General features: G+C 29.4%; 59 protein-coding genes (2 of these 59 cut by a window edge). 35 read left to right on the top strand and 24 right to left on the bottom strand.

The annotated features are described in order from the left end of the window. From ACULEV_RS04975 to ACULEV_RS04955, 5 genes are all read right to left on the bottom strand, one after another. Positions 1–54 carry the start of a heavy metal translocating P-type ATPase gene (locus tag ACULEV_RS04975; protein WP_445457567.1) on the bottom strand. The gene continues 2,466 nt to the left of window position 1, outside the view, so only the first 54 of its 2,520 coding nucleotides appear in the window; its start codon is at positions 52–54; its stop codon lies off the left edge, out of view. A gap of 78 nt (positions 55–132) precedes the next feature. Further along, positions 133–693 (bottom strand): helix-turn-helix domain-containing protein, encoded by a 561-nt coding sequence (locus ACULEV_RS04970; protein WP_445458520.1) that lies wholly within the window; start codon positions 691–693, stop codon positions 133–135. Between the two features lie 216 nt (positions 694–909). Next, entirely contained in the window at positions 910–1,176 is a 267-nt protein-coding gene (locus tag ACULEV_RS04965) for a heavy metal-binding domain-containing protein (RefSeq protein ID WP_445457566.1), read from the bottom strand. Positions 1,177–1,264: 88 nt separating this feature from the next. Further along, complete coding sequence (locus ACULEV_RS04960) at positions 1,265–2,113, bottom strand: DUF3347 domain-containing protein (protein WP_445457565.1); 849 nt, start codon at positions 2,111–2,113, stop codon at positions 1,265–1,267. Between the two features lie 94 nt (positions 2,114–2,207). Then, entirely contained in the window at positions 2,208–2,570 is a 363-nt protein-coding gene (locus ACULEV_RS04955; protein ID WP_445457564.1) for a hypothetical protein, read from the bottom strand. A gap of 226 nt (positions 2,571–2,796) precedes the next feature. Between ACULEV_RS04955 and ACULEV_RS04950 the strand changes: the two genes are divergently transcribed. Then, a complete protein-coding gene (locus tag ACULEV_RS04950) occupies positions 2,797–4,659 on the top strand; it encodes a serine hydrolase (RefSeq protein ID WP_445457563.1) in 1,863 nt (620 codons plus the stop codon). A 53-nt stretch (positions 4,660–4,712) separates the two neighbouring features. Here ACULEV_RS04950 and ACULEV_RS04945 read toward each other — a convergent pair whose 3' ends face one another. The 6 genes from ACULEV_RS04945 to ACULEV_RS04920 form a co-directional block, all read right to left on the bottom strand. Then, positions 4,713–7,409, bottom strand: coding sequence for a DNA gyrase/topoisomerase IV subunit A (locus ACULEV_RS04945; RefSeq protein ID WP_445457562.1), 2,697 nt, complete (start codon positions 7,407–7,409; stop codon positions 4,713–4,715). A gap of 49 nt (positions 7,410–7,458) precedes the next feature. After that, positions 7,459–7,716, bottom strand: coding sequence for a GxxExxY protein (locus ACULEV_RS04940; RefSeq protein ID WP_445457561.1), 258 nt, complete (start codon positions 7,714–7,716; stop codon positions 7,459–7,461). Between the two features lie 22 nt (positions 7,717–7,738). After that, complete coding sequence (locus ACULEV_RS04935; protein WP_445457560.1) at positions 7,739–7,834, bottom strand: GxxExxY protein; 96 nt, start codon at positions 7,832–7,834, stop codon at positions 7,739–7,741. Positions 7,835–7,955: 121 nt separating this feature from the next. Continuing rightward, positions 7,956–9,812: a DNA topoisomerase IV subunit B gene (locus tag ACULEV_RS04930; RefSeq protein ID WP_445457559.1), complete on the bottom strand. Its 1,857-nt coding sequence runs from the start codon at positions 9,810–9,812 to the stop codon at positions 7,956–7,958. 206 nt (positions 9,813–10,018) lie between these two features. Further along, positions 10,019–10,576 carry a hypothetical protein gene (locus ACULEV_RS04925; protein WP_445457558.1) on the bottom strand — a complete coding sequence of 186 codons (558 nt, stop codon included), beginning with the start codon at positions 10,574–10,576 and terminating at the stop codon, positions 10,019–10,021. Then, a complete protein-coding gene (locus tag ACULEV_RS04920; protein ID WP_445457557.1) occupies positions 10,569–11,252 on the bottom strand; it encodes a TIGR02117 family protein in 684 nt (227 codons plus the stop codon). Before ACULEV_RS04920 ends, ACULEV_RS04925 begins: the two co-directional genes overlap by 8 nt. 168 nt (positions 11,253–11,420) lie before the next feature. Here ACULEV_RS04920 and ACULEV_RS04915 point away from each other — a divergent pair, with 168 nt between their 5' ends. Then, complete coding sequence (locus ACULEV_RS04915; protein WP_445457556.1) at positions 11,421–12,746, top strand: T9SS type A sorting domain-containing protein; 1,326 nt, start codon at positions 11,421–11,423, stop codon at positions 12,744–12,746. 87 nt (positions 12,747–12,833) lie between these two features. Here ACULEV_RS04915 and ACULEV_RS04910 read toward each other — a convergent pair whose 3' ends face one another. The 3 genes from ACULEV_RS04910 to ychF all read right to left on the bottom strand — a co-directional run bounded on the left by ACULEV_RS04910 (position 12,834) and on the right by ychF (position 15,036). Beyond that, positions 12,834–13,316, bottom strand: coding sequence for a hypothetical protein (locus ACULEV_RS04910; RefSeq protein ID WP_445457555.1), 483 nt, complete (start codon positions 13,314–13,316; stop codon positions 12,834–12,836). Between the two features lie 160 nt (positions 13,317–13,476). Beyond that, complete coding sequence (locus tag ACULEV_RS04905; protein WP_445457554.1) at positions 13,477–13,893, bottom strand: DUF4878 domain-containing protein; 417 nt, start codon at positions 13,891–13,893, stop codon at positions 13,477–13,479. A gap of 48 nt (positions 13,894–13,941) precedes the next feature. Beyond that, positions 13,942–15,036 carry a redox-regulated ATPase YchF gene (gene ychF / locus ACULEV_RS04900; RefSeq protein WP_445457553.1) on the bottom strand — a complete coding sequence of 365 codons (1,095 nt, stop codon included), beginning with the start codon at positions 15,034–15,036 and terminating at the stop codon, positions 13,942–13,944. A gap of 165 nt (positions 15,037–15,201) precedes the next feature. Between ychF and ACULEV_RS04895 the strand changes: the two genes are divergently transcribed. Together ACULEV_RS04895 and ACULEV_RS04890 are read left to right on the top strand one after the other, a co-directional pair. Then, a complete protein-coding gene (locus ACULEV_RS04895; RefSeq protein WP_445457552.1) occupies positions 15,202–17,826 on the top strand; it encodes a TonB-dependent receptor in 2,625 nt (874 codons plus the stop codon). Between the two features lie 191 nt (positions 17,827–18,017). Then, a complete protein-coding gene (locus tag ACULEV_RS04890) occupies positions 18,018–18,557 on the top strand; it encodes a hypothetical protein (protein WP_445457551.1) in 540 nt (179 codons plus the stop codon). Positions 18,558–18,608: 51 nt separating this feature from the next. On the opposite strand, the gene ACULEV_RS04885 is transcribed toward ACULEV_RS04890, so the two are convergent. The 3 genes from ACULEV_RS04885 to ACULEV_RS04875 all read right to left on the bottom strand — a co-directional run bounded on the left by ACULEV_RS04885 (position 18,609) and on the right by ACULEV_RS04875 (position 20,529). Beyond that, complete coding sequence (locus tag ACULEV_RS04885) at positions 18,609–19,784, bottom strand: hypothetical protein (RefSeq protein ID WP_445457550.1); 1,176 nt, start codon at positions 19,782–19,784, stop codon at positions 18,609–18,611. Positions 19,785–19,928: 144 nt separating this feature from the next. After that, the gene (locus tag ACULEV_RS04880) at positions 19,929–20,147 is read right to left on the bottom strand and encodes a hypothetical protein (protein WP_445457549.1); all 219 of its coding nucleotides are present in this window, start codon (positions 20,145–20,147) and stop codon (positions 19,929–19,931) included. 31 nt (positions 20,148–20,178) lie between these two features. Further along, positions 20,179–20,529, bottom strand: coding sequence for a 4Fe-4S dicluster domain-containing protein (locus ACULEV_RS04875; RefSeq protein WP_445457548.1), 351 nt, complete (start codon positions 20,527–20,529; stop codon positions 20,179–20,181). 122 nt (positions 20,530–20,651) lie between these two features. Between ACULEV_RS04875 and ACULEV_RS04870 the strand changes: the two genes are divergently transcribed. The 6 genes from ACULEV_RS04870 (at position 20,652) to ACULEV_RS04845 (ending at position 25,926) form a co-directional block, all read left to right on the top strand. Beyond that, the gene (locus ACULEV_RS04870) at positions 20,652–21,707 is read left to right on the top strand and encodes an acyl-CoA reductase (RefSeq protein WP_445457547.1); all 1,056 of its coding nucleotides are present in this window, start codon (positions 20,652–20,654) and stop codon (positions 21,705–21,707) included. 148 nt (positions 21,708–21,855) lie between these two features. Continuing rightward, positions 21,856–22,926 carry a 3-phosphoserine/phosphohydroxythreonine transaminase gene (gene serC, locus ACULEV_RS04865; protein WP_445457546.1) on the top strand — a complete coding sequence of 357 codons (1,071 nt, stop codon included), beginning with the start codon at positions 21,856–21,858 and terminating at the stop codon, positions 22,924–22,926. Positions 22,927–22,989: 63 nt separating this feature from the next. Next, positions 22,990–23,946: a D-2-hydroxyacid dehydrogenase gene (locus ACULEV_RS04860; RefSeq protein ID WP_445457545.1), complete on the top strand. Its 957-nt coding sequence runs from the start codon at positions 22,990–22,992 to the stop codon at positions 23,944–23,946. Between the two features lie 42 nt (positions 23,947–23,988). Then, positions 23,989–24,621, top strand: a complete 633-nt coding sequence (locus ACULEV_RS04855) for a DUF937 domain-containing protein (protein ID WP_445457544.1) — start codon at positions 23,989–23,991, stop codon at positions 24,619–24,621. Between the two features lie 169 nt (positions 24,622–24,790). Next, positions 24,791–25,219: a DUF6146 family protein gene (locus ACULEV_RS04850; protein ID WP_445457543.1), complete on the top strand. Its 429-nt coding sequence runs from the start codon at positions 24,791–24,793 to the stop codon at positions 25,217–25,219. Between the two features lie 383 nt (positions 25,220–25,602). Then, entirely contained in the window at positions 25,603–25,926 is a 324-nt protein-coding gene (locus tag ACULEV_RS04845; protein WP_445457542.1) for a DUF6787 family protein, read from the top strand. Between the two features lie 27 nt (positions 25,927–25,953). Here the strand turns inward: ACULEV_RS04845 and ACULEV_RS04840 are convergent, their stop codons facing one another. Genes ACULEV_RS04840 through msrA form a run of 3 tightly spaced genes read right to left on the bottom strand, consistent with a single transcriptional unit; the run spans position 25,954 to position 27,638 of the window. Beyond that, positions 25,954–26,256, bottom strand: coding sequence for a hypothetical protein (locus ACULEV_RS04840; protein WP_445457541.1), 303 nt, complete (start codon positions 26,254–26,256; stop codon positions 25,954–25,956). A gap of 56 nt (positions 26,257–26,312) precedes the next feature. Then, entirely contained in the window at positions 26,313–26,972 is a 660-nt protein-coding gene (gene folE / locus ACULEV_RS04835) for a GTP cyclohydrolase I FolE (protein WP_445458519.1), read from the bottom strand. A 24-nt stretch (positions 26,973–26,996) separates the two neighbouring features. After that, positions 26,997–27,638 (bottom strand): peptide-methionine (S)-S-oxide reductase MsrA, encoded by a 642-nt coding sequence (msrA, locus tag ACULEV_RS04830; protein ID WP_445457540.1) that lies wholly within the window; start codon positions 27,636–27,638, stop codon positions 26,997–26,999. A 149-nt stretch (positions 27,639–27,787) separates the two neighbouring features. Between msrA and ACULEV_RS04825 the strand changes: the two genes are divergently transcribed. Next, positions 27,788–28,456 carry an ABC transporter ATP-binding protein gene (locus ACULEV_RS04825; protein WP_445457539.1) on the top strand — a complete coding sequence of 223 codons (669 nt, stop codon included), beginning with the start codon at positions 27,788–27,790 and terminating at the stop codon, positions 28,454–28,456. Between the two features lie 8 nt (positions 28,457–28,464). After that, positions 28,465–29,229: a TIGR02757 family protein gene (locus ACULEV_RS04820; RefSeq protein ID WP_445457538.1), complete on the top strand. Its 765-nt coding sequence runs from the start codon at positions 28,465–28,467 to the stop codon at positions 29,227–29,229. A gap of 9 nt (positions 29,230–29,238) precedes the next feature. On the opposite strand, the gene ACULEV_RS04815 is transcribed toward ACULEV_RS04820, so the two are convergent. Further along, the gene (locus ACULEV_RS04815) at positions 29,239–29,766 is read right to left on the bottom strand and encodes a hypothetical protein (RefSeq protein WP_445457537.1); all 528 of its coding nucleotides are present in this window, start codon (positions 29,764–29,766) and stop codon (positions 29,239–29,241) included. Between the two features lie 240 nt (positions 29,767–30,006). Between ACULEV_RS04815 and ACULEV_RS04810 the strand changes: the two genes are divergently transcribed. The 10 genes from ACULEV_RS04810 (at position 30,007) to ACULEV_RS04765 (ending at position 40,450) form a co-directional block, all read left to right on the top strand. Beyond that, entirely contained in the window at positions 30,007–30,168 is a 162-nt protein-coding gene (locus tag ACULEV_RS04810; protein WP_445457536.1) for a DUF1328 family protein, read from the top strand. A 135-nt stretch (positions 30,169–30,303) separates the two neighbouring features. Further along, positions 30,304–31,203 (top strand): ABC transporter ATP-binding protein, encoded by a 900-nt coding sequence (locus tag ACULEV_RS04805; RefSeq protein ID WP_445457535.1) that lies wholly within the window; start codon positions 30,304–30,306, stop codon positions 31,201–31,203. A gap of 2 nt (positions 31,204–31,205) precedes the next feature. Further along, positions 31,206–32,045 (top strand): ABC transporter permease, encoded by an 840-nt coding sequence (locus tag ACULEV_RS04800; protein WP_445457534.1) that lies wholly within the window; start codon positions 31,206–31,208, stop codon positions 32,043–32,045. Positions 32,046–32,076: 31 nt separating this feature from the next. Next, positions 32,077–34,077 (top strand): choice-of-anchor L domain-containing protein, encoded by a 2,001-nt coding sequence (locus ACULEV_RS04795; RefSeq protein WP_445457533.1) that lies wholly within the window; start codon positions 32,077–32,079, stop codon positions 34,075–34,077. Between the two features lie 152 nt (positions 34,078–34,229). Beyond that, positions 34,230–36,254 carry a choice-of-anchor L domain-containing protein gene (locus tag ACULEV_RS04790; RefSeq protein ID WP_445457532.1) on the top strand — a complete coding sequence of 675 codons (2,025 nt, stop codon included), beginning with the start codon at positions 34,230–34,232 and terminating at the stop codon, positions 36,252–36,254. Between the two features lie 3 nt (positions 36,255–36,257). Further along, a complete protein-coding gene (crcB, locus tag ACULEV_RS04785) occupies positions 36,258–36,629 on the top strand; it encodes a fluoride efflux transporter CrcB (protein WP_445457531.1) in 372 nt (123 codons plus the stop codon). Between the two features lies 1 nt (position 36,630). Next, on the top strand, positions 36,631–37,641 hold the full coding sequence (locus tag ACULEV_RS04780; protein ID WP_445457530.1) for a DHH family phosphoesterase: 1,011 nt from the start codon (positions 36,631–36,633) through the stop codon (positions 37,639–37,641). Positions 37,642–37,643: 2 nt separating this feature from the next. Beyond that, positions 37,644–38,192: a gliding motility-associated peptidyl-prolyl isomerase GldI gene (gene gldI / locus ACULEV_RS04775; protein WP_445457529.1), complete on the top strand. Its 549-nt coding sequence runs from the start codon at positions 37,644–37,646 to the stop codon at positions 38,190–38,192. Between the two features lie 12 nt (positions 38,193–38,204). Next, on the top strand, positions 38,205–39,332 hold the full coding sequence (locus ACULEV_RS04770) for a peptidylprolyl isomerase (protein ID WP_445457528.1): 1,128 nt from the start codon (positions 38,205–38,207) through the stop codon (positions 39,330–39,332). An 11-nt stretch (positions 39,333–39,343) separates the two neighbouring features. After that, a complete protein-coding gene (locus ACULEV_RS04765; RefSeq protein ID WP_445457527.1) occupies positions 39,344–40,450 on the top strand; it encodes a peptidylprolyl isomerase in 1,107 nt (368 codons plus the stop codon). 84 nt (positions 40,451–40,534) lie between these two features. Here ACULEV_RS04765 and ACULEV_RS04760 read toward each other — a convergent pair whose 3' ends face one another. Next, entirely contained in the window at positions 40,535–41,056 is a 522-nt protein-coding gene (locus ACULEV_RS04760; RefSeq protein WP_445457526.1) for a hypothetical protein, read from the bottom strand. 57 nt (positions 41,057–41,113) lie between these two features. Here ACULEV_RS04760 and ACULEV_RS04755 point away from each other — a divergent pair, with 57 nt between their 5' ends. The 4 genes from ACULEV_RS04755 to ACULEV_RS04740 all read left to right on the top strand — a co-directional run bounded on the left by ACULEV_RS04755 (position 41,114) and on the right by ACULEV_RS04740 (position 45,776). Then, entirely contained in the window at positions 41,114–41,563 is a 450-nt protein-coding gene (locus ACULEV_RS04755; RefSeq protein ID WP_445457525.1) for an acyl-CoA thioesterase, read from the top strand. A gap of 155 nt (positions 41,564–41,718) precedes the next feature. Beyond that, a complete protein-coding gene (gene uvrA, locus ACULEV_RS04750; RefSeq protein WP_445457524.1) occupies positions 41,719–44,550 on the top strand; it encodes an excinuclease ABC subunit UvrA in 2,832 nt (943 codons plus the stop codon). A 23-nt stretch (positions 44,551–44,573) separates the two neighbouring features. Beyond that, positions 44,574–45,038: a DinB family protein gene (locus tag ACULEV_RS04745; RefSeq protein WP_445457523.1), complete on the top strand. Its 465-nt coding sequence runs from the start codon at positions 44,574–44,576 to the stop codon at positions 45,036–45,038. A 12-nt stretch (positions 45,039–45,050) separates the two neighbouring features. After that, the gene (locus tag ACULEV_RS04740; protein ID WP_445457522.1) at positions 45,051–45,776 is read left to right on the top strand and encodes an LOG family protein; all 726 of its coding nucleotides are present in this window, start codon (positions 45,051–45,053) and stop codon (positions 45,774–45,776) included. Positions 45,777–45,830: 54 nt separating this feature from the next. Here ACULEV_RS04740 and ACULEV_RS04735 read toward each other — a convergent pair whose 3' ends face one another. Both ACULEV_RS04735 and trxA read right to left on the bottom strand, forming a co-directional pair. Then, positions 45,831–46,220 (bottom strand): rhodanese-like domain-containing protein, encoded by a 390-nt coding sequence (locus ACULEV_RS04735; protein WP_445457521.1) that lies wholly within the window; start codon positions 46,218–46,220, stop codon positions 45,831–45,833. 74 nt (positions 46,221–46,294) lie between these two features. Next, a complete protein-coding gene (trxA, locus tag ACULEV_RS04730; RefSeq protein ID WP_445457520.1) occupies positions 46,295–46,597 on the bottom strand; it encodes a thioredoxin in 303 nt (100 codons plus the stop codon). Between the two features lie 123 nt (positions 46,598–46,720). On the opposite strand from trxA, the gene ACULEV_RS04725 reads away from it, so the two are divergent. The 9 genes from ACULEV_RS04725 to ACULEV_RS04685 all read left to right on the top strand — a co-directional run. Continuing rightward, positions 46,721–48,070, top strand: a complete 1,350-nt coding sequence (locus ACULEV_RS04725) for a DEAD/DEAH box helicase (protein ID WP_445457519.1) — start codon at positions 46,721–46,723, stop codon at positions 48,068–48,070. A 26-nt stretch (positions 48,071–48,096) separates the two neighbouring features. After that, a complete protein-coding gene (locus tag ACULEV_RS04720) occupies positions 48,097–48,669 on the top strand; it encodes a pentapeptide repeat-containing protein (RefSeq protein ID WP_445457518.1) in 573 nt (190 codons plus the stop codon). A gap of 629 nt (positions 48,670–49,298) precedes the next feature. Further along, positions 49,299–53,096 (top strand): CheR family methyltransferase, encoded by a 3,798-nt coding sequence (locus ACULEV_RS04715; RefSeq protein WP_445457517.1) that lies wholly within the window; start codon positions 49,299–49,301, stop codon positions 53,094–53,096. A 425-nt stretch (positions 53,097–53,521) separates the two neighbouring features. Then, a complete protein-coding gene (locus ACULEV_RS04710; RefSeq protein ID WP_445457516.1) occupies positions 53,522–54,049 on the top strand; it encodes a hypothetical protein in 528 nt (175 codons plus the stop codon). Between the two features lie 546 nt (positions 54,050–54,595). Then, positions 54,596–55,852, top strand: coding sequence for an alpha/beta hydrolase-fold protein (locus ACULEV_RS04705; protein WP_445457515.1), 1,257 nt, complete (start codon positions 54,596–54,598; stop codon positions 55,850–55,852). A gap of 120 nt (positions 55,853–55,972) precedes the next feature. Continuing rightward, positions 55,973–56,548 carry a Crp/Fnr family transcriptional regulator gene (locus ACULEV_RS04700; protein WP_445457514.1) on the top strand — a complete coding sequence of 192 codons (576 nt, stop codon included), beginning with the start codon at positions 55,973–55,975 and terminating at the stop codon, positions 56,546–56,548. A 66-nt stretch (positions 56,549–56,614) separates the two neighbouring features. Continuing rightward, positions 56,615–57,055 (top strand): carboxymuconolactone decarboxylase family protein, encoded by a 441-nt coding sequence (locus ACULEV_RS04695; RefSeq protein WP_445457513.1) that lies wholly within the window; start codon positions 56,615–56,617, stop codon positions 57,053–57,055. Between the two features lie 243 nt (positions 57,056–57,298). Further along, positions 57,299–57,544: a CBU_0592 family membrane protein gene (locus ACULEV_RS04690; RefSeq protein WP_445457512.1), complete on the top strand. Its 246-nt coding sequence runs from the start codon at positions 57,299–57,301 to the stop codon at positions 57,542–57,544. 50 nt (positions 57,545–57,594) lie between these two features. Further along, positions 57,595–57,671: the beginning of an SET domain-containing protein-lysine N-methyltransferase gene (locus tag ACULEV_RS04685; RefSeq protein WP_445457511.1), read on the top strand. 349 nt of this gene lie beyond the right edge of the window; 77 of the gene's 426 nt are visible here — the first part of the coding sequence; it begins with the start codon at positions 57,595–57,597; its stop codon lies beyond the right edge, outside the window.

The following is a 57,671-nucleotide window of genomic DNA, read 5'->3' as shown; positions in this document are numbered from 1 at the left end:
TTTTGCTTCACAACCTGAGCAGGTCATTCCTTCAATATGGTAAGTATGTTTCATGATTTTAATTTCTTTATTACAAATTTCGAAAATATTCAATCCAAAAACTTACACAATTATGGATAGGTTTTGCAAAATTTATAATTGGTCTAATTCTTTTCTTTTACTTTCCTTAATTTTCTTGAAATAACTAGGTGAAAAACCAGTTACTTTTTTAAACTGATTACTCAAATGAGCCACACTACTGTAATTCAATAAGTCTGCAATTTCAGAAAGGGATAATTCATCATAAACAATCAATTCTTTTACTTTTTCAATTCTGAGATTTATAAAATATTTTTCAATACTTATTCCTTCAACAGTGGAAAACAAATTACTTAATTTACTATAATCTTGATGAAGGTTTTGTATTAAATAATCAGACATAGTAACATTGATGTTATTGTTCTTATTTTGAACTAAATCGATTAAAATAGTTTTAATTTTCTCAATTGTTTTACTACTAGAATCGTTTAAAATTTCAAAACCAAATGTTTCAAGTTGTTTGGCAATATCTTTTTTATCATTTACAGAAATTTCATTTTTTAAAACAACTTCTCCTAATTCAATAGAAAGTATTTCTTGTCCTAATTTTTCTAACTCAGACTTTACAACTAAAATACATCGGTTACAAACCATGTTTTTAACATGAAGTTTCATCATTTATTAATTATTTTCTAATCGATTAATCATTTCTTTCATTTGCTTAATTTCTTTTTCTTGAGTAATAGTAATGCAAATTTTAAATAGGTGTTTCTACTTGAATGATTATCCTTTTTGTTCATAATTTTCATTTTTTGAATTTACTAAAAATTATTCAACCTCATCCTTTAATTGATAAGGTTGAATAAAATTAATCAAATAATAAGGATTACATTATTTACCCTCTTCTGAAGTTTGAGTGCTTGTCATTGTCAAATCCATTCCACATTCTGTACATTTTTCATTTTTGTTTCCCTTAACTTCAGGATGCATGGGACAAGAATACATTTTGTCAGAATTCATCACTTGCTCTTCATTATGTACCATAGTTGTATCTTGATGCATATGATTATCTTGTTCGGTTTCATTAGTATTACTTTGTTTACAAGAAAACAAAATAGAAACCATAATTGTTAGTAAAAGAAAAGATAAATTTTTCATTTTTTTGTTTTTTTAAATTGATTCTAAAGTTAACTAGTGTAAACGTAAATCGGTTACATGATTAATTAAAACACTTATATTATTCGCATTATTTCTTAATAGTTTCCACTGTTTTTCCACAACTTAACATCATTGAACCATAATATGGATTTTTAATGGTATTTTCTTTGCTTAACCAATTTGCTCCTTTACCTTTATTTGCCATTGGACAATGTTGGTAATAGATTGCTGAATCCATTTTGTCAACTTTTATTAATTGATATATTGATTCAGAAAGTAAACTAAAAGAAGTTCTTTGGTTTTCAATATCATTACTTGTAGAAATTGTTTTTGCTTCATTTCTAAGGTCTTTTATTACTTTCATCCAAACCATGTGAACATCCATTTTTAATGACTTCATTTCTACTTTTTCTATAAAAGCTAATAAATCAGTTGCTTTTTTAGAAGCTATTTTTGAATCCGAGGATACTAAAGCATCTTTCAACTCAAAGTAAACATTATAAACCTCTACCAATGAATTAGCATCTTGAGAAGTTTTCATTTTTATTTTATTATGCTTCATCTCCGTTTTTGTCTCTTCAACTATTTCAGTTTTATTTTCTCTATTATATTTACAACAATTTGGTAAACTATTGTAAGCATCATCTGGAGCCAAAAATAATTCACTATCATAACCAGCCAAAGCAATTCGTTTTAGAATTTCATCTTTATTAGTTTTTTTAACATCATAAGAAATAGTAGCCATTTTTGTTTCTTTGTCCCAATTTACTGAAGCGCTATTTTTAAGGTTTCCAGCTTTTTCAATTGTTTTTTTACACATATCACAGTTTCCTGAAATTTTCTCTGTAATTGTTTGTGCATTTTTAATTTGTGCATGTGACGATGCAAATGATACTAACAAAGCAGTTAGCATCAATATGTTTTTTATTGATTTCATTTTAAAGATTTTAAATTATTATTTAAGTAAAATTGCTTTTAGTTTTAAAAAACTAATAAGAATTAAGCACAATAAAGGCTATACAAGGATATCATTAGCTTATTTTTGGAGGAGACCAAATGGCTAAATAATTTAAAGAAATATTTTTTTCTAGATAGAAAAAATTAGGTTTTATAGTTACAATAATTTCGCTTTTTTGAGGAATTGAAAATACTTCTGCAATAATAATGCTTGAAAAAATGGGTGAAAAATTACAATTTGAAGAATTGCAACTACCATCACAAGATTTTTGTTCCTCTTTATCAGAACAATCCGTTTGTTTTGAACTAAGCTTATTCATTTTAGAACAACACTTATTTTCTATTGAAACCGTTTTTTTGGAACAAGCATAAGAAATCGTTGGGTTAATTAAAAACCAAAAAATAATTACAACTAATATTTGTAAACAATGTTTCATTTTAGATTTTCAAAGTTACAAAAAATCCTTTAATACTTGAATTACTCATTGTTAATCAAAACTTAAATATTTTTTACTGTATTAATATAGTATAAACTACACAAATTAAAAAGGGGAATTTGCCCTTAATAAACGGTATTTGTACTCTTTCCTACAAGCAAGCATGGCCATACATTTGTCCCATAAAAAATAAGTATCTAAAAAGATTAAATTAACAATGAAAAAAATGAAACAATTATTTAAAAAAGAAATTCTAGCAATAGTAGTATTATTTATTACTGGAACAACGTTCTCACAATTTGTTGCAAGACACGCTATGACACCTGCAAAGTATCAAACTGAATTTAATAACCTAAATGCAAAAGGTTATAGAGTTACTTCTCTTACTGGCTATACTAGTAACGGAAAAGAATTGTATGCAGCAATTTGGAACAAAGTATCAGGACCAGCATGGTCAGCAAAACATGGATTATCATCTGCAGATTATCAAAAAGATTTTAATGACAAAGTAAGTAAAGGTTATAGACTTGTGTGCTTGTCTGGTTATGCAGTTGGGAATCAAGCTAAATTTGCTGCAGTATGGGACAAAAGTTCAGGAGGAGCTTGGAAAGCAAAGCATAATATGACAGCATCAGATTATCAAAAAGCTTTTGATGATTATAGCAAAAGTGGTTATCAATTGCAACAAGTTTCAGGTTACGTAATTAATGGAAAAGAGTATTTTGCTGCTTTTTGGGAAAAAAAATCAGGGTCTATAATAGCAAGACATAATCTTAATGCAGCCGATTATCAAAAAGCGTTTAATGATTTTACAAGTAAAGGGTATCATTTAAAGTCTATTAGCGGATATCAAAAAGGGCGTACTGATTTATATGCTGCTATTTGGGAAAAATCAACTTATCCAATTTGGATGGCTAAACACGGGTTAAGTCGAATTAATTATCAACATACATTTGACAACATGTATTATCAAGGTTATGTGCCTGTTTTTGTAAATGCTTTTGCTTCTGGTTCAGCAGATAATTATAATGCAATTTGGATAAATAAGTCTATGAAATTAGCTGATCTTAACAAGCTTGATAATGCGGCAAAAAGCTATATGACTTCACAAGATGTTAAAGGTTTATCATTTGCAGTAACTAAAAATGGCAAACTTGTTTTTGCAAAAGCTTATGGATATGCAGATAAAGCAACTAATGAATACTTATCTCCTAATCATTCTATGCGAATTATGAGTATTTCAAAATCGGTTACTGCTGCTGGAATAATGAAACTTTTGGAACAAAATAAAATTAGTATGAACCAACGTGTTTTTGGTTCAAACAGTATTCTAGGTTCAAAATATGCTACACCTGCTGACAAACCTAAACTTAATGAAATAACAATTTCACAATTATTGCATCACACTTCAGGATTGCGTACTTGTAATGGAGAAGCAGAATTTTGGAACAAAGACAAAACGTATGATGATACTATGAAAATGTTACTTAAATCATCAGATTTATTAAAATTTAATCCCAATACTAAATACTCTTATTCCAATACTGGTTATTTCATTTTAGCATGTGTGATTCAACAAATAAGTGGTCAGTCGTATGAAACTTTCATACGTAATAATGTATTGACACCTGCTGGTGTTGGATCAGGAATGTATGTTGGTTTAGCTAATGGTAGTGTAAAATCTAATGAATCTCATTACACACCAGAAACAAAACAAAATATGCAATTATGGGCAGGTTTTGGTGGTTGGGTTGCAAGACCTATAGATCTTGTAAAATATCTAGGAAAAGTTGATGGAAGTAATACACCACCTGATATTATAAAAGCTAGTACACATACAATCTTAACACAAGACACAACATTATCACCTAATTATGGTTGTGGCTGGACAATATCTGGAGATAAACAAAGACATAATGGAGCACATGGTGGTTCAAGGTCATGGCTTGCAGAAATAGGAGATGGTTATAGTTTGGCAATAATTGTTAACAATGCACCAACTGATGATTCTGGTTTAGGCAAAATGTTAAATGAATTCTCTGCAGCAGTAAAAAGTGTATCCGCTTTTCCTGCCTATGATTTATTCTAATTAAACCAAAAAGGCTGTATCAAATGATACAGCCTTTTTTATTTTCTCTTATTTTAATCTAAACTTAAAGTTATTTGACCATCATCATCTAAATCTGTTTTTACATCATCAGAAACCGATTCTTCATCTGTCACTTCCATTTTTTCTGGTTCTGGTTCAGCTGGTTCTTCAAAAGGAAGTGGTTCTAATAAATTAATTTGTTTTACTTTATCACTAGTTAATTGGTTACCCAATGCTTTTATTCCTTTAACAGCAATAAATTCTTCTAAATTAACTTGTAACGTATCTTTCTGAACTCCTTTAACTTTGGCAAACACTATTTCTGCCATTGGTTTCCAATCTGTTGAAACAATTTCTAATTGCGATTTTTCATGTTCTGTAATAAAAATCTCTTCTTTATTTTCGTTTTCAATTACGAAACGTTTCACATAATAACGTTCTTTTTCACCATCAAAATAGACTGCTGAAATAGGTTTATTTGGTTTCCATTTTTCTAACACTATCATGTCTTGATCAAAATGAGTCGTTAATTCTGGAATAATGGTTTTTAATTTACCAGATTGATTGATAATTAGCAATCTATCATTTGGTTTAAATTCCCCTAACAACTCTCCTCTTCCATCTACATTTAATCGTTGTACGGTATCATCAAACCATATTTTTCTTGGTCGAAGTGTTGAAATTCCTTTTTCTTTTAATTCTATTTTCTTAATTGGATATTTTGAAACCGTATTTCCTTTAGAAGCTCTTCCTTTTATTAAAATTTCAGAAAAATCTAAATCCCATTTTAGTTTTTTTACACTGCCTACTTGACGTAATAAAATGGTTACAACTTCTGCTTCACCATTTGGATTAGCCGAAAAATATAATACTTGCGAGCCTGGTTTTCCTTGTGCTAAATCATATTCTTTATCACGAGTAACTCCAGAAACATTAAAACGCTTTACAAATGTACTTCCTGATTTTCCATCACGGTAAATGACATTATAAATTGTTCGCTTATCATTTTTATCAAAAATAGCAATGTGAATAATATCTTTACCAATGAATTTCTTATCATCCACTTTTGTAATAACCATTCGACCATCACGAAGAAAAACAATTACATCATCAATATCAGAACAGTCCGCTACGTATTCATCTTTTTTAAGTCCAGTTCCTAAGAAACCTTCCTCTTTATTCACGTAAAGTTTCGTATTTCTCAACACCACTTTTGTCGCTTCAATAGTATCAAAACTTCTTAATTCTGTTTGACGCTCACGACCTTTACCATATTTCTCTTTTAATTTGGTAAAAAAAGCAATTGAAAAATCGATAATATGTTCCAAATCATGTTTCACTTGTTCCATTTCAGCTTCTAATTTCGCAATAGCGTCATCTGCTTTATCAGAATCGAAACGTGTAATTCGAATCATTGGAATTTGAGTCAGTTTTTGTAAATCATCATCGTGAATATCACGAACTAGTAATTTTCTAAAAGGTTCAAATTTTTTGTATAAATAATCATATAATGATTCTCTGTCGGAATATAATTTGAAATCGATATACATTTCTTCACGAATGAAGATTTTTTCTAAGGTCGAAAAATGCCATTTATTTTGTAATTCGTCCAATTGAATTTCCAACTCACGTCTTAGTAAATCAACCGTTCTATTGGTCGAAATTCTCAACATATCAGAAACACCAATAAATAATGGTTTATTGTTTTCAATTACACAGCCTAAAGGTGCAACAGAAGTTTCACAAGCTGTGAAAGCGTACAAAGCGTCAATCATTTTATCAGGAGAAACACCTGGTGTTAAATGAATGAGAATTTCAACTTCAGCTGCTGTGTTATCTTCAATTTTTTTAACTTTAATTTTTCCTTTTTCATTGGCTTTCAAAATACTATCAATCAATGTTGAAGTATTAGTTGAAAATGGAATTTGGGTAATAACTAAAGTTGATTTATCTAATTGTGCAATTTTGGCACGAACTCTAACTCTTCCTCCTCGTAAACCATCATTATAATTAGAGACATCTGCAATTCCTGCTGTTGGGAAATCGGGAAATAAAGTAAAAGGTTTTCCTTTTAATATTTTTATAGAGGAATCAATTAATTCATTGAAATTATGCGGTAATACTTTCGTTGACAAACCTACAGCAATTCCTTCTGCTCCTTGAGCCAAAAGTAAAGGAAATTTTACTGGAAGGTTAATAGGTTCTGCACGACGACCATCATAGGAAACACCCCATTCTGTAATTTTTGGAGAAAATAATACATCATGACCAAACTTAGAAATTCTTGCTTCAATATAACGAGAAGCAGCTGCACTGTCACCTGTAAGGATATTTCCCCAGTTTCCTTGCATGTCGATAATTAAATCTTTTTGACCAATTTGCACCATTGCATCACCAATACTTGCATCACCGTGAGGATGATACTGCATAGTGTGCCCAACAATATTAGCTACTTTATTATAACGACCATCATCTAGTTCTTTCATGGAGTGCATAATTCTTCGCTGCACTGGTTTGAAACCATCTTCAATTGCTGGAACCGCACGTTCTAGAATTACATAAGAGGCATAATCTAAAAACCAATCCTTGTACATACCTGTTACTTTAGTAATAGTATCTTCTGGATTTTCGTTATTCTCATAGAAATGATGGCCTGATGTTTTTATATCATCAAAACCTTCTGTTTCATTAGATTCGTTTACCGATTCGTTTTGTTCTTCTGGGTTTATGTTTTCTTCTTCGTCTTTCATTTTTTATAGCACTAAGTTTCTCTAAGTTTTACACTAAGTTTCACTATGTTTAAATAATCAATCTTTTTATTCCGTCTTTTAAAGATTTTTTATAAAAATTTAAAATCAATCCTAATTTACATTCGGAAAGTCGCATATAAGTTAAACATTGAGCTACATGCTCAATTGTAAAGTCTTCTACTACTTTTAATTCAATTATAACTTTGTTGTTAACAATTATATCAACCCTATAGCCGCAATCCATTTTTATTTCTTCATAAATTACTGGAAATGCTTTTTCCTGTTTAACATCTAATCCGCATTTCATCAGTTCGTAAGGCTAAACATTCTCAATAAACTTTTTCCAATAAACCAGAACCTAATTTAGTGTGAACTTTAAAAGCACAATCCAATATTATTCTGCTAATTTCATTTTCTTCTTGCATTTTTTCGTTACACTAAGTTACTCAAAGTAATACACTAAGTCAATCAATGTTTTTTTGTACAAAGATTTTTAATTAAAAACTTTGAATACGTTGTGCTAAACATTGTGAAACTTTGTGCTCCTTATTCCTTCTCTATCACATCCAATTCCACCTTCAAATTGTTTATAATAAACTCTTGTCTATCTGGTGTATTTTTACCCATGTAGAATTCTAATAAAGTTTCTATTGAAGTTGCTTTATCTAGCATGATTGGATCTAAACGAATGTCATCGCCTATAAAATGCTTAAATTCATCTGGAGAAATCTCCCCTAATCCTTTAAATCGTGTGATTTCTGGTTTTGGTTTTAATTTTTCAATGGCATTTACACGTTCTTCTTCACTGTAACAATAAATGGTTTCTTTTTTATTTCGCACACGGAATAAAGGAGTTTGTAAAATATACAAATGCCCATCTTTAATCAGTTCTGGAAAAAATTGTAAAAAGAAGGTGATTAACAATAATCGAATGTGCATTCCATCAACATCGGCATCGGTTGCGATTACAATGTTGTTATAACGCAAATCACCCATGTCCTCTTCGATATTTAAAGCTGCTTGCAATAAATTGAATTCTTCATTTTCATATACGATTTTTTTACTCATTCCATATGAATTCAATGGCTTACCACGCAAACTAAAAACCGCTTGGGTGTTCACATCACGTGATTTGGTAATCGAACCAGAAGCCGAATCTCCCTCTGTAATAAAAAGCGTACTTTCTAAGCTTCTAGGATTTTTTGCATCTGTCAAATGTACTCTACAATCTCGTAATTTTTTATTGTGCAAACTGGCTTTTTTTGCTCTGTCTTTTGCTAATTTACGTATGCCTGATAATTCTTTTCGTTCGCGTTCTGCTTGTAAAATTTTACGTAATAAAGCATCTGCAATTTCTGGATTTTTATGTAAAAAATTATCTAATTTGTTTTTGATAAAGTCATTTACGAAAGTACGAACTGTAGGTCCATTTGGGCCAATATCAGTAGAACCTAATTTGGTTTTGGTTTGTGATTCAAAAACAGGTTCTTCTACTTTTATCGAAACCGCAGAAACAATAGACTTACGAATATCTGAAGCTTCAAAATTTTTATTGTAAAATTCTTTAATGGTTTTCACAATCGCTTCTCGAAAAGCTCCTAAATGGGTTCCTCCTTGCGTGGTATTTTGCCCGTTTACAAAGGAATGATATTCTTCTGAATATTGTGATTTACTATGTGTAATGGCTACTTCAATATCATCTCCTTCTAAGTGAATGATTGGATACACCATATCTTCTTCTGCAATATTTTCGTCTAATAAATCTTTTAATCCATTATCTGAAACGTATTTTTCTCCATTGTAATAAATCGTTAAACCGCGATTTAAATAACAATAGTTTTTAAGCATTTTAATGATATACTCATTACGATACTTGTAGTTTTTAAAGATAGTTTCATCTGCAACGAAAGATACTTTTGTTCCCTTGCGTTTGGTCGTTTCTGTTACTTCTTCTTCAATTGTAAGATTACCTGCAGAAAATTCGGCAGCTTTTTGTTGGTTATCACGAACCGATTCTACTCGGAAATAATTTGAAAGTGCATTTACGGCTTTGGTACCAACACCATTTAAACCTACCGATTTTTTAAAGGCTTTGGAATCGTACTTTCCTCCTGTGTTCATTTTGGAAACCACATCAACTACTTTTCCTAATGGAATTCCACGACCATAATCGCGAACGGTAACTAACTTTTCTTTGATGGTTACTTCAATGGTTTTTCCTGCACCCATAACGAATTCATCGATACAGTTGTCCATTACCTCTTTCAGTAGAATGTAAATTCCATCATCTGGTGAGGAACCGTCTCCTAGTTTTCCAATGTACATCCCTGGACGCATACGGATATGTTCTTTCCAGTCGAGTGAACGAATATTGTCTTCGGTATATTGATTTTGCTCTAGCATAAACAGATTTCGGATTTTGTGCAATATACTATTTCTCTATAAAAAATGAAAGAGCACCGATTATAAGTTATTGACAAAAGAGTTAAGAAGAAAGAGCATAGAGAAAAGAACATAGAAGAAAGAGAAAAGAGAAAAGAACATAGAAGAAAGAGAAAAGAGAAAAGAACATAGAAGAAAGAGAAAAGAGAAAAGAAAAAAAAGACAAATTATTTGTTTTTAACGAATTTCTTAAGATGATAAAAAAGATAAAAATTTGTACCTAATAATAAATAAAATCCTATCTTAATCTGACCTATTCTATCTACAAAAAGATAACCGTTAATCAACAAAATTAATACAACTAAAACAGAATTTATCAGAAAAATAACTGAAAGAAATTGTTTTCTAGCTAAAGAAAAAAATAATACTCCGAATACTGTTAAAATCACTAAAATTATCGAAAAAATTATTGAAAATAGAAACAAAAAATCTACAAATTTTACATCACTATTAAAATCATTTTCTAAAAACGACTTTGATTGTAAGCATAAATCAATAATACTTTCGCTTTCTTCTGTGAAGTAAATCATTAAATCAAACACCAATCTGTTTTTGGTAATTTTAGGTTTAAGTTCATTAGCAGTTTCACTACCTAAACAAATAGGCTGTTCATGTGAAACAGAACTAAGACCATCACACTGTTTCACAAATGGCAAAAACAAAAACAAAGCTGTTAGAATTGAAAAAAATCTTAATTCATGCTTTTTTAAATAATTCTTAATCATAATGATAAAAGATTCCTTTATCTAAAACGGTCCAAAGTGCTGCTTTTTGGTTACCTGCTTTTAAGGCTTGGTTTGCCCAAGTGTTGCAAGTGTAAAATAAATTATAACTGCCTTTTGCTTCGTAGAAAATATCGTGTTTGCCATAGGAATGTGTCCCAATTCGTTGTATTTTATTGGCTTTGTCCAATGAAAAGCTATTTTCAATATAAGTTATCATTTTCTGATATTGGCTTTCAGAAATAAAAAACTTTTTACAACTTTCATTTTCTTTTAAATTTCCATAAAAAGTGACATGCATAGCAGACGAACTCAATCCTGTAACGGCTTTTGCTGCTGTGGAAGCTTTCAAATCTGCCCAAGTAGGTGTGTCTAAATAAAATCCTTTGTCGCCCCAACCAAAAGCTAGATTTTGTAAAGTAGAATCTTTTGCTTTTGTATTAGTATATAAAATAGCTGTTGACCAATCTTTGATTTCGTTTTTCAAAGGCAAAACAATATCGGTATGTACTCCGTTAGATAAAATGTAAATGGGAATATTTTTATCAGTATTTTCATTATTTTCGTTAACCGAAATTATAGAAGTAAAGAAAATAAGTATTGCATAAATCAATAGAAAAGCTATGAATCCTAATAACGTTTTTAATAGTATTTTAAATGATTTTTTTAGTGTTTTCATATAATTTAGCAACAACAAACAACATTAAATATTGAGCCTAAAAACACAATATTTACAAGAAGTTAGCTTTATTTTATTTTTAATCAAAGTTACAAGGTTTTTTTAATATTTTTGGTAAGTCTTAAATCATTCTTTTTAAAGCAATTAGGATTAACAGGAATAAAATATATGAAAACAATTAGTTTCTTTTTAGTAACAATTCTATTAGTTTTTAAATCAAATGCCCAAATTGGTACAGTAAATTTTATTGATACTTCAGTGCCAACTGCAGGAATTACTAAAATTTTGTCTCATGATTTAAATAATGATGGTTTTAAAGATATTATTACTTCAACAACAGGTACCAATGGTAGGTTGGGATTTTATACCAATCAAATGAACGCTTCTTTTTCTACTTTTAATCAGATTGAAGCTTTTGAATTTTGTAGAGGTTTTGCAATGGGTAATTTTAATAGCGATAATGAATTAGACATTGTTGCAATTGGTAAAACAACAAACGAGTCCAAAATTTATTTGAGTACTAATGGTTCTTATTCTAGTTTTACTCTTGACAATAATTCCATGATTTTAAATGATGTAGTTGTTACTGATTTTGATCAAAATAATTTAGATGATATTGTTATTATTGGCCAGCATTCTATTGATTTTTATAGAAACAATGGTTTAGGAAGTTTTACTAAAGAAACTATTTTAAGTACAAGTACATCTCCTTTGGTATTAGAATGTTTGGATTTAGCTATACAAGATATTGATAATGATGGTGATGTAGATCTAATTTCAGGTGAAACTGCAGGTTTAGTAATTTATACCAACAATGGAAATGCCATTTTCACACCTAACTATTACTCCATAACAACAGAAGTGTTTTTTTTAGTACATTCTTTTGATGTAGACAATGATGGCGATTTTGATATCGTTGGTAGAAATGGTTCTGGTCATGTAAAATGGTTTAGTAACAACGGTAATGGTGTTATGACATATGAAGCTACGCTTTCCACAATTCCTAATCTTATATCATTAAGTTCAATAGATTATAATAATGACGGACTTAAAGACATATATGCTTCTTATACCAATACTATTTCTGTTTTTGTTAACGACATTAATCATACTTTTACAAATGAAATAAATGTGCATCAAAATTCAGGTTTAATTATGGGACAAGTTACCATTGCCAATGTTGATAATCAAGGAGATTTAGATTATATTTGGTCAGGTGGAAATAACGCTATAGCTTTTCATTTAAATGAAACCACGCTATCTTTAAATAACATTCATTTGAATTCATTAGTTCTTTTTCCTAATCCTACTGAAGGAACTTTGAATGCATCAAAACAAATTGAAAATTTAAGTGTGTATAATATAGTAGGAGAAAAACTTATGGAAACTACTCATACCAATAGCATTGATATTTCAAATTTTTCTCAAGGAATTTATACTCTTAAGATAGAAAACGAAGGGAAAAGTAGTATTCAAAAAATTGTAAAAAGATAAAAATTTCTAATAAGTTTTTAAGTTAATTACTTACCATTTTAATGAAAATATTTTTCATGACTTTTGTATAATTTCATTAATATATGATTAATCATACCAATATTGTGAATCAATAACATAACCTGCTTTTTTGAAGGCTTCTACTATTTTATCTCGAAAGTCTGTGTTGTTTTGCTCTTTATTAATTCCTGTAAAAAACAAATTGGTATCGATTATATCTGTACTTATTAACTCTTTTTTTTCATTGTAGGTTTTAATAGTTTCTAAAACATCTTTTTCTTCTGTTTGAAAAATTACATTAATATCCTTAATAAAACCTGTTATTTTATCTAGTGACACTTCAGATTTTATTACTTCCCATTTTTCATTATAACTATTGTATTTCTCAAACTCAAGAATTAATTTTTTACTTTCGTTAATATAAAAAGGTTGAATTATTTTCAGAGAGTCTTCATTTGTGAATTTTTTAATTTCTTTCATAAGTTGCTTATTTAATAAGTCAACTACTTTCTTTTCTTGTGAAAAAGCGAATAAATTAAAAAGGAAAAAATAAATTAAAACTATTCTCATTTTTTTAATGTTTTAAATAAAAATTAAAAATATTTATTTCTTTAACACCTAAATCTGCAAACTAATTTAGGAAAAAAAATTTAACTAGTGATATTTATTTTTTGATACTACTTTTCCTTTTTGTATCTGATTAATTATTCAAAGAATTAGTTTCTATAAACTAATTTAACTTTTGTTGATTATCTATCCCATTAACATCTTCTTTATTAGAAGAAACTTTCCATTTTCCCTCAATCTTTTTTAAAATTAATGTTTCTTCTTTAGTTTCTCCATCTTTAGTTTGAACATATTTTACCGTTGCAACATCATCTTTAATTTCTAAACCTTTAATTTTAAAGGTAGGAACATTTTCTTTTGATATATCTTTAAACATCGTAGTTGATCCTTCTAACATTCCAAAAATAGAAGCCAATTTTTCATCACAATATTCTTTAGCCTCCTTGAATTCTAGTTTATTTATATGTGTCAAGAATTTTTCAGCAACAGCTTCAACATCTGCTTCTTCAGAACAACTTACATTAAATAACAAAACACCTAATAAAGCTACTTTTAATAGACTCGATGCAATACTTTTCATTTTTTTATTTTCAATATATTTCAATAATTTTTAGAAATATAATATTTATTACACATTAAATCTAAAATGCATTACATCACCATCTTTTACTATATATTCTTTTCCTTCTACTCTTAATTTTCCAGCTTCTTTTACTTTTGCTTCTGAACCGTAATTTGAAAAATCTTCAAAAGCAATTACCTCTGCACGGATGAATCCTTTTTCGAAATCGGTATGAATTACACCTGCTGCTTTTGGAGCTGTATCTCCTACTTTTATGGTCCAAGCTCTTACTTCTTTTACACCAGCTGTAAAATAGGTTTGTAAATTTAATAATCTATAAGCAGCACGAATTAAAACTGCTGAACCTGGTTCAGTCAATCCCATATCTTCAAGAAAAACTTGACGCTCTTCGTAACTTTCTAATTCAGTAATATCAGCTTCTGCACCAACAGAAAGTATAATTACTTCTGCATTTTCATCTTTCACCAATTCTTTAACTTGCTCTACATATTTGTTTCCTGAAACAGCAGATGCTTCATCCACATTACAAACATATAAAACTGGTTTTAAAGTAATTAATTGAAATTCTTCCATCAATTCTTCTTCATCTTGGTTTTGAGGAATAACTGTGCGAGCCGATTTACCTTGTAATAAAGTTTCGCGAATTCTATCTAAAAGAGCTTTTTCAGCTTGTGCTTCTTTGTTTCCAGTCTTAGCAGCGCGATTCGTCTTTTCCAAACGTTTTTCAACTGTTTCTAAATCTTTTAGTTGCAATTCGATGTCAATCGTTTCTTTATCGCGAATTGGGTTTACATTTCCATCTACGTGAACAATATTATCGTTATCAAAACAACGTAAAACATGAATAATAGCATTACATTCTCTAATATTTCCCAAAAATTGATTTCCTAAACCTTCTCCTTTACTTGCTCCTTTTACTAAACCAGCAATATCTACAATATCTACAGTTGCCATTTGAACACGTTCAGGTTTTACTAGCTCTTCCAAACGAACAATCCTAGGATCTGGTACATTTACCACACCAATATTAGGTTCTATGGTACAAAATGGAAAATTAGCACTTTGTGCTTTTGCATTTGACAAACAATTAAATAGTGTTGATTTTCCAACATTTGGTAATCCTACAATTCCTGCTTTCATGATATATTTTTTATAACTAATTCATTTTAAAGTTTGCAAATATACTTTAAAAGTTACAAAGTCTCAAAGCTGCATTTATTTTAGTGATTTATTCTCTAAATTACAAAAAACAATTACATTATTTTTATCTTATATTTACAACTACAAACAAATAAACAGATTTTTATGAAAAAACTAGCATTTTTACTAATGTTTACCTGCTCTCAATTGCTCTTTTCTCAAAAAGAGATCACTGGAACTGTAACAGACGACTTTGGAGAACCTATAATAGGTGTGAATGTAATTGAAAAAAACACTACTAATGGAGTAGTTACTGATTTTAATGGTAAATACAACATTACAGTAAACGATGGAGCAATACTTGTATTTAGTTACATTGGCTTCAAATCAATTGAAAAAACAACTGAAAACTCTTTAATTGATGTCATTTTAATTGAAGGACAACAATTGCAAGAAGTTCAAATAGTAGGTTCAAGAAGTCCAAAAAGAACGGTTACTGAATCTCCTGTTGCCATAGATGTGATAGATGTAAAAGATATTACCACTCAAAGTGGAAAAATTGAAATTAATCAGCTACTTCAGTATGTTGCACCTTCTTTCAATGCTAACAAACAATCTGGTTCTGATGGAGCTGACCACGTCGACCCTGCTTCTCTAAGAGGTTTAGGTCCAGATCAAACATTAGTATTAATTAATGGAAAAAGGAGACATCAATCTTCTCTGATTAATCTTTTTGGTACAAGAGGAAGAGGAAACACAGGAACAGACTTAAATGCGATTCCTGCTAATGCAATCAAGCGAATTGAAATTCTTAGAGATGGAGCTTCCGCACAATATGGTTCGGATGCCATTGCTGGTGTAATTAACATTGTTTTAAAAGATAATTCAGAAGGTGTTTCTGGAAATGTTACTTATGGAGCTTATAATACAAATGCCAAAGGAGATTTTCTTCCTGGTACGGCAAATACTGATGGCTATCGATTAGATCAAAATGGAAATGGCAATTCTTTTGGAAAAGATCAAAATTTTGATGGTGGTTCTTTAAAAGTGGCTACAAATTATGGAGTTAAACTAGGCGAAGATGGCTTTGCAAATTTTACATTAGAATACTTAGATAAAAACAAAACATTACGTCCTGGATATGATTTTAGAAAAGGATTTGGTGAAGCCGAAATAAATGGCTTTAATTTCTTTGGAAATATTGAAACCAAGTTTACGGAGAGAACCAAATTTTACATTTTCGGGGGAAGAAATTATAGAAATACAGATGCTTATGCTTTCACTAGAAATGATGGTGCAAGAGTAGTTGAAAGTATTTACCCAGGTGGTTTTACTCCAAGAATTACATCTGTTATATTTGACACTTCAATCGCTGCTGGAATTAGAACCAAAACTGATAGTGGTTGGAATATTGATATAAGTAACACTTTTGGAAAAAATTTATTTCATTATACAATTAAAGGAACTCTTAATGCTTCCTTGGAAGAGGCTTCTCCAACTGAATTTGATGCAGGTGGTCATAGCTTAAGCCAAAACACTTTAAATTTTGATTTTTCTAAAAATTATGAATCTATTTTAAGTGGATTTAACCTTGCTTTTGGAGCAGAATACAGAACTGAACAGTTTAGCATTTTTGCTGGAGAAGAAGGCTCTTATGCTACTTACGATGTTAATGGACAAGTGGTGACCGACCCAGCTAATCAAACAATTCCCGTTGATCCTATATCTGGAGATCCAAGACCTGGTGGTTCCCAAGGTTTCCCAGGTTATAGTTTAGCTAATGAAGTAGTAAAGAACAGAAGTAATTTATCTTTATATGCTGATACCGAATTAGATATTACTGAATCCTTTCTTGTGAGTGCTGCTATTCGTTTTGAAAATTATAGTGATTTTGGTTCTACTTTAAATGGAAAATTAGCTTCAAGATTAAAAATTACTGATAAAATTAATTTAAGAGGATCAATTAGTTCTGGATTTAGAGCTCCTTCATTAGCCCAAATATATTATAATTTAAGGTTTACCAATTTTAATTCTGGTGGAGCAACAGAAGTTTTATTATCACCAAATAATAGTCCTGTTACTAGAGCTTTTGGAATACAAAAACTGAATCGAGAAAAAGCATTTAATGCATCTTTAGGAGTAACAGCTTCATTTGGAGATTTTACCACCACTATAGATGGTTATTTTATAAAAGTAAAAGATCGTATTATTTTAACAGGATATTTTGATGCTTCTGCTCTAAATATTGGTGTTTCTGAAGCGCAATTTTTTGCCAATGGTGTAGATACAAAAACTACTGGTTTAGATTTAGTAATTGCTTGGAAAAAAAGTATAGGTAACGCTTCTTATTCAGCAACTTTGGTTGGAAATATTAATGATATGAAAATTGATAATGTAAAAAATGGTACTTTAGATGAAGAAACTTTCTTTGGTAAACGAGAAAAAGCTTTTTTATTAGCTTCAGCTCCATCTAATAAATTTGGCTTAAACCTTACTTATAAGAGAAATAAACTTGATGCTGGATTAGCTTTTACTCGTTTTAGCAAAGTAGTATTAGTTGATTATTCAGACGAAGATGATGTTTATGATGCAAAAATAGTTACCGATTTGACTTTGGGATACCAAATTTCAAAAAGCTTAAAACTTTCTGTTGGTAGTAATAACTTATTAAATGTTTATCCAGACAAACAAGATGAAATAGGTGATACTGAAGCTGGTGGTTATTGGGATTCAGTTCAAATGGGTTTTAGTGGTGCTTACTATTATGCAAGAATAGGTTTCGATTTTTAATTAAATCACCTACTCTCTTTTAAAAGGCTGTCTTTTTTAGATAGCCTTTTTTTATAAAAACTGAATATCAAATACTTAAGAAGTACTTACAAATTATAATATCATAATTATATAATAAGCTACCGAAATGATGTAACAATTAGACTCCTAATAGACCCTAAATTTGTACCATAACTTTAAAACAAGGAATTATGAAAAATTTATTATTGTCTACAATATTTTTATTAGCCACTTTGCAAATAACGGCTCAAAATAAAAATGTTCAAAAAGAGACTGAAACTGTTACAACAACAATTAAGGATTCTAAAGGGAAAAAGAAAATTGTAAAAACTGTTGAAACTAAAGAGACTCAAGATGTGGAACTTAATATGTCTGAGAAAAAGGGGAAAAACATTCCTATGAAAGGAGAATCTAAAGTAGATGTGACTAAAACCACAAAAGTGAATATCGATGGTGAAACCAAATATTATGATGTAGACTTATCTGCTTATTATATCTCTGATGGGAACAAATATCAAATGGTTCAAAAAGGAAATGGATACTCAATGATAAATCCATCTAACACTTCAGAAGTCGGAGTATTAAGAAAAACCTCCAACAATAACTATATTTACAGAAATAATGATAAAGTTTCTTTTGGCTATTTTGATAATGAAGGAAATCTTATATTAGAAACATATGACTATGAGAATGATAAAATTGTTATGGAAAAATATTCAGTTGAAAAATAAAATATTTTTTTTATAACAAGATTGAAAAGCTAACTTAGGTTAGCTTTTTTTTTATTCTTCAACAACTTCTGTTAAACTATCGATAAAATCTTGCTCATCTTGAGTTAAAACTAAACCTGAATCGATATTCCAAAAGTCGGTTAAAATAGTGTTAGATCTATTTAATAATGTTTTTTCTTTAAAAATTTCTTTAACATCATAAGTGAATAGTCTTTTGGTAAATTTGTTTGTTACAAAGTAATTTCTCACTTCGGTTTTAATCATTTCTTTATCTTGTTTTGCTAGAAAACCAATTTCTTCTTTTGCATAAACCAAATAATATTCTTCATTTCCTTTAACTCTATAACTCATTTTAAAAGCTGACTTATATACATTTTTCTTGCCAGAAACAGAATAATCGAAATTCCTTTCAGCTCTCTCTGAATCTATAAAATTATCGATTTCAACAATAATTCTTTTATTGTGATCATATAAAATGGTATAATTAAATAGATAACCTTCTTCTCCTTCTAATGGTTTCACTAATAGTTGGTAATAATCTTCGTTTTCTGGATAAGACTTAATTTGAAAATCGTATTTACTTTTAATTTTATTATCTAAAATTTCGTCTAAATATTTAAATTTATAATAATTCTCCATTAGGTTATTTAAATTATAACCATATATATCTTTGTCAGTTTTTTCATTAAGAATTCCTAATACTCTATTTTGTTCAACTAATATATCTGTTTTAATGGAAGACTTGTCTTTAAGAATTTGAAAATTTACCAATCCGTCATTATATAAAATATTTTTGTCATTTTTCTTAAAGAATTCTCGAATATAAACTCTTAAATTTGAAGGCACAGATAATTTGTTTCTTGAATTTTCTACTAATCCTTTTAAAACATTTTGTGGATGATCTTTAGTTAAAATAATCTCTGGTAGCTTATTTATGGTGTTCTCTAGATAAATTACATTTTCTTCTTCCTCTAAAGTAATCGATTTAACAATAAACTTTTTATAGGAGGAATGACTTACTTCTAAATAAGAAGGTCTCTTTAATAAAATTTTAACCACACCATCACTATTTGAAACAAAGCTTTCTTTAGTTCTAAGCACGGTAATAGTAACCTCATCAACAGGCAACTGAGTTTCAATATCCCTAAATATTATAGTAAGTTCTTTCTCTTGGGAAAAACCATTTAGGCATAAAATAACTAAAAAAAGAAAATAGATTTTCTTCATTACAAATAACAATTTTAACAAAAATAAAAATATTTCCCTAAATCAAACGTTTTTTGTAGTAAAAACACTTAAAAAGATATTTTTAATTATTAAAAAAAACTTTAATTGTTCCTGTATATATAATCAAAAGCAAACCAATAATAATTAAATCAGGAATAGTAAGCCAATAGAAAAATATACTATTACAGGCATTTGTTTAGTAATATAAACACTTCCTCCTTTATATCCACCTCTTTTAACTGTAATAGTTTCAAAATCAATAACCTTACCTTTACTTGTATAATATCCATCATAAATAGTAGAACGCCAAGAGTAATAAAGCAGTAATAAAACAACATATCCTACTATTAATTTTATCATCATATAAAAAACTCCTCAAATTGAGGAGCTGAAATTATTCGTTATGTAAAAAGGATTGCCTATTTAAAAGTGTCTCTTCAGATTCCTCATGTTCCTCATCTGGAACACAACAATCTACAGGACATACTGCTGCACACTGAGGTTCTTCATGAAAACCTTTACATTCGGTACATTTTCCTGGAACTATATAGTACACATCATCTGACAATGGAGTTTGAGCAGCATCAGCATCTATTTCTGTTCCATTTGGTAAGATTATTTTACCCGATAATTTTGTACCATCTTTATATCTCCAGTCATCAGCTCCTTCATATATCGCTGTATTTGGGCATTCTGGTTCACATGCACCACAATTAATACACTCGTCTGTTATTTTTATTGCCATTTCTTAAATTTTGAATTGGAAGTCACAAGTTGGAAGAAATACTATTTTTCTCTAAAACTTTCTAACTTATTACTTATTTTTGTGCAAAAATACAACGTAAACCACTTAAAAACAAAAAACAAATGTTACAAAATGAAATAAAAAAATGTTTTATTGAATTGGGTCATTTTTTAAAACAGTTTTCCAATGAAAATTACACAAAAATTGATTCTGTAAAAAACAACACATTATTTCACAATCAATTTATTCAATTAATAGAATTATCTCAATCACACAATGGTTGGTTTACAAAAGAAAATGTTTGCTTTGCTATTTCATCATGGGCTAATGCTTTGACTAAAGAAAATTTAGAAAAATGGATTTCTCCTTATGATTTTAGTGCTGTAAAACAAAAAAATATTGGACTTATACTAGCTGGAAATATTCCATTGGTAGGATTTCATGATTTTCTAAGTGTTTTAATTTCTGGTCATAATGTAGTAGTAAAAACTTCTTCAAATGATCAACATTTAATAAAATTCTTAGCAAAATATTTAATTGCTTTAGATAATCAATTCCAACAGAAAATTACATTTGTTGAAGGGAAATTAGAAAATTTTGATGCCATAATTGCTACTGGAAGTAATAATACAGCACGTTATTTTGAATATTACTTCAGAGATAAACCTAGTATTATAAGAAAAAACAGAAATTCGATTGCTATACTAACTGGAAAAGAAACTAAAGAAGATTTAATTCATTTAGGTGAAGATATTTTTAGGTATTTTGGTTTAGGATGTAGAAACGTTTCAAAAATTTTCATCCCAAGAGAATACAATTTTGACACTTTTTTCAATGCTATTTTTGAATATCAAGATATTATTCAATATGAAAAGTATGCTAACAATTATGATTATAATAAAGCAGTATATTTAATGAGTAATTATAAATTACTTGATAATGGTTTTTTAACTCTCAGAGAAGATAATAGTTATTCTTCTCCTATTTCCTCTCTATTTTATGAATATTATGATAATTTAGATGAATTAAAGAAAAAACTAGAAAATGATACTGAAAAAATCCAATGCATTGTAAGTAAAACTAGTTTTTTAAATAGTATTCCTTTTGGTCAAACTCAACAACCAAATCTTTGGGATTATGCTGATAATGTTGATACAATTCAATTTTTAACATCATAATAATGCATTTACTCAAACGTTATTGTTAATAACATTGAATAATTAATAAAAAAAAGAATTACTATTATAAAGTCTATTTCCGAAATTTGCTAAAACTATTATATCACAACTAATTTCAAATCTATTTTTTGGAATAAAATTATAAAAAATGAAAAAACACAATTACAGTGCAGGTCCATGCATTCTTCCGCAAGAAGTTTTCGAAGAAGCTTCAAAAGCAATTTTAAATTTTAATGAAAGTGGATTATCTATATTAGAAATTTCCCATAGAAGTAAAGATTTTGTTGCAGTAATGGATGAAGCAAGAGCTTTGGTACTTGAACTAATGAATTTAGAAGGAAAAGGTTATCAAGCTTTGTTTTTACAAGGTGGTGCAAGTTTAGAATTTTTGATGGTTCCTTATAATTTAATGAAAACAGATGGAAAAGCAGCCTATCTGGATACAGGGACTTGGGCAAGTGGAGCTATAAAAGAAGCGAAAGCATTTGGTGAAACAGTAATTGTAGCATCATCAAAAGACAGTAACTATAATTATATTCCTAAAGGATATACAATTCCATCAGATGCAAATTACTTTCATTGCACATCCAACAATACTATTTTTGGAACTCAAATGAAATCTTTTCCAGCTACTGATGTTCCTGTGGTTTGCGATATGAGTTCCGATATATTTTCTAGAAATATCGATTTTTCAAAATTTGATTTAATTTATGCAGGTGCTCAAAAAAATATGGGTCCAGCTGGAACTACTCTAGTAGTTGTTAAAGAAGAAATTTTAGGAAAATCTGGAAGAGTAATTCCAAATATTCTAAATTATGAGCAGCATATTGCCAAAGAAAGTATGTATAACACTCCACCAGTATTTGCGGTTTACACTTCTTTATTAACACTAAAATGGTTAAAAAAACTAGGAGGAATTGCAGCTATCGAAAAAAGGAATGAAGCAAAAGCAAATTTACTATACTCAGAAATTGATAGAAACCCATTATTTAAAGGAACTGTAGCTAAAGATGATAGAAGTATAATGAATGCTACTTTTTTACTTGAAAATGAAGCACACCAAGAATTATTTGATTCAATGTGGAAGAAAGCTGGTATTTCTGGTATTAACGGACATCGATCTGTAGGTGGATATAGAGCTTCTATGTACAATGCTTTACCTTTAGAAAGTGTACAAGCTTTAGTAGATGTAATGAAAGAATTAGAAAAAAATATTTAATAATTTATAATTTAGGTTTAATCCAATTTATTTTTTTAAACCTTAACATTTAAACAAAATAGAATGAAAGTATTAGCGAATGATGGTATTTCAAAAGCAGGTATTAAAGTATTAGAAAAAGCAGGTTTTGAAGTTATAACTACCAAAGTAGCACAAGAGCAAGTAGCAAGCTTTATTAATACACACGATGTAAAAGTAATTTTAGTTCGTAGCGCTACAAAAGTTAAACAAGACTTAATAGATAACTGTCCTGGACTAAAAATTATAGGTCGAGGTGGTGTAGGAATGGATAATATTGATGTAGATTATGCTCGTAAACAAGGTATTCATGTAATTAATACTCCTGCATCATCAAGTGAAAGTGTAGCAGAACTAGTTTTTGCACATTTATTTACAGGTGTGCGTTTTTTACACGATTCAAATAGAAATATGCCACTTGAAGGCGATACTAATTTTAATGGTTTAAAGAAAGCCTACGCGAATGGTATCGAGTTAAAAGGAAAAACAATTGGAATTATAGGTTTTGGAAGAATTGGTCAAGCAGTTGCTAAAATGGCTTTAGGACTTGGTATGAAAGTAATTGCTTCAGATAAGTATGTTGGTGAAGCTGTAATTCGTGTCGATTTCTACAATGGTCAATTTATCAATGTAGATATCAAAACAGAACCAATGGAAGAACTTTTAAAGCATTCCGATTTTATAACCTTACACGTTCCAGCACAAGATGGCTATGTAATAGGTAGAGATGAATTAAAGTTAATGAAAGAAGATGTAGGAATTGTTAATGCAGCTCGTGGAGGTGTAATTGATGAAGTAGCCTTAATAGAAGCTTTAGACGAAGATAGAATCTTATTTGCTGGATTAGATGTTTTTGAAAATGAACCAACACCTGAAATGAAAATATTAATGCATCCAAAAATTTCATTAACTCCTCATATTGGAGCAGCTACAATGGAAGCACAAGATAGAATTGGAACTGAATTAGCAGAACAGATTATAAGTTTATTGAAAAATAATTAAAAAAATCACTAACTTTAACATCCAACTTTAACTAATATAATTATGTCTGGAATTTTAGATTTATTAGATAGCGATTTAGGAAAGCAAATCGTAAGCAGTGTTAGTGATAAAACAGGAATTAATCCATCACAAGCTAGTGATGTGGTTTCTTCAAGTTTACCTGCTTTACTTGGCGCTATGCAAGGAAACTTACTGTCAGGCAACGGTGCTGAAGGTCTTATAAATGCTGTTACTAAAGGAAAACACGATGGAAGTATTTTAGACAATCTGAGTGGTTTTATTAATGGTGGTGATTTTAATGATGGTTCTAAAATTTTAGGACATTTATTAGGAGACAAATTAGGTGCAGTAGAAACAGGAATTAGTGAAAAAACTGGTGTTTCAAGTAGTATTATTTCGCAAATATTACCAATGTTAGCTCCTATCATTATGGGATATTTAGGAAAACAATCCAAAAGTAATGGTGTTTCTGATGGAGCTGGTTTAGGAGGTATATTAGGTAGTCTTTTAGGAGGTTCATCAAATGATGGAAGCTCGCTAGGTGGCACATTATTAACTTCTGCTTTAGATCAAAATAACGATGGCAAACTAGACGTTAGTGATGCAATTTCTGCTGTTACAAAGAAAAAAGGTGGCTTAGGAGGTCTTCTAGGAAGCCTTTTCGGCAAGAAATAATAGATATCCATTTCAAATATGTTAAAAGCATCGACTATGTCGGTGCTTTTTTTTATCTTTATATCAGAAATAAAAGCTATGAAATTGTACTAATAAAATATTTTTGCAGAAAACTATTAATAAATAAAAGACAACATCATCTTGGACAACTAAAAAAGAATTTTCATATATGAAACAATATATTTTCATATTAATTAGCATAATTGGAATTGCAATTTCTTGTAATTCTACTAAGAATTTTTCGTCTAATGATAAGCCTAAATTAGAAAGTGACACTGTAAGAATAGCAAATGACGAAATTGAATATGAAGTTATTATTATTGACGGAGGTTTTACTTCTTGGTTTAATTCATTTGCAAAACCACGAACTTATTATTCTCAAACTTACTTAGAAGCTAGAAACAGAGTTTGGATTTTAGAATGGAACAGAAGAGCTATATTTCCTAATCAATTCAATAGCAATTTGTATGAAATGCAAATTAATTATGATAGTAACATTGATTACGGATATGAAGTAAACTACATGATATATAATTACTTAGTCTATTTTCAATTAAGAAACAATCAAAAATTAGGTGGTTTTATAGCACGAATTTAATAGTAAATGAAGCATTTATTAATTTTAATATTTACGTTTATAATTGGTTACAAACCATCTGATATATATCATAACTACTCTTTTTTCGATTTCATTATATTATTTCCGTACATACTTTTCTTTGCAATTTTTACTCTCAATTTTATTAAAGATTTTAATTTATACTTAAAATCAAAATTATTACTAAATTTTTCAGCAACACTTTTAGGTGGTTATTATTATGGAAACTACAAGATTAATGGTAGTATTATTGAAATATTTGATATTAAAAAAGACCAATACAATATAAATAAATTTTATTTTTCAATTAAGGATAGTATTGCTTATCCTTTTAAAAACAAAAAGAAATTGATTATTCTCAGAAATTTTTAATTAAAAACTAAATGAACAAACTCAAACAACGCTGGAATATTACTTCAAACTGGCAATTAGTGATTATTTTTATTGTCTTTGCAATAACAGGCTCAACTGCTGCATATCTATCTAAACCTGTTATTAATTATTTAGGAATAACAAAAGACAGCATGTCGTTATGGTTTTATTGGCCTTTACGACTTATACTTTTATTCCCTATCTATCAAATTTTATTAGTATTTATTGGAGCTTTATTTGGTCAATTTAGCTTTTTTTGGGAATTTGAAAAAAAGATGCTCTATCGAATGAAACTAGGATTCATTGCTAATTTTTTTGATAATAAATTAAAATAAAAAATCCCGATTACTCGAGATTCTTTTTTATTCTTCTTTTTTAATTACATATTGATAAATCCAAGTTAAAGTAAAAGTTGGTATAAAATCTATAAAAGGAAAAGCCTCCTCTATAAAGCCAATAATACCTGCAACTTTACCAGTAACTCCTTTGTACATATACATCAAAATCAAACCTGAAATAGGTGCCCAAACTATATCGGTCACTTCTGCAAATAATGGAACAATATATGACAGCATTCCTATAATATCAAATAATATACTTAATACTAATTTTGTTTTTTTACTAGAATCTTTAGACTTTGTTACTATTTGTACTTCTTCACCCATTTTAATAAAATTAAAAGTTAATTACCACTATGGTAGCAAAATAAATGCCAAAGTAATTATTCTTTTTTAATTAACTTATAAAAATCATCGCGAAATTCTTTCTGATTAAAAATTCCTCCATATTGTAAAGTTGAAGTAAAACTACTTTCGTCTTTAATTCCTCTACTAGAAACACATAAATGTTCTGCTTCCACTACAACCATTACATTATCTGTTTCTAAAACCAATTTTAATTCATTGAATATTTGCATAATCATTCGCTCTTGAACCTGTGGTCTTCTTGCAAAATAATCTACTATTCTGTTTAATTTAGACAGCCCAATAACTTTACCTGAAGAAACATAACCTATATGTGCTTTCCCTACAATTGGTAAAAAATGATGCTCACAAGTAGAATTAAAACTTATGTTTGCTTCTACTAACATCTTATCATAATGATACGAATTTTCAAAAACCGAAATTTTAGGCTTATTAGCAGGATTTAACCCTGAGAAAATTTCTTGTACGAACATCTTAGCTACTCTATATGGAGTACCTTTTAAACTATCATCGGTTAAATCTAAACCTAGTTCTTTCATGATAATTTCAAAATGCTCTTCAATCACTTCCATTTTTTCCTCATCAGATTTATCAAAAGCATCTTTCCTTAAAGGCATTTCAGCTGAAGTCATTTGGTGGTTATCTCCAACAATGTCAAATATTTCTTTTTCAATCATTGTATTCATAATGATATTTCTTTCTTATTTCAATTTTGATTTGTAATATTTCCTAAGCTTTTCCAGTTTTGGAGCAATAACCATTTGGCAATATCCTTGCAATGAGTTTTGGCTGTAATAATCTTGATGATATTCTTCAGCTAAATAAAATTCGGTAGCTGAAGTAACTTGAGTTACAATAGGATCATTATACAGTTTCTCTTTAGTAATTAATTGAATATAATTTTCAGCTTTTTCCTTTTGTTCCAGAGAATAATAAAAAATTTCACTTCTATACTGTGTTCCTGCGTCTGCACCTTGCCTATTCAAAGTAGTTGGATTGTGTGTGCCAAAGAAAATCTCTAACAAATCTTCATAAGCAACTTCTTTAGGATTAAATGTTATCTGAATAGCTTCAGCATGACCGCTCGTTCCACTACAAACTTCACTATATGTAGGATTTTTTGTTTTTCCTCCTATATAACCAGAAACTACTTTACTTACACCTTTAACTTCTAAAAAAATGGCTTCAGTACACCAAAAACATCCACCAGCAAAAGTGGCAACTTCTAAATTTTCATTCATTTTAACTACTATTGGTTCTTTAAATTCTTTTGATTTAAATTTTCCCTCTTGTGAATGACAAGATTGGAGAATAAAAAAACAAATTAAAAGCAAATATTTCATTGAATTGTAATTTTTGTTTAACAAATATACTAAATAAGTTAAACAGATTTATAATTTAACTTATATTTATAATTTACGAAATTAAATTGTACATGGATTAAAATTAAAAAATTAGAAAAAAAATAGTTTCTTTGTAGAAATGATTTGTAATGATAAAAGCAACCAATTTACATAAATATTACGACACTTTACATGTTCTTAAAGGTGTAGATTTGCATATTAAAAAAGGTGAAATTGTTTCAATAGTAGGAGCTTCAGGAGCTGGAAAAACAACTTTGTTACAAATCCTTGGTACTTTAGACAAACCTTCACAAGAGTCTAAGACTCATTTAGAAATAAATGGTGAAGAAGTTACTACAATGAATGATAAAAATTTATCTCGATTTAGAAACTTGCATTTAGGGTTTATTTTTCAATTCCATCAATTATTACCAGAATTTACAGCACTTGAAAACGTCTATATTCCTGGATTAATTGCTAAACGGGATAAAAAAGAAGTAGAAACAGAAGCTAAAAAACTATTAGAATATTTAGGATTATCACATCGATTGCATCATAAACCTAGCGAACTTTCTGGTGGTGAACAACAACGTGTTGCAGTTGCTAGAGCTTTGATTAACAAACCATCTGTTATTTTTGCCGATGAACCTTCAGGTAATTTAGACACACATACCGCAGAAAATCTACATCAATTGTTTTTTAAATTAAGAGATGAGTTTGGTCAAACATTCGTCATAGTAACTCACAATGAAGACTTAGCTGATATGGCAGACCGAAAACTAGTAATGGTTGATGGAAATATTGTTACTGGAAATTAACTAATTTAATGACACAAACGGAACTTAAAGAATTTCTTGACGAGAAAGTAGAACTGTACAATAATCCTAGTTTTATTGAAAGTGATCCTATACAAATTCCACACTCCTACTCACTAAAAGAAGACATTGAAATTGCGGGTTTTTTAGCGGCAACTATAGCATGGGGAAACCGAAAAATGATTATCAATAATGCACGAAAATTAATGAACATCATGGGAAACACACCTTATGATTTCATTATGACGCATACAGAAAATGATTTAGAAAAACTTGATGATTTTGTACATCGTACTTTTAACAGTATAGATGCTGTTACTTTCATTAAAGCTTTAAAAAATGTTTACCAAAGTCATAATGGTCTAGAAAAAGTGTTTGCAAAAAATAGCGAAGTAAATTCCAATCAAAAAAGCATTTCAGAATTCAAGAAAGTGTTTTTTGAAATTCCGCATCAACAAAGAACTACCAAACATATTTCTGATCCGTTAAATAATTCTGCTGCTAAAAGAATTAATATGTTTCTTCGCTGGATGATTCGCAATGATAATAAAGGAGTTGATTTTGGTATTTGGAAAACCATCTCACCAGCTTCTTTATCTTGTCCTTTAGATGTGCATTCAGGAAATGTAGCTCGAAAATTAGATTTACTTACACGTAAACAAAATGATGCTAAAGCTTTATTCGAGTTAGATACAAATCTAAGAAAATTTGACCCTAATGATCCTGTAAAATATGACTTTGCTTTATTTGGTTTAGGTGTTTTTGAAAAATTTTAAATACAAAGTTTAGTTTTCATTATCTTTTCTAACTAACGGATGGTCAGTAATACCTAATCCTACAATATTAATAATATTTACAATAGTATTATACAACATTAACACCACCATAATTAAACAAGAACTAAGTATACTTGAAATAGCTACAGAAATATAGTACACAAAATTAAACCAATTATAAGGCACGTTTTCCGATTCAGTTATTGGTAAATTAAAAATCAAAAAAGTAATTACCGACAGAACAAACACCAAAGTATCTAACTTAGCAATTTGCAATATATGCTTATAATGATCCTTTTTAAGTTTAGATTTTGAACTCGAGCTAATTCCTAACAAAGTTAATAATAAAGCTAAAATAGTAGCTGATGCTAATGAAATAGTGTTGCATAAAGTATGCATTCCTGCAAGTGAGTGACGAATAAGTATTTTAGCCTCGTAGCCGCTTAATTTACCAAGTAAGAAAGTTAGAGTTAACATAATTACTAAAGAGATACATCCTCCTAAAATTGTTCTTCTAGTGTAAGCGTTTATCTTCATATTCTAAAATTATTAAGTTCAAAATTAAATTATGCAGATTAAAAAACCATTACACAATAGAAAAGAAATATTGCACAATTACCATTTAGCACGTTAAAAAAACAGCAATATGGCAATACTATAACTGTTTTAAAAAATCATATAAGAAAAAGGTGTTAGGTAATTTTTAAATTTGTAAAAGAGAAGATTATTTATATCTCAATATATCAAAAAACTATTACGAACTAAAAATTTATTATTATGTTAAGATGGACAGTTACATTTATTATTTTAGCCATAATTGCTGGAATATTTGGATTTGGTGGAATTGCTGCTGGTGCAGCTAGTATTGCAAAAGTATTATTCTTTATTTTTATAGTACTTTTTATATTATCACTAATCAGTGGAAGAAGAAAAATTTAAAAAAAATCTTAAAGAAATTTGCCTATATGTATTGCTCATATAGGCTTTTTTTTTTTGCAAATATCTGATTAAACTAAAAACGTTTTGTAACAAATCTATAATAACTTCGTCTACTTTAAATAAAAACAAACTATTTTGGAAACAATACTTACAATAAACAACCTCAATAAAATTTTCAATAAAAGAGTACATGCCGTTAAAGATGTCTCTTTTGAAATTCACAAAGGCAATGTCTATGGAATTCTAGGACCTAATGGTTCAGGAAAATCAACCACTTTAGGAATAGTTTTAAATGTGGTTAATAAAACTTCAGGAAGTTACCAATGGTTTAATGGTAATTTAGCAACTCACAATGCATTAAAAAAAGTAGGAGCTATTATTGAAAGGCCTAACTTTTATCCTTATATGACAGCTGAGGAAAATTTAAACTTAGTCTGTAAAATAAAAGAAATTCCACACTCAAAAGTAAATGAAAAATTAGAACTAGTTGGACTAATTGATAGAAAAGACAGTAAATTCAGAACTTTTTCGTTAGGAATGAAACAACGTTTAGCTATTGCTTCTGCCCTATTAAATGATCCAGAAATTTTAATTTTAGATGAGCCTACTAATGGTTTAGATCCTCAAGGAATTAGACAAATAAGAGATTTGATAAAATTAATTGCTTCACAAGGCACTACTATTTTATTAGCTTCTCATTTACTAGATGAAGTAGAAAAAGTTTGTAGTCATGTAGTAGTTCTAAGATATGGAGAAATGCTTTATCATGGTACAGTTGATGGAATGCTTTCAAATGAAGGCTTTTTCGAATTAAAATCTGATAATACTCATCATTTAAAAGAAGTTTTACTAGGTCATACTTCTGTAGATTCAATAAAAGAGGAAGAGGACAAAGTATTTGTTTATCTAAAAGACAGCTTAGAAGCTAACGAACTCAATAAATATTTGTTTGAAAAAGGAATCGTTTTACAGCATTTAGTAAAAAGAAAAAACAGCCTTGAAGAACAATTTTTACAATTAACAAACAAAAACTAAAGATGAAACGATTACTTTCTATAGAATTACAGAAACTATTTAAAAATAGAGCTAGTAAATTTTTAATATTATCTTATTTTATTTTACTATCATTCATTGCTCTTATTGCTTCTATTAAATTTGAATTTGGCACATTTAGATTACATATTGCAGAACAAGGTATTTTTAACTTTCCTTATATATGGCATTTTAATACTTATATAGCAGGATATTTTAAATTATTCCTAGCTATTGTAATTGTTTCTATGATGGCAAATGAATATACATATGGAACATTAAAACAGAATTTAATAGACGGAATGAGTAAAAAGGAATTTATTTTGTCAAAATTCCTTACAGTAATTGTTTTTGCATTAGCATCTAGTATTTTTATCTTTTTAATGTCTTTAATCTTAGGATATTCCTTTTCTTCTTACACCGAATTTGGAATTGTATTTTCTGATTTAGAATACATGCTTGGATTCTTTTTCAAATTAGTAGGCTTTTTTTCCTTTTGTTTATTTTTAGGAATATTAGTTAAAAGGAGCGCTTTTGCACTAGGGTTTTTATTAATTTGGAATATTGGTGAAGGAATTGTTTCTGGATTATTAAGATGGAAAATTTTTCCAGATACAGATACTTACGCAAAAATCAATCAATTCTTCCCATTGGAATCTATGAGTAATTTAATAAAAGAACCATTCACAAGACTTTCTGCTATTAAAAATATAGAAACTACAATTACAGGAGAAGAGGCAATTAGAGACTATAGTATTCATTTTGGAGAAATTGCAATTGTTTGTGTTTGGACTGCCATTTTTATTTATTTATCCTATTACATATTGAGAAAAAGAGATTTATAGTATCTTTGCCTTTGCTATTAAAAAGTGAAAAATGAGGTATTTTTTATTCATATTTTTTTTTCTCATCAGCTATAGTAATATTGCTCAAAACATTATCGTAGATGAAAATTACACTCCACAACAATTAGTCGAAAATATTCTAATTAACAGTGGTTGTGCATCAATTACCAATGTTGTTGTGTCTGGAGGAAACTATTCCACTGGTGAAAAAACGTATGGCTACTTCAATAATAATGGCTCTTCTTTTCCTATTAATGAAGGAATTATATTAAGCACGGGGAAAATAAATAATGCTCCAGGTCCAAATAATAGTTTATTAGAGGATGGTGGAGATATTTCTTGGCAAGGCGATAGTGATCTAAATACAGCTTTAAACTTATCCAATAGCATTAATGCTACGGTTTTAGAATTTGATTTTGTTCCTTTAGGAAGTCAAATTAGTTTCGATTTTTTACTATCATCTGAGCAATATTTAACTAATCCTTCACAAAATCAATGTAATTACACGGATGGTTTTGCTTTTTTATTACGTGAAGTTGGAACTACTAGTTATCAAAACCTAGCATTAGTTCCAGGAACAAATATTCCCATAAAGATTAATACAATAAGAGGTTCAGGAACAATTTGCCCTGTCGCAAATGAACAATATTTTGATGCTTTTAATGGAACAAATTATCCTACCAACTTTAATGGTCAAACCAAAATACTTACTGCTCAGTCAAATGTTACACCAGGAACACCATATCATATTAAACTTGTAATTGCAGATGAAGGAAATTATAGATATGATTCTGCTATTTTTTTAAAGGCTGGTAGTTTTAATACAAATGTAAATTTGGGTAATGACAGAACAGTTGCAAATGGAAATCCTGTTTGTAGTAGCTTTGATTTAAATACCTCTTTAACAGGGAATCATAAATGGTTTTTAAACGGAAATGAAATTATAGGAGAAACTAATTCTACTTTAACAGTCACTCAAAACGGAACATATTCTGTAGAAGTCACCATTCCTGGCTGCACACCTTCTCCAACGGACGAAATAATAATTGAATTTGCTCCAGATTTAATACAAAGTACTAACACAACTTTTCCTCAATGTGATAATGACAATATACAAGATGGTTTTAGCTCTTTTAATTTAAGTTCTATTATTCCATTTCTATTTACAAATTTACCAACCAATTACCAAGTAAGTTTTTTTGAAAGCTCAAGCTCTACAAATCCTCTACCATCAACTTATCAAAACACTATTCCTTACCAACAAACAATTTATGCTAAAATAACTAACATACCAAGTTGTTATGATAATATTTCATTTCCAATTACATTAGTTGTAAATACTTTTGAAGAAGGTATTGTAGATGAAACTATTGGTATTTGCGAAAACAATTCTATCATTTTAGATGCTGGAAATGGTTTCTTTTCTTACACATGGAATACAAATCCAACACAAACTAGTCAAACTATTTCAGTATCTAATTCGGGTATTTTTACAGTTACCCTAGAAAATGCTTCAGGCTGCTTTAAAACTAAAACTTTTACAGTCATTGGTTCAGAAATAGCTACTATCGAAAATATTGAAATTAATGATTTTGCTGAAAATAACACAGCGACAATACTTGTGTCAGGAAATGGTTCTTATGAATATTCACTTAACGGATTGGATTACCAAGATACTGCTATTTTTGAAAATCTTGCCTCAGGTGAATACACCATATATGTAAATGATAAAAACAGCTGTGGATTAGTCACAAAATCCTTTTATATTCTAGATTACCCGAAATTTTTCACTCCAAATGGAGATGGCTACAACGATACTTGGCAAATTAAAAATTTAATCAAGCAAGACTTACAAGATAGTGCTATATACATTTTTGACAGATATGGTAAATTAATTAAGCAAATTAGTCCCTTAAGTGAAGGATGGAATGGTACTTATAACGGTAATCTGCTTCCTTCAGGTGATTATTGGTTTGTTCTTGAAAAGAAAAATGGTTCTCACATAAGAAGTCATTTTACACTTAAACGATAATATTTACAATTAAACTTCGTTTTCTTTAAAACACAAAAAATTAAAATTATTTTTCGAAGTTTTTCAACCAAAAAACCAGCATTTATTTAGAATTTAAATCCCAAAAAAATACTTTTATAGTATATTTGCGGTTATAATTGTTTACACACAAAATGAAGTACATCTTAGTATTATTTAGTTTTTTCTTATCACAAGCTATAATTTCACAATATATTTCTATTGATGAAAATTATACACCTCAACAATTAGTTGAAAATGTATTAATCAATAGTAGTTGCGCTTCAATTAGTAATGTTTCTGTAACTGGAGCAAATTTTCCAACTGGTGAACTATCTTATGGTTACTTTAGTGGTGCAGGAACAACTTTTCCTTTTCAAGATGGAATCATTTTGAGTACTGGAAGGGTATCTATCGCACCTGGTCCAACAACTCCAACTGCTGATGGTGGTGATAATATTGTTTGGAATGGAGATGCTGATCTCGATCAAATTTTAAATGTAAACTCTAGTAATGCAACAGTTTTAGAATTTGATTTTATTCCTTTAGGAGATATGATTAGTTTTGATTATATTTTTTCATCTGAAGAGTATGAAGAAAATACTAATTATCCTTGTATATATTCAGATGGCTTTGCTTTTCTCTTAAAGCCTGTAGGAGCTTCTTCTTATCAAAATTTAGCTCTAATTCCTAATACATCAATTCCAGTAAAAGTAACTACCGTTCACCCTTTAATAACAGCTAATGGTGGTTGTCCGGCTCAAAACGAACAGTATTTCGACCAATTTAATCCTACTGAGTACCCTACTGTATATAACGGACAAACAGTAGTTTTAACAGCACAATCAAGTGTAGTTCCTGGAACACAATATCACATCAAATTAGTTATTGCTGATGAAGATGATGCTCGTTTCGATTCTGCTATATTTTTAAAAGGAGGAAGTTTTAATTTAGGTATTGATTTAGGTCAAGATAGAACAATTGCTGATGAAAATCCAGTTTGCCCCTCAGAAGATTTAACTTTAGATGCTACAGCAACTGGAGTACAAACCTATCAATGGTTCTTCAATAGTAACCCAATAACCGCTCCTTCAACTAATCCACTTTTAACACTTCCTGCTCCTCATGATCCAAATACTCAAAACGGAACATATTCAGTTGAGCTTGTATACAATGCTACTTGTAGTACTACTTCAGAAATTGAACTAGAATTTGCACCAGATTTAACTATATTACAAGATGTTTTCACAACTTGTGATGACGATGCAATTCAAGACGGAATTCGTACATTCAATTTAAATACTATAGCAACTCAAATTTTTCAAAATTTACCAAATGGCTATACGGTTAGTTTTTACAATAATGACACATCAACCACAAAATTAAATTCAAATTTTACTAATACCACTCCATTCCAACAAATAATTTATGCAAGAGTGGATAATTTAGGATATTGTTATAACATTCCTATTACTTTAAACGTAAATATTTTTAATGAAATTGCTTTAGACCAAACTGTTTATTTATGTACGGGTTCATCAATTATTTTAGATGCAGGTTCTGGTTTTAATTCCTATTCATGGAACACCACTCCTACACAAAATACACAAACAATAACAGTCACAATTGGTGGAGAATATTTAGTAACTTTAGAAAATGCAACTAATTGCTTTAAAACTATAACAATTACAGTAATTGAATCTAGCATAGCAACAATAGAAAATATTAACATTGTAGATATTGCAGATAACAATACAGCCACTATAATTCCTTCTGGTAATGGTACCTATGAATTCTCTTTAAATGGAATTAATTATCAAGATTCTGCTACTTTTAACAATCTAGTTGCTGATGAATATACTGCTTATGTAAGAGATAAAAACGGTTGTGGTATTACTTCTGAAACATTTTATATTTTAGATTACCCAAAGTTTTTCACACCTAATGGTGATGGTATTAATGATGCTTGGAAAATCGAAAATTTAGAAAAAAGAGGCTTAGAAAGCAGCAAAATTTATATTTTTGACAGATTTGGAAAACTATTAAAACAAATTAATCCTTTAGGTAATGGTTGGAACGGAACTTTTAACGGTAATCTATTACCCGCTTCAGATTATTGGTTTGTATTAGAGTTAACCAATGGAAAAACAGTAAAGAGTCATTTCTCAATGAAACGATAAAAAATGCTTAAAAACTTACTTTTTATAGCTTTAGGTGGTGGCATTGGAAGTGTCCTACGTTATCTTTGTAACTTATTCATAAACAAAATTTATCCAAATAAAGCTTATATTGCCACGCTTTTTGTAAATATAATTGGTTGTTTTATCATAGGTTTATTAGTCGGATATTTCCAAAAAAATCAAACAGAAAACGAAGCCTTTAAATTATTATTAATAACTGGTTTGTGTGGAGGATTTACCACTTTCTCTACATTTGGACTAGAAAATTTTAATCTTTTACAGTCACAAAACTATTTATTAACACTATTATACATCATGTTATCAGTCATTCTTGGTATAACATTTGTAGGAATAGGCATATACTTAACAAAATAAAATGCTTTCAGAAAAAGAAATTACAGAAATAAAATCATTATTAAATACTCCAAAAAAAATTACAATTATTTCACATAGAAATCCAGATGGAGATGCCATGGGTTCTTCATTAGGATTACTTCACTTTTTAAAGCAACTTAATCACGAAGTAGTTTTTATTTCTCCAAACGAATTTCCTGATTTTTTAGCTTGGTTGCCTGAAACCTACAAAGTAGTAATATTTGAAAGAGAATATGACAAAGCACTACCTATTTTACAAAATAGTGATCTTATTTTTACTTTAGACTTTAATGCAATACATCGAACAGGTGATGCCATGCAAAAAGTATTAGAAACACTTTCTAATCCTATGATTATGATAGATCATCATCAATTACCAGACAATTACGCTAAATACACTTTTTCAGATGTAAGTTATGGTTCTACTTGTCAAATGATATATGATTTCATAAATGCATTGGGCTACAATAATTTAATCAATAAAGAAATTGCAACTTGTTTATATACAGGAATTGTTACCGATTCTGGAAGCTTCCGTTTTCCAAAAACAACTTCAGAAACTCATAAATGTGTAGCCAATTTAATTGAAAAAGGAATAAACAATAGTGAAATACACAATTTATTATTCGATAATTCTAGCTATGAGCGCTTACAATTACTTGGAAAAGCGCTACAAAATCTAAGAATTCTACCAGAACACAAAGCCTCTTATATTACCCTAAGCCAAGACGAATTAAATGCATTTGACTACAAAAAAGGAGACACTGAAGGAATCGTAAACTATGGTTTAAGTATTCAAGGAGTTGTAGTTACAGCAATTTTTATTGAAAACAAAGAAGAAGGAATTATAAAAATCTCATTTAGATCTCAAGGCGATTTTGATGTAAATGAATTTGCTAGAAAACATTTTAATGGAGGTGGACACATAAATGCAGCTGGTGGAAAATCTTTTTCAACTTTAGAAGAAACAGTCAATCAATTTATTGCTATTTTAGCAGAAGAAAAAAAATAAAAATGAAAAAATTATTTCCAATATTTGCATTACTAATCCTATTAGCAGCTGGTTGCTCAAAACAACAAGCAAGAAAACCTATTTCAAAAACGGATGGAAATTTCATTAAAGAATCTATCGAACGAAATAAAAAGCTAATTGCTGGTGAAGAACAATTAATTGATTCCATTATAAAAAAAGACACATTAAAAGAATACATTGCTTCTAATAAAGGCTATTGGTATAAATATATTACTAAAATAGAAGAAAACACAAATTTTCCAGTAAAAGGAGATATCGCTTATTTTGATTACGAAATCAATAATATTAAAAATGCTGTCATTTATTCCAAAGAAGAATTAAAAACGCAACAATATGTGGTAGACAAGCAAAACATAATGATGGGATTAAGAGATGGAATCAAACTAATGAAAAAAGGAGAAACAGTTACTTTTTTATTTCCTTCACACATGGGATTTGGTTATCACGGAGACGATAACAGAATTAAACCTAACGAACCTTTAATTTGTACCGTAATTTTAAAAGACATAAAAAGAGATACCATTCAATAATAATTTATATTTATGAAACATTTAAGCATTTTTTCATTAAGCATTTTTCTTTTTTTCATTTCATGTAATGACAAATTTTCAAAATTTGAAGATGGAATGTATGCCAATATTGAAACTAACAAGGGTGATATTGTTGTAAAATTAGAATTTGAAAAAACTCCTATTACTGTTGCCAATTTTGTTTCTCTAACCGAAGGAAAAAACCCTTTTGTTTCAGAAGAGCACAAAGGAAAACCTTTTTATGATGGATTGACATTTCACAGAGTGATTCCAGATTTCATGATTCAAGGTGGTGACCCTGCTGGTGATGGCTCTGGAAATCCTGGCTATAAATTTAAAGATGAATTTCATCCCGATTTAAAACACAACAAAGGAGGAATTCTTTCAATGGCAAATGCAGGTCCAAAAACAAATGGAAGTCAATTTTTCATTACTCATAAAGAAACTCCTTGGTTAGATAATGTACACACCGTTTTTGGTGAAGTCATGGATGGAAAACAAGTAGTAGATTCTATTCAAGTGAGTGACACCATTAGAAAAATAACCATTATTAGAAAAGGTGTTGATGCTAAAAAATTTGATGCTGTAAAAATCTTTAAAGATTATTATTCAGTCGAAGCTGAACAACAAAAAAAGGAAGCTGAACAACAAAAACTTGAGGCTGAAAAAATTGAAGTTATTAAAAAAGCTAAATCTGAAGAAATTAGCAAACTTCAAATTGAAGGAACTAAAACTAAATCGGGTTTAATTTATAAAATACTATCAAGTGCTGATGGAAAAAAACCAAAAAAAGGTAAAGAAATTTATGTTAGCTATGCTGGTTTTCTTGAAAATGGTACCTTATTTGACACGAATAGAGAAGAAATGGCAAAAGAATTTGGAATTTATAACCCAATGAGAGCACAACAAATTGGATACAAACCTTTTCCTTTCCCTTATGGTGAGAAACAAGGACTAATAGCTGGATTTATAGAAACCTTTGAAATGCTTAAATACAATGAAAAAATTTTAGTTTTCATTCCTTCTAATTTAGCCTATGGAACACAAGGCTTCCAAGACTCAAGAACAGGTCGTATGATGATAGACCCAAATACAAACTTAGTATTTGAAATAGAAATCTTAGAAAACATGCCAAATTAATTATACAAACAATGAATACAAAAAAAATAGCCCTACTTTTTACACTATTAATAAGTACTTTTTATACTTCAACTGCACAAAAAGCAGAAGGATTATTTGCTGAGATAACCACATCAAAAGGAAAAATAGTACTACAACTAGAATTTGAAAAAACTCCAGTAACAGTTGCCAATTTTGTATCTCTGGCTGAAGGTAACAACAAATTTGTTAAAGACGATTTAAAAGGAAAACCTTTTTATGATGGTTTAAAATTTCATAGAGTAATTGCAAATTTTATGATTCAAGGTGGTGATCCACAAGGAACAGGTGGAGGTGATCCAGGTTATAAATTTGAAGACGAAATTGTAGCTGAATTAAAACATGATAAAGCAGGTATCCTTTCTATGGCAAATGCTGGACCAGGTACAAATGGTAGTCAATTCTTTATTACGCACAAAGAAACTCCTTGGTTAGATGGTAAGCACACTGTTTTTGGCCATGTAACTGAAGGGCAAGATGTTGTTGATGCAATTGCTCAAAATGATGTTATTGAGAAAGTGACAATCATTAGAAAAGGGAAATTGGCTAAAAAATTCAAAGCAGATAAGGTTTTTGAGAATTATTTTAAAGAAAAAGAAGAAAAAGAAAAAATTAAAGCTCAAGAACGTAAAGAACTAGAAGCAAAACTGGTACAAACCATTGCTAATAAAAAAGCTTATTTTGTTACAAATAAAGAAAAAGCCATTGAGTTACCTTCAGGTTTGAAATACATAATTATACAAAAAGGCGCTGGTATAAAACCAGAAAATGGTGCTCAAGTATATATTCATTATGCAGGATATTTTGAAGATGGAAAACTATTTGAGAGTAGCTATGAAGAAGTAAGTAAAGAATATGGTAAATTTGATCAAAACAGAGCTAACCAAAATGGATATGCTCCTTTTCCATTTCAATATGGAAACAAAACTGGTTTAATTTCAGGATTCCTAGAAGGCATTAATAATATGAGTTTTGGTGACAAAGCTATTCTTTATATTCCTTCAACATTAGGCTATGGAAAAACTGGATATGGTAATGGTCTAATCCCACCAAATACTAACCTAATTTTTGAAATAGAATTATTAGAAACTCAAAAATAAAAATAAAAGCTCCAATTTTAAAATTGGAGCTTTTTTATATCTGTCTTGTCCTGAAAAAAAAAACTAAAAAATTTTTTAAAAAAACTACTTCGTTTTTTCCCCTACAAAATGATCACTTTGATTTTTAAATAAAACATTAAATGTGGTTAAACTACCATATATTCTAGTAATATATTGCTGTAAATCAATTTTTTCACTTTGTTCTAAATTACTAGAATTAATCTTTTGTTCCATAACACGAATTCTATCTCTCACCATTACTATTTTATTAAAAAAAGTATCAATTGGCACTTCTTTATTCTGAGTTTGTGTTCCCGGTTCTAAAATTAATTTTCCGCCTTTCCACTTATCTGCAATAGACACTTTCGGACCTATGTCACTGTATTTTTCCAATATACTTTTAAGCATTTTTTCTACTTCAAAAAAACTAACCGTGTCAACCTCATCTTCAACAGATTCAATAATTTCAATCTCTTCCTCTAATTCAATAGTTTCTACACCTTTTTCAATAAAGGTTACCCAATAATATTTTGATGTAACATTTGTAACAACACCCATTCCATGCTCAGGATGTTTAATTCTAGAACCTATTCCTAATAATTTCATAATTTAGATAACTTTAAAAATCAAATATATTAAATTTGCAGGATAATTTTTATAAAAATGAATACTTTAGACACACAAAATTTCAAATTTTCAATGCCTTTAAACATTCGTTGGAATGACTTGGATCCATTAAATCACGTTAACAATGTCTATTATTTTGAATATTTTCAAATTGGTCGTGGTCATTATATGCTTTCCGTTAGTAAACAATGGGACTGGACAAAAAATATGTTTGTTATTGCACATATAGAATGTGATTATTATAAAGAATTAAAATTAACTGCAAAAGAACCAACCATAAAAATGAGATCATCTTCTTTAGGTTCAAAAAGTTTCGAAATTGAATATTTAGTTACTAGTTTAGATAAAAAAGGAAACGAAATTATTCATGCAAAAGGAAAAAGTGTACAAGTACTAATTGATATTTCAGCAGGTAAATCAATTGAAATGCCAGATTGGTTACGAGACGATATTACTAATTACGAACCTAGTTTAAAGACAACATAGAACCGCTTTTGTTTTTCAAAAATTCGTATCAAATTAAATATCAATATATACTATCCAAAAAGAGATTACACTTTGTTATAATAACACAAATGTAATCTCTTTCTTCATTAGCTTTTATTCCTGTAAACTTGTATCTTTGCGTTTTGCCAAAATTTATGCTAAATACAGAAGATACAATTGAAATTATAGGTGCTAGGGCACACAATCTTAAAAACATCGATGTTACTATTCCTCGTGAAAAATTAGTAGTTATTACTGGTTTATCTGGTTCAGGGAAATCATCATTGGCTTTTGATACTATTTATGCAGAAGGACAACGAAGATATATTGAAACCTTTTCTGCTTATGCACGTCAATTTTTAGGTGGTTTAGAACGACCAGATGTAGATAAAATTGATGGTCTTTCTCCTGTTATTGCTATTGAGCAAAAAACAACTAGTAAAAGTCCTCGTTCTACAGTAGGAACAATTACAGAAATTTATGATTTTCTTCGTTTATTATTTGCTCGTGCAGCAGATGCATATAGTTATAATACGGGAGAACAAATGGTATCTTATTCAGATGAACAAATCAAAAACCTAATAATTGAAGATTTTCAAGGCAAAAGAATCAATATTTTAGCACCTGTTATTCGTTCTAGAAAAGGACATTATAGAGAACTTTTTGAACAAATCTCAAAACAAGGGTTTTTAAAAGTTCGTGTAGATGGTCAAATTCGCGATTTAGAATTCGGAATGAAAGTAGATCGATACAAAACACACGACATAGAAATTGTTATTGATAGAATAGCTATTGAAAGCAATGAAGAAACAGAAAAAAGATTAGCAGAAAGTATCAACACAGCAATGCATCATGGAGATAATGTATTGCTTGTGATAGAGCAAGAAAGTCAAGAAGTTCGCTTTTACAGTAGAAGTTTAATGTGCCCTTCTTCTGGAATATCCTATCCAAATCCAGAACCTAATAATTTTTCATTTAACTCTCCTAAAGGAGCTTGTCCAAATTGTAACGGACTTGGGGTGATAAATGAAATTAATTTATCCAAAATAATTCCAAATCCAAAAATCTCGATTAAAAGTGGTGGTTTTATTCCTCTTGGTGAATACAAAGCTTCTTGGATTTTTAAACAATTAGAAATTATTGCCCAAAAATATGATTTCAAATTAACTGATGCCATAGAAACTATTCCAGAGGAAGCCATGAAGATGATTTTAAATGGTGGAAATGAAAAATTTTCAGTTGTTTCTAAAGTCATGGGAATTACAAAAGATTATAAAATTGATTTTGAAGGAATTTCGAACTTTATTAAAAATCAATATGATGAAAGTGGTTCTTCTTCTATTAAAAGATGGGCAAAAGAGTTTATGGACGAAAACATTTGTCCAGAATGTGACGGTTCTCGTTTAAGAAAAGAATCTTTATACTTCAAAATAAACGAAAAAAACATAGGTGATTTAGTGCAAATGGACATTTCTGAATTATCAGTATGGTTTGCTAATTTACCAACACATTTATCAGAAAAACAAGCAACAATCGCTACCGAAATTTTAAAAGAAATCACAGCTCGTCTCCAATTTTTATTAGATGTTGGTTTAAATTACTTATCATTAAATAGAGGTTCCAAAACCCTTTCTGGTGGTGAAGCACAACGCATTAGATTGGCTACACAAATAGGCTCTCAGTTAGTTGGTGTTTTATATATTCTCGATGAGCCAAGCATAGGTTTACATCAAAGAGATAATGAAAGACTTATTAAATCTTTGCAAAGTCTTCGCGATTTAGGGAACTCTGTAATTGTGGTAGAACATGATAAAGACATGATTTTAGTAGCCGATCATGTTATTGATATTGGTCCAAAAGCAGGTCGTTTCGGTGGAAAAATTATTAGTGAAGGAACCCCACAAGAAATATTAAAACACGATACTATTACTGCACAATATCTAAATGGTAAAATGGCTATTGAAGTTCCTACCACTCGAAGAGAAGGAAACGGCAAAACATTGAAACTTTCAGGTGCCACTGGAAACAACTTAAAAAATGTTTCAGTAGAATTTCCATTAGGTAAACTAATATGTGTAACAGGAGTTTCTGGAAGCGGAAAATCAACATTAATTAATGAAACCCTCTACCCTATTTTAAATACACACTTTTTCAATGCTGTAAAAAAGCCCCAACCTTACAAAAAAATCGAAGGCCTAGAACACATTGATAAAGTTATTGATATTGATCAAAGCCCTATTGGTAGAACACCAAGAAGTAATCCTGCTACTTATACTGATGTATTTTCTGAAATAAGAAGTTTATTCACTTTAACTCCAGAAGCACAAATTAGAGGATACAAACCAGGTCGTTTTAGTTTCAATGTAAAAGGTGGTCGTTGTGAAACCTGTGAAGGTTCTGGTGTAAGAACAATAGAAATGAGCTTTTTGCCAGATGTTTATGTAGAATGTGAAACTTGTCAAGGAAAGCGTTTTAACAGAGAAACATTAGAAATCAGATACAAAGGAAAATCCATTTCTGATATCTTAAATATGACAGTTGATGAGGCAGTAGAATTCTTTGAAAATATTCCGAAAATTTACAGAAAAGTAAAAACCATTCAAGATGTAGGTTTAGGATATATTACACTGGGTCAACAAAGCACAACACTTTCTGGTGGTGAAGCACAACGAGTAAAGTTGGCAACAGAATTATCTAAAAAAGATACTGGAAACACATTTTATATCTTAGACGAACCTACAACTGGTCTACATTTTGAAGATATTCGAGTTTTGATGGATGTGATTAACAAATTAGTTGACAAAGGAAATACTGTACTTATCATCGAACATAATCTCGATGTAGTAAAACTAGCCGATTATGTTATTGACATAGGTTATGAGGGAGGAAAAGGTGGTGGAGAATTAGTTGCCAAAGGAACTCCAGAAGAAATTATTAAAAATAAAAAAAGCTACACAGCTCAGTTTTTGAAAAAAGAATTATCTTAGCAAGCTTGTTTAATTTTGCTTATTTGAAAAATATAAAATATAGATTAGGTGCTATAGGTGCATTAACCGACGAATATGAAAAAGCTCTTGATGAACTTAAAATAGTTTTAGAAGCTATTTCAAATGAATCATTTCTAAAAACTGATATTTCAAAAGAAAAAGATTTTCAATCCATTAGAAATATTGTTACACATATTATTCAATCTGGGTATACCTACTCCAATTATGTTAGAAAAAGTTTTAATACAAATAGTATTGAAATTAAACTCAACATAGAATCAATTCAACAAGCAATAATCGAAATCAATAAAATGTTTGTTTACCATATTGAAACCTTTGAAAACAAATGGTTAATGACTGATGATGAAATGATGAAAACTATCATTAAGACATCATGGACAACTTATGATTTAGAAGCAATTATTGAACACGCAATTGTTCATATTTTAAGACACCGATTACAAATACAAAAAATACTAAATACTTAAAAAGAAAAGAAGATGGCATTAGATCAATACGAAAACGACGATCAAAGAATACAAGAAAAGTTCAAACAAAGAACTTGGAACGAGATAAGAACTAATGATTCATGGGCAATTTTTAAAATCATGTCCGAATTTGTAAACGGATATGAAGCCATGGGAAGAATTGGTCCTTGTGTTTCTATATTTGGTTCAGCACGTACAAAAGCTGAAGATAAATACTATTTATTAGCTGAAAAAATTGCTTACAAAATCAGTAAAGGTGGTTATGGCGTTATTACTGGTGGTGGTCCTGGAATTATGGAAGCTGGTAATAAAGGAGCTCATTTTGGTGGTGGAACATCTGTGGGTTTAAATATCGATTTACCTTTTGAACAACATTTCAACCCTTATATCGATAGAGATAAAAACTTAAATTTTGATTACTTCTTTGTAAGAAAAGTAATGTTTGTAAAATATTCACAAGGATTTGTAGTTATGCCTGGTGGTTTTGGAACACTAGACGAATTATTTGAAGCGATTACTTTAATTCAAACTAAGAAAATTGCAAAATTCCCTATTATATTAGTTGGAACCGAATTTTGGAGTGGTTTAATGGATTGGGTAAAAACAACTTTATTAGAAAAATTCAATAATGTAAGTCCAGGCGACATGGATTTATTTACTATAGTCGATAACGAAGACCAAGTATTAGAAGCACTAGATAACTTCTACAAAAAATACAACTTATCTCCTAACTTCTAAAATACAAAAACCGGCCAATCAGGTCGGTTTTCCTTTTATAATCAGGCAATATTTTTATTTTTCGATAGGTTTTTCATGAGCTTTCCAATCGGTTATTCCACCATCTAAATCTATAATAGTAGTAAATCCCATTTCTTTTAATTGACTACAAGCTCTTCCACTTCTTCCACCCGATTTACAATATACTAAAATAGGCTTCGTTTTATCAAGCGCTTCTATTTTAGCTTTAAAATCAGAATCGTTAATATTAATATTTACGGCATTCGCTAAATGTCCTTCTGCATATTCACTAGGTGTTCTTACATCAATTAATTGCACTCCTTCCTCTTTCATTTTTTGTTCAAAAGTAAGCACATCTACTAAAGCCATTCCTTCTGTTTGCGATTTCACACAAGAGATAGCAACAAAAAACACTAAAAAAACAATTCCATTTCTTAATTTCATTATATCTAATATTAGTTTGAAAAAATTATACTCTTCGACAATTATTTATAAGAGTGTCTAAAAATACAAAAAAATCAATTCAAATGTTCTTTTACAATTGAAACCAAATCTTTAGAGGATAAAACACCTGATTGTCTCCATAACATTTTTCCTTGTTTGAACAAAATTAATGTTGGCACACCTCTTACACTAAATTCACTTGCTAAATCTTGATATTGGTCCACATTTATTTTTATAATACGAATTTCCTCTTTTAAAATCGATTTTACTTCTTGCAATATAGGTGACATTGTTTTACAAGGACCACACCAATCCGCATAAAAATCGACTAAAACTAATTGATTTTCATTAATTAAAGTATTAAATTTTGTGTTCATAGTTTCTTTTTTTTAAATGCAAATTTACTAATTTCTAAATGAGGAAGCTGTAATCAATGTTACACAAAACATCTTTTCCTATCCAAAAAAAGATTACGTACCTTTGCACAAAATTCTGCATCAATGAAAACATTCCAAGATTTCGATTTACCAAAATCACTCCAAAAAGCATTAGACGAATTAGGATTCGTTCAACCTACTCCTATTCAAGAAAAATCCTTTTCAGTGATTTTATCAGGTAGAGATATGATGGGAATTGCACAAACAGGTACTGGTAAAACCTTTGCCTATTTATTACCCATTTTAAAACAATGGAAATTTCAAAATACCGAATCGCCTAGAGTTGTTATTCTGGTTCCTACTCGTGAACTTGTTGTTCAAGTAGTAGAAGAAGTAGAAAAATTAACCCAATACATGTCTGTTCGTTCCCTAGGAATTTATGGTGGTGTAAATATTAATACCCAACGTAAAGATTTAGCTCAAGGAGTTGATATTTTAGTAGGAACACCAGGTCGAACAATGGATTTAGCTCTTGATGGTGTATTACGTTTCGATGCTTTGCAAAAGTTAGTAATCGATGAGTTTGATGAAATTCTAAATTTAGGTTTTAGAATACAATTAAGTTCGATTTTATCGATGATGAAAAGTAAAAGACAAAATATTATGTTTTCTGCAACCATGACAGAAGATGTAGATGATGTTTTAGATGAATTTTTCGAATTTCCAGAAGAAGTATCATTAGCACCAAGTGGAACACCTTTGGAACAGATTACTCAAAAATTATATCATGTTCCCAATTTTCTTACGAAAGTAAATCTCCTGAAACATCTTTTAGCAACTGATGAAACTACCGAAAGAGTATTATTATTTGTAAATAACAAAAGAATAGTTGATTTAGCTTATGAATTACTAAATGAAGCATTTCCAGATCAATTTGGAGTAATTCATTCTAATAAAACACAAAATTACCGTTTGAGTGCTATGGCTAATTTTCAAAGTGGTCAATTAAGAGGTCTTATTACTACAGACGTTATGGCCCGTGGTTTAGATATTTCCGATATAACTCATGTTTTCAACTTACAATTCTCTGAAAGTCCTGAAAAATACATGCACCGTATAGGGCGAACAGGTCGTGCAGATAAAGAAGGTATTGCCATTAGTTTTGTTGCTCCTTATGAAGAGGAAAGCTTACTTGATGTAGAAACACTAATGAATATGGAAATTGATGTCGTAGAAATACCAACAGCAGTTGTAATAGAAGAAAAGAAATTAGAATTTGAAAAAGACAAACGCAGGTTTAAATCGATAGGAAAAAAAGTAAAATCTGAAGCTAAAGGAGCTGCATTCCATGAAAAGAAAGATAAAAATAAAAAAGTAAACCTTGGCGGACCAGGAAAAACGAAACCAAGAAAAACAGCACCAAGAAACAGAGCCGCTGAAGCTAAAAAAGCCGCTAAAAGAAAGAAAAAATAATTTCAAGATAAAAGAATTACCAATTCATGGCAAACGATTTTTTTCAAAACCAACAATTTACAGATGTCATTTTTAAAGAAGACGATATCAAATTCAAAGAATATGAAAATTGTCAATTCGTCAATTGTGATTTCAGAAATTGTTATTTCACCAGTGTTTATTTTATCGATTGCACGTTTACCGAATGTAATTTTAACGATACCAAGATAAATTATGTCTCCTTGAGAGGTGTAGAATTTTTTAAATGTGACTTTACGAATGTTAATTTTGCCATGACAGACCAAGTCATTTATGATTTCAATTTTACCGATTGCCTTTTGGATTATTCCAAATTCTACGCCTTAAAATTAAAAAAAATACGCTTCACAGGTTGCAGTCTTGTAGCAGCTGATTTCATGAAAACCGATTTAACAGAAGCGATTTTTGACCATTGCGATTTACGCAGAACCGTTTTCATTGAAACCATCCTCAACAAAGCCGATTTCACTACTAGTTTCAACTATGCCCTTGATCCAGAAATAAACAAAATTAAAAAAGCACAATTTTCAGTCGAAGGTTTGCAAGGCTTATTAGTAAAATATGATATTGTAGTGAAATAATTTTCTCCTTTATAAACAATATAGTTGTAGACATAGTCGATGAAAATAAACAAACTTACCATTAGTATACCAAAATCAAAACGATAAATAAAAATATAAAGTTAACTTTTGAAAATGGTAAACTCTTGAACGACCTAAGTAATTCTTGCACAAAACAACATAAATAACAAAAACGGCATCGTTTCTTTACCTTTATTTCTGTCAAATAAAGAAAGTTTTTCTTCTCTTTTATTTTATTTTACAAGTCTATTTTTTAGAAAATAATTAGACAAATTAAATTAAAACAACAAATAAAGCTAAAATAACGACAAAGACCCACTTATTTGTTTTACCTTTATGTTCATCCAATTACAGAATATAAAATGAAAAATTATAAATTTTCAATGATAGTAATAGGATAACGAGAAAGACTTATCTTCATTGAAATTAAAAAAGATAAGCAACTGAAAATACTACTGCGATTATTTACTCCCATCAAAACATCAAAGAATAGTGATAATTTAATGAACTTGACACAGCATGATTCATCACTAATCCAATAGATTTAAAAAAAACTTCCGTAGCTAATATTTGAAGCAATGGAAAAATAAAAGTAAAACATTCATTACAAATAATTATTTCTCCTATCAATGGTTGCAACAAAAAAAAATAAAACTCAACCACCTGCTACTATACAGAACTTTCCAATCATAGGTATTGGAGCGAGCGCAGGAGGACTTGATGCTTTCAAAAAATTACTCAAAGCAATACCAGAAAAGTCAGGTATGGCTTATGTGTTAGTGCAACATCTTGACCCATCGCACGAAAGTATTTTACCGGAAATTTTACAAAAGGTAACAAAAATTCCTGTCCATGAAATTACCGAAGATATTCATCTTGCACCCGACCACATCTACATTATTCCTTCTAACAAAATTCTTACATCAACCGATGGTGTACTCCAACTGGATCCACGTGATAAAAAAATTATAAATCTTTCCATTGATATTTTTTTTACATCTCTTGCCGAAGTTCATAAAGAGTTTGCAGTAGGTGTAATATTATCAGGCACAGGTAAAGATGGAACACAAGGTTTAAAGGCTGTCAAAAAACATGGAGGCATTAGCATTGCACAGAGTATGGATACAGCAACATATGATGGTATGCCAAAAAGTGCCATCAATGCAGGAGTAGTTGATTTTATTTTAGCTCCCGAAAAAATTCCCGAACAGCTTTTGCAAATAAAAAATGCAAACAAAACAAATAAAGTGCAGAAAAAAGAAAAACACCAAAATCAAGATGATGAAAATATTTTCAAACAAATCCTTTTGTTACTTCATCAGCGCAGTGGAGTTGATTTCACCAATTATAAAGATCTAACTTTACACAGACGGATTGCTAGGCGGATTGCAATTGTAAAAGAGAAAAATATTGCCAGCTATTTAGACCTCTTACTCAGTGATAAAGCAGAACAGGATGCGCTTTTTCAAGATATGCTCATTCCAGTAACTTCTTTTTTCCGTGACCTGAAAACTTTTCAAACATTATCGAAAACCGTTTTTCCTTTAATCCTTAAAAATAAAAATACTAATGAGCCTATTCGTATATGGGTTGCAGGTTGTTCCACAGGAGAAGAAGTATATTCAATTGCAATCTGCCTACAGGAATTTTTGGGATCAAAATTACGTGATACCAAAATTCAAATCTTCGCTTCAGATATTTCTGAAAAAGCAATTAAGAAAGCACGCGCAGGAATTTATACTAAAACCGATTTAGAAACACTTTCCGAATCGCAACTTGAAAATTATTTTACAAAAAACAACACCAATTACGAGATAACCAAAGTCATTCGTGATATGTGTATATTTGCTCAACATAATTTTTTGAAAGATCCACCATTTACAAAAATGGATTTAATCACTTGTCGTAATGTGCTTATCTATATGGATGTTTTTTTACAGCAAAAAGCATTCACTACTTTTCATTACTCGCTAAAAGAAAACGGATTTCTTCTCCTAGGAAAATCCGAAACCATTGGAACATCTTCAAGTTTATTTACACAGTTAAACAAACACGAAAAAATTTATTCGCGTAAACCCATTCTGGGACGATTCAGGCAGATTGCAACGGAACGCAAAGAAGAAACGTTGAAAACAAAAAACAAAACCGTAGCCAAACAAAAAACCGTTCACAACGATTTTAGAAAAAGTGCAGAAGAAATAATGATTGCAAAATCTCCTGCAAGTGTGGTAGTGAATGAACAAATGGATCTTGTGCATATTCATGGAGACATTACACCTTTCCTTCAAGCACCACAAGGCAAGCCTACTCATAATCTTATAAAAATGGCACGTGAAGGATTAGCATTTGAATTGCGAAACACAATTCACAAAGTAATGAAGGAACAAGTAGCAGTCACTAAAGAAAATATTTCTATAAAGACAAATGGCAAGCAATTTTTGATTACGATAGAAACTATTCCAATTACAGATACCATTGAACCACATTACTTAGTTCGGTTCGAGAAAAAAATTCCTGTTTTGCAAGAAGAAAATAAATATTTATCAGGAAATATAGTTGAAATACAAAAGCAAAATGTGCAATTAGAAAAAGAACTTTCAGAAATTCGTGAAGATATGCGTTTCATCACCGAGGATATGGAAGCTGCCAATGAAGAACTGCAAAGTACAAACGAAGAATTGCAAAGTAGCAATGAGGAAATGCAAAGTTTGAACGAAGAACTAGAAACATCAAAAGAAGAGCTACAATCAACTAACGAAGAACTCACCATTGTAAATCAGGAATTGCTTGACAAACAAGAACAATTAAACGCATCACGCTACTTTGCCGAAAGCATTGTAGCTACTATCCGTGAACCACTCCTTGTCCTTGATACAGCACTCCGAATAAAAATTGCAAATGCATCATTCTATAAAAAATTTAATGCCAAAGCACAAGATACTGAAGGAAAATTATTTTATGAAATACAAAACCATCAATGGGATGATAATTTAATGCGTTCACTGCTTGAAAAAATTCTTCCCAATAGAGAATTACTTACCGATTTTAAAATCGTTCTGAAATTTCCTGTCATTGGTAAACGTACTTTGCTATTAAATGCCCAACAAATTATTAATAAAAAAAATAATGAGCCATTATTTCTTCTTGCTATTGAAGATATCACCGATCAGTCCACAGCTCAAAAAATAATTGAAAAAAGTGTAGCATTGGCTGAAACTGCAAAATGCCTTGCAAACGAAGCAAAAACCAAAGCTGAAACTGACAAAGAAAAAGCAGAAAATGCCGTTATGGCAAAACAACAATTTTTATCAAACATGAGTCATGAAATTCGTACTCCAATGAATGCAATTATTGGTTTTACAAAAGTCATGTTAAAAACAGATTTGACCGAAAAACAAAAAGAATATTTAGATGCCATAAAATCTAGTGGAAATACTTTAATCTTTTTAATTAATGATATCCTTGATTTAGCAAAAGTTGATGCTGGAAAAATGATATTCATGAACTCACCATTTAAAATATCACAATCAATAACTACAATTCTTCATTTGTTTGACACAAAAATTCAGGAAAGTAATTTAGAATTAGTAAAAGAATATGATTCCAGAATTCCAGAAATAGTAATGGGAGATTCCGTTCGTTTGCATCAAATTCTCATTAACCTCATAGGCAATGCCATAAAATTTACTCCAAATGGGAAAATTACTTTAAACGTTAATTTACTACACGAAGACAAAGATAAAGTAACAATTGAAATTAAAGTTATCGATACAGGTATTGGAATTCCAGAAAATAAAATTACTGCTATTTTTGAAAACTTTGAACAAGCACATACTATCTCTTCTAGTTTATATGGAGGTACGGGTTTAGGGCTTGCCATCGTTAAACAATTGGTAGAAAAACAAGGTGGAACTATTTCTATAAAAAGTAAAGTAAATGAAGGTTCTACTTTTAGTTTTATTTTAAGTTTTGAAAAAACCTTAACGGAAATTCCTTTAGAAAATGGAGAAATAGAATTAGATAATGAAATTAAAGACATAAAAGTATTGGTAGTTGAAGATTTTAAACTTAACCAATTATTAATGAGAATAATTTTGGATAATTTCAAATTCAAACATGATATTGCCAATAACGGAAAAATAGCTATCGAAAAACTACAAACCAACTCCTATGATATTATTTTAATGGATTTGCAGATGCCAATAATGAATGGATTTGAAACCACGAAATACATACGCAATGAAATGAATTTACAAATTCCAATCATTGCATTGACAGCTGATGTAACAACAGTTGATTTAGAAAAATGCAAATCCATAGGCATGAACGACTACATTACAAAACCTTTAGATGAACGATTATTATACAGTAAAATAGTTAACTTATTGAAAACTAATCAATCAAAGGCTAAAATAGACAGCAACTAATGAATTTCACATCGTTGATTGTTTTGTACTAAAAAACACATGTAAATTGTACACTAAACCATATTCATAGAAACCTATTCAACAAAACTCATTTTACAACCAACTTTAAGTACACACTTAATCTAGTAACAAACAAAATCAAAAATGCACAATTTTTGATTAAAAGTTTGAAAGAATTATTGGTGAAATAGATATTGTAGTGAAATATTTTCCTTCTTTATAACAATTTTATTCTTGTAGCAAATTAAACTATTGAAATTATTTTGCCACAAATGATTTGAAAAATTATTTTCTATATATTTGGATAACATGATTTATATAGACATGCTCAATAAAATGAGAAAAAGTGAGTTAATATAAAAGTTAGTGGTAAGTTTAGCTGACCATAATTGACTACCAAGAATTAAACAAAAAAGACAAATTATATGACAAAAGAGGATGCAAGTTATTTTGGAATTGACAAAAGTAAAGCACACCCAAATGCCATCAAACTATTAAAAGATGATTTTTTTTGGACTAATAATGATGAATTATCACCATTTGGTTCTGACGAAGGACACGAAGCGTTGTGTGAATTTAGACGTTGGAGAAAAGAAAATTCTGAAATTGAGGTTGGCTATTGTATTGCTTGGGTAATAAATTCAGTAGGAGAAATAGATAATTATGATGATTATAATGAAGAAAGTATTGTTGACGAAGAACTTATAAGGCAAAAAATAATTGACAATAATTTTGATGACAAACAATATATTTATGCCCTTGATACTTCGATAATAGCAACAGCTCTTGGACAATTAGTAGACGAGGGTACTATTGAAGTAGATTATAAATATTATGTTCAGGTTGCGATTAATAGACAAAGGATTTGGGCAAGACTTCATAACAATTGGGAATATAAAGACGAATACATTAGACGATTAAACATTATCGAAAAAGTGCTTGAACAAGCATAGTGTACTGATAATAAAACCTACTGCTAATAGCTAATACAACGGATGTATGTAATAGGCTTAATAGAAAGTTGGTTTTGTATTTGGGAAGATTTGGCAAACCCGATGTAATACCAGAACGTTATCAAACATTTCACCAAAAATTAAAAATTACAATTCGAAATATAAATTAGGCTAAAAAAAACGAAATTCTGAATATTAAAATTTGTTTAAATACCATGCTATTGAAGTGTTTTGTTTATAATCTTAATGAAAAAAATGATTATCAAAAGGGATTTTTCAAAACAATTTTTTATTAGGTAATACCTAAAAAGGAAAAAAATAATAATGTTTATCAATTAACTCTTGGAAATAAAAATAGTTTAGCCGTTTTTTCAGGTATTATTTAGAACAGAAGAAAAAGAATTAATACAACAATCTACTGCGAAAACATTAGAATTAAAATAATTCATATAGAAAGTTCATGCCAAACCTCACAATTATTCATAATCAAAACCGTTATTAGTATTAATTATATCACACAGAATAAGAATGATTAAAAATAATAAAATGAAAAACAGATTAAGAATAATACTAACAATTGGATTCGTTATTTTCTTTCAACAGTTTGGAAATGCCCAAAAAAATCAAAAATTTTTACAAAAAATAGGTGTCGCAGATAGTCTTTATTCTCAAACTTTAAAAGAATTTAGAAAAATTTATATTCAATTGCCTAATAATTTTAATCCTGATAAAAATTTAAAATATCCTGTAGTCTTTATTTTAGATGGAGAAATATTACTTCCTACTGTTACTAATGTGCAAGATTATTATAGTGGTGGATTTACACCAGAAATGATACTTGTAGGTATTTCTAATTCTACAAATAGAACACGAGATTTAACCACTTCAAAAATAAAAGACAAATATGGAATGCCTTTTAATGAAGAAAACGGAGAAGCATCTAATTTTAGTGAATTTATTAAAACTGAACTAATTCCTTTCATAGAAAAGAAATATCCTGTAACCAATTATAGAACTCTAATTGGTCATTCCTACGGAGGTTTATTTACTATTTACACACTAATTAATCATCCCGAATTATTTTCAAACTATTTAGCCATCGACCCAAGTCTTGATTGGGACAACCAAAAATTAATAATTGATGAAAGAGAAAAACTCTCAAATCAGAATTATAAAGGAAAATCCTTGTTTATGTCTTTAAACGGCCAATTACATATGCAAAACCAACAGATAACTATTGAAAATGTAATGCAAGACACGTCAGATTATACATTATTTGCAAGGTCAAACATTTCTTTTTCAAATATGATAGAGCATAGTAAAGAAAACGAATTGGCTTTTGAATGGAAATTTTATCCTCAAGATATACATGGTACTATTCCTTTTCCTTCTATTATGGATGGATTAATCTCAACCTTCAAATGGTATCAAATGGAAAATACTCACAAAATTAACTCGTTTGACACCTCAAAAGAAGAACTTTACAGTATAATAAAACACAGAGAAAAGAAACTCAAAAATCATTTTGGATATGCACAACCTCCTTATCCAGAAGATCTTTTGAATATGTCAGGTTATATGAATATGGATATGCAACAACCTGAAAAGGCTAAAATATATTTTGAAAGTGCTATTGAATATTACCCAAAAAGTGCCAATGCCTATGATTCAATGACCGATTATTATGAAGCACAAGGAGACTTTTCCAATGCAATTAAATATATAACCAAAGCTTTTGAATTAAGTGGTAATGATTACCATAAGAATAGAATCAAAGAACTTGAAATGAAAAAAAACAACTAAGTCTAACGCTTTGTATAAAATAATTATTGAAAAGCGGTCAATTTTGTGAATAGTTAAATTATAAATGATAATCAATATCTTTTTATAATTTAACTATAATAAAAACATTTAAAAAAAACGATGTCACAAGCATTTTATAACCATTTAGAAAATTTTATTAAAATAAATGAAATAGAATTTGCTTCAATTTTACCATTTTTTAAAATAGTTAAAGTTCGAAAGAAAGAAAACTTGCTTAAAGAAGGACAAATTTGCAAAACTAATTTCTTTGTACTAAATGGTTGCTTAAGAATGTTTTTTATAAATAACAAAGGCATAGAACAAACTACTGAATTTGCTATTGAAAATTGGTGGATGACTGATACTATTTCATACGAACGTGAAACACCTACAGCTTTTTATATTCAAGCTGTTGAAGATTCTGAAATTTTAGTTATTGACAAACATTCTCAAGAAAAACTACTAACAGAATTTCCAAAAATAGAACGTTATTTTAGATTTATTTATCAACGTGCTTATGCAGCATCTCAAATGAGAATCAAATATCTTTATGACTTTACGAAAGAAGAATTCTACGATCATCTTTGTGAAAATCACCCTGAATTTGTACAACGTGTTCCACAATATTTAATTGCTTCATTTTTAGGTTTTACTCCAGAATATTTAAGTGAAATTAGAAATAAAAGACGTTCTTAAACTAGCTTAAGTATTTTAGTTTTTTTACAACCGACCTTTGTACTATTAATTTAAAACAATAGTAAAATGGAAAGCAGAATTCAACTAGACCTTGTAGAGCCAAACTCATATAAAGCAATGTTTGCTCTAGAAAAGTATTTGCAACAAAGCGATTTAAAAAAAACGCATAAAGAGCTTATTAAAATAAGAGCCTCTCAAATAAATGGCTGCGCATTTTGTATCGACATGCATACAAAAGAAGCTATAGAAAATGGAGAAACTCCACAACGTATTTTCTTACTAAATGCATGGAGAGAAACCAACTTATTTACTAAAGAAGAAAGAACCCTTTTAGAAATAACAGAAGAAATCACCTTAATTCATAAAAAAGGGCTCACAACAGAAACCTATGAAAAAGCGCTTACCGTTTTCGACCAAAATTATCTTTCACAAATAATAATGGCTATCATAACAATAAATGCTTGGAACCGAATAGCAATAAGCACAAACAAACCTATTGAAAATTAATCCCTATTTACCTATCAATGCAAAAAGCGATTTCGGTTTTAATCAAAGTCGCTTTTTATTATCTCAAAATATTTAGAATAACTAAACTTTATAAATATTTAATTGGAATTAAAAATATTTTTTCTAAAGATTTCTAAAATATTACAACTTAGATTTGTAATTTTAATAATACTAATGAAAAAATTACCATTTTATAACTTGATTAAATAAACATTATTAGTTTATTCTATAATACTAAAAAAAATGACACAAACCGATTGGATTGGATTTATTGGTGTAACTATTTTATTAATTGCCTACTTTCTTAATCTTAGAAACATATTAAAAAAAGAAAGTATTGTCTATCTGCTTATGAATTTTATAGGAGCTGGCTTAGCTTGTTTGGCTTCTACATTATTAAACTATTTGCCATTCATTATACTTGAAGCTTGTTGGACAATTGTATCAGCAATTGGAATATACAATTATTTTAATAATTCAACGAAATAAGAAATAGTCTAAAAAGTGAAATAAAACAAACTGTCAAATCAAAACTACGAATGTCAAATACTACAAACAATATAGAAGCATCAGAATCTGATTACTTATACATACAAACCTCTCAATTACCTAATGC

Source organism: Flavobacterium sp. HNIBRBA15423 (genome assembly GCF_052655965.1).
This window is presented reverse-complemented; position numbering and strand designations above follow the sequence as displayed.

Bases quoted from the DNA above. Each gene is read 5' to 3' on its own strand.
- ACULEV_RS04970 (WP_445458520.1), bottom strand. From the start codon at position 693: ATGAAACTTCATGTTAAAAACATGGTTTGTAACCGATGTATTTTAGTT.
- ACULEV_RS04965 (WP_445457566.1), bottom strand. From the start codon at position 1,176: ATGAAAAATTTATCTTTTCTTTTACTAACAATTATGGTTTCTATTTTG.
- ACULEV_RS04960 (WP_445457565.1), bottom strand. From the start codon at position 2,113: ATGAAATCAATAAAAAACATATTGATGCTAACTGCTTTGTTAGTATCA.
- ACULEV_RS04955 (WP_445457564.1), bottom strand. From the start codon at position 2,570: ATGAAACATTGTTTACAAATATTAGTTGTAATTATTTTTTGGTTTTTA.
- ACULEV_RS04950 (WP_445457563.1), top strand. From the start codon at position 2,797: ATGAAACAATTATTTAAAAAAGAAATTCTAGCAATAGTAGTATTATTT.
- ACULEV_RS04945 (WP_445457562.1), bottom strand. From the start codon at position 7,409: ATGAAAGACGAAGAAGAAAACATAAACCCAGAAGAACAAAACGAATCG.
- ACULEV_RS04940 (WP_445457561.1), bottom strand. From the start codon at position 7,716: ATGAAATGCGGATTAGATGTTAAACAGGAAAAAGCATTTCCAGTAATT.
- ACULEV_RS04935 (WP_445457560.1), bottom strand. From the start codon at position 7,834: ATGCAAGAAGAAAATGAAATTAGCAGAATAATATTGGATTGTGCTTTT.
- ACULEV_RS04930 (WP_445457559.1), bottom strand. From the start codon at position 9,812: ATGCTAGAGCAAAATCAATATACCGAAGACAATATTCGTTCACTCGAC.
- ACULEV_RS04925 (WP_445457558.1), bottom strand. From the start codon at position 10,576: ATGATTAAGAATTATTTAAAAAAGCATGAATTAAGATTTTTTTCAATT.
- ACULEV_RS04920 (WP_445457557.1), bottom strand. From the start codon at position 11,252: ATGAAAACACTAAAAAAATCATTTAAAATACTATTAAAAACGTTATTA.
- ACULEV_RS04915 (WP_445457556.1), top strand. From the start codon at position 11,421: ATGAAAACAATTAGTTTCTTTTTAGTAACAATTCTATTAGTTTTTAAA.
- ACULEV_RS04910 (WP_445457555.1), bottom strand. From the start codon at position 13,316: ATGAGAATAGTTTTAATTTATTTTTTCCTTTTTAATTTATTCGCTTTT.
- ACULEV_RS04905 (WP_445457554.1), bottom strand. From the start codon at position 13,893: ATGAAAAGTATTGCATCGAGTCTATTAAAAGTAGCTTTATTAGGTGTT.
- ychF (WP_445457553.1), bottom strand. From the start codon at position 15,036: ATGAAAGCAGGAATTGTAGGATTACCAAATGTTGGAAAATCAACACTA.
- ACULEV_RS04895 (WP_445457552.1), top strand. From the start codon at position 15,202: ATGAAAAAACTAGCATTTTTACTAATGTTTACCTGCTCTCAATTGCTC.
- ACULEV_RS04890 (WP_445457551.1), top strand. From the start codon at position 18,018: ATGAAAAATTTATTATTGTCTACAATATTTTTATTAGCCACTTTGCAA.
- ACULEV_RS04885 (WP_445457550.1), bottom strand. From the start codon at position 19,784: ATGAAGAAAATCTATTTTCTTTTTTTAGTTATTTTATGCCTAAATGGT.
- ACULEV_RS04880 (WP_445457549.1), bottom strand. From the start codon at position 20,147: ATGATGATAAAATTAATAGTAGGATATGTTGTTTTATTACTGCTTTAT.
- ACULEV_RS04875 (WP_445457548.1), bottom strand. From the start codon at position 20,529: ATGGCAATAAAAATAACAGACGAGTGTATTAATTGTGGTGCATGTGAA.
- ACULEV_RS04870 (WP_445457547.1), top strand. From the start codon at position 20,652: ATGTTACAAAATGAAATAAAAAAATGTTTTATTGAATTGGGTCATTTT.
- serC (WP_445457546.1), top strand. From the start codon at position 21,856: ATGAAAAAACACAATTACAGTGCAGGTCCATGCATTCTTCCGCAAGAA.
- ACULEV_RS04860 (WP_445457545.1), top strand. From the start codon at position 22,990: ATGAAAGTATTAGCGAATGATGGTATTTCAAAAGCAGGTATTAAAGTA.
- ACULEV_RS04855 (WP_445457544.1), top strand. From the start codon at position 23,989: ATGTCTGGAATTTTAGATTTATTAGATAGCGATTTAGGAAAGCAAATC.
- ACULEV_RS04850 (WP_445457543.1), top strand. From the start codon at position 24,791: ATGAAACAATATATTTTCATATTAATTAGCATAATTGGAATTGCAATT.
- ACULEV_RS04845 (WP_445457542.1), top strand. From the start codon at position 25,603: ATGAACAAACTCAAACAACGCTGGAATATTACTTCAAACTGGCAATTA.
- ACULEV_RS04840 (WP_445457541.1), bottom strand. From the start codon at position 26,256: ATGGGTGAAGAAGTACAAATAGTAACAAAGTCTAAAGATTCTAGTAAA.
- folE (WP_445458519.1), bottom strand. From the start codon at position 26,972: ATGATTGAAAAAGAAATATTTGACATTGTTGGAGATAACCACCAAATG.
- msrA (WP_445457540.1), bottom strand. From the start codon at position 27,638: ATGAAATATTTGCTTTTAATTTGTTTTTTTATTCTCCAATCTTGTCAT.
- ACULEV_RS04825 (WP_445457539.1), top strand. From the start codon at position 27,788: ATGATAAAAGCAACCAATTTACATAAATATTACGACACTTTACATGTT.
- ACULEV_RS04820 (WP_445457538.1), top strand. From the start codon at position 28,465: ATGACACAAACGGAACTTAAAGAATTTCTTGACGAGAAAGTAGAACTG.
- ACULEV_RS04815 (WP_445457537.1), bottom strand. From the start codon at position 29,766: ATGAAGATAAACGCTTACACTAGAAGAACAATTTTAGGAGGATGTATC.
- ACULEV_RS04810 (WP_445457536.1), top strand. From the start codon at position 30,007: ATGTTAAGATGGACAGTTACATTTATTATTTTAGCCATAATTGCTGGA.
- ACULEV_RS04800 (WP_445457534.1), top strand. From the start codon at position 31,206: ATGAAACGATTACTTTCTATAGAATTACAGAAACTATTTAAAAATAGA.
- ACULEV_RS04795 (WP_445457533.1), top strand. From the start codon at position 32,077: ATGAGGTATTTTTTATTCATATTTTTTTTTCTCATCAGCTATAGTAAT.
- ACULEV_RS04790 (WP_445457532.1), top strand. From the start codon at position 34,230: ATGAAGTACATCTTAGTATTATTTAGTTTTTTCTTATCACAAGCTATA.
- crcB (WP_445457531.1), top strand. From the start codon at position 36,258: ATGCTTAAAAACTTACTTTTTATAGCTTTAGGTGGTGGCATTGGAAGT.
- ACULEV_RS04780 (WP_445457530.1), top strand. From the start codon at position 36,631: ATGCTTTCAGAAAAAGAAATTACAGAAATAAAATCATTATTAAATACT.
- gldI (WP_445457529.1), top strand. From the start codon at position 37,644: ATGAAAAAATTATTTCCAATATTTGCATTACTAATCCTATTAGCAGCT.
- ACULEV_RS04770 (WP_445457528.1), top strand. From the start codon at position 38,205: ATGAAACATTTAAGCATTTTTTCATTAAGCATTTTTCTTTTTTTCATT.
- ACULEV_RS04765 (WP_445457527.1), top strand. From the start codon at position 39,344: ATGAATACAAAAAAAATAGCCCTACTTTTTACACTATTAATAAGTACT.
- ACULEV_RS04760 (WP_445457526.1), bottom strand. From the start codon at position 41,056: ATGAAATTATTAGGAATAGGTTCTAGAATTAAACATCCTGAGCATGGA.
- ACULEV_RS04755 (WP_445457525.1), top strand. From the start codon at position 41,114: ATGAATACTTTAGACACACAAAATTTCAAATTTTCAATGCCTTTAAAC.
- uvrA (WP_445457524.1), top strand. From the start codon at position 41,719: ATGCTAAATACAGAAGATACAATTGAAATTATAGGTGCTAGGGCACAC.
- ACULEV_RS04740 (WP_445457522.1), top strand. From the start codon at position 45,051: ATGGCATTAGATCAATACGAAAACGACGATCAAAGAATACAAGAAAAG.
- ACULEV_RS04735 (WP_445457521.1), bottom strand. From the start codon at position 46,220: ATGAAATTAAGAAATGGAATTGTTTTTTTAGTGTTTTTTGTTGCTATC.
- trxA (WP_445457520.1), bottom strand. From the start codon at position 46,597: ATGAACACAAAATTTAATACTTTAATTAATGAAAATCAATTAGTTTTA.
- ACULEV_RS04725 (WP_445457519.1), top strand. From the start codon at position 46,721: ATGAAAACATTCCAAGATTTCGATTTACCAAAATCACTCCAAAAAGCA.
- ACULEV_RS04720 (WP_445457518.1), top strand. From the start codon at position 48,097: ATGGCAAACGATTTTTTTCAAAACCAACAATTTACAGATGTCATTTTT.
- ACULEV_RS04715 (WP_445457517.1), top strand. From the start codon at position 49,299: ATGGTTGCAACAAAAAAAAATAAAACTCAACCACCTGCTACTATACAG.
- ACULEV_RS04710 (WP_445457516.1), top strand. From the start codon at position 53,522: ATGACAAAAGAGGATGCAAGTTATTTTGGAATTGACAAAAGTAAAGCA.
- ACULEV_RS04705 (WP_445457515.1), top strand. From the start codon at position 54,596: ATGAAAAACAGATTAAGAATAATACTAACAATTGGATTCGTTATTTTC.
- ACULEV_RS04700 (WP_445457514.1), top strand. From the start codon at position 55,973: ATGTCACAAGCATTTTATAACCATTTAGAAAATTTTATTAAAATAAAT.
- ACULEV_RS04695 (WP_445457513.1), top strand. From the start codon at position 56,615: ATGGAAAGCAGAATTCAACTAGACCTTGTAGAGCCAAACTCATATAAA.
- ACULEV_RS04690 (WP_445457512.1), top strand. From the start codon at position 57,299: ATGACACAAACCGATTGGATTGGATTTATTGGTGTAACTATTTTATTA.